Origin of the sequence: Chromobacterium subtsugae (assembly GCF_001676875.1) — a bacterium.
In the GTDB taxonomy this organism is placed as follows: Bacteria; Pseudomonadota; Gammaproteobacteria; order Burkholderiales; family Chromobacteriaceae; genus Chromobacterium; species Chromobacterium subtsugae.
This window is the reverse complement of sequence record NZ_JYKA01000002.1, coordinates 281044-336177: the sequence shown is the minus strand read 5'-3', so window position 1 is coordinate 336177 and position 55134 is coordinate 281044. Positions and strand designations below refer to the sequence as shown.

Sequence of the window (55134 nt, the reverse complement as noted above, 5' to 3'; positions counted from 1 at the left end):
GCGCCAGCAGGATGCCGAGCAGCACGCCGCCGGCCACGCCGCCGACCAGCAGCTTCAAAGTCACCGCCATGCCCTGCGACAGGCCCGGCAGCGCCGGGAGGATTTGGCTGAAATCCATCATTTGCCTCCCATCGTGCCGGGCACGCGCAGTTTCTTCTCCAGCGCGTTCATCGACAGCATCAGCGCCATATTGATGACGAAATAAATCACCGTGGCCAGCGTGAAGGCCTCGAACAGATTGGCCGAGAATTCGGCGGTCTGCTTGGTCTGCGCCAACAGCTCGGCCAGGCCGATCAGCGACGCCACCGACGAGTTCTTGATGATGTTCAAAAATTCGCTGGTCAACGGCGGGATGATGATGCGCATCGCCTGCGGCAGCAGCACGTGGCGGTAAGTCTGGCCCAGGCCGAAGCCCATCGCCATCGCCGCGTTGCGCTGGCCGATGGGCAGCGCCTCGATGCCGGTGCGCACCTGCTCCGCCACCCGCGCGGCGGTGAACAGGCCCAGGCACACCACCACCGACAGGAACTGCGAGGTGGTCGGCGACAGGTCCTGCTTGAACCAGGTTTGCGCGGCTTGCGGCAGCAGGTCCGGCACCAGGAAGTACCAGACGAACAGCTGCACCAGCAAGGGCACGTTGCGGAACAGGTCGACATAGGCGGTGGCGAGGCCCGCCACCCAGCGATTGGGCAGGGTGCGGGCCACGCCCGCGGCCACGCCCACCAACAGGGCGATGACCCAGCCGGTCAGCCCCACCGCCAGCGTCCAGCCCAGGCCGCTGACGAACCAGTTGAGGTAGATCTCGCTGCCGACGCCGGTCGGCTTGAAGAACACGCCCCAATCCCAGTGGTAATTCATGATGCCACTCCCCAGCCGCGCCGCAGGATGCGGGGCGCGGCTATCCATGCCCCCCGCCGGCTGGCGCCGGGCAGGGTGAAACCGCCGCCCGCGGCGAACGGGCGGCTGCAGTCGCTATTTCAAGCCGAACCGGCCGCCGGGCGGCCGGATTGCGGCTTATTCGGCGGGCTTGTCCGTCGGCTTGGCCAGCAGCGCCTTCAGCTCGTCGGACATCGGGAAGTTGAGGTTCAGGCCCTTGGGCGGCACCGGGCTGGTGAACCACTTGGCGTAGATCTTGTTGACTTCGCCGGACTTGAAGGTGTTGGCCAGCGCGGTGTCCACCACCTTCTTGAAGGCCGGGTCGTCCTTGCGCAGCATGCAGCCGTAGATCTCATACGATTGCGATTTGCCGGTCACCGTCCAGTTGGCCGGATTCTTGGCCTTGGCCATTTCGCCGTACAGCAGCGCGTCGTCCATCATGAAGGCGACGGCGCGGCCGGACTCCAGCATCAGGAACGATTCGCCGTGGTCCTTGGCCGAAATCACGTTCATGCCCATGTTCTTGCTGGCGTTCATCGCCTTGATCAGGCGCTCCGACGTGGTGCCGGCGGTGGTGACCACGTTCTTGCCCTTCAGATCGGGGAAGTCCTTGATGCCGGAAGTCTTGGCGGTCAACAGGCGGGTGCCGATCTCGAAGATGCCGACCGAGAACGCCACCTGGCGGCCGCGCTCGGCGTTATTGGTGGTGGAGCCGCACTCCAGGTCCACGGTGCCGTTCTGCACCAGCGGGATGCGGGTCTGCGAGGTGACCAGGTTGTAGCGCACCTGCAGGTTCGGCATTTTCAGCTCTTTCTTCACCTCGTCCACTACCTTGTTGGCCAGGTCCACCGAATAGCCGATCGGCTTCTGGTTGTTGTCGTAGTAGGAGAACGGGATGGAGGAATCGCGGTTGCCCAGCACGATCACGCCGGAGTCCTTGATCTTCTTCAGGGTGCCGGTCAGTTCGGCGGCGGAGGCGGTTTGCGCCGCCAGCGCTGCCAGGGCGGCGATGGTACATCCGGCGATGACGGAGGTGCGAATGCGCATGAGTGTTTCTCCTTATGACTCTCTTTGCGGGAAAAGCGGCGCCGCCGTAGACAGCGGCGCCTTGATCTTCTTTGTAGTGATTGTCCGACAGTATGCTGTTATTTTTGGTCGGCGTCAGGCCTTGACGCCCTTGTCGGACAGATGGTTGGCCAGGCGGACGTAGTCTTCCACCGCCAGGTTCTCCGGCCTGAGGCCCGGATCGATGGCCAGCGCTTCCAGGTCGGCGACGTCGGCCAGGCCCTTGAGGTTGTTGCGCAGCGTCTTGCGGCGCTGGGCGAAGGCCTGGATCACCAGTTTTTCCAGCAGCGCCTCGTCGCGCGCCACGCCGCAGCGGCCCGGCGCCGGGATCATCCGCACCACGGCGGAGTCCACCTTCGGCGGCGGCCAGAACGCTTCCGGCGGCACGAACAGGATGTTTTCCATGTAGAAGCGGTATTGCAGCATCACCGACAGCCGGCCGTAATCGGCGGTGGAGGGCTCGGCCACCATCCGCTCGATCACTTCCTTCTGCAGCATGAAGTGCATGTCCAGCACCCGGTTGCCGTAAGTGGCCAGGTGGAACAGCAGCGGCGTGGAGATGTTGTACGGCAGGTTGCCGACGATCTTCAGCGGCGCCGCGCTGACCGAGCCGAAATCGAAGGCCAGCGCGTCGCCGGCGTGGATGGTCAGCTTGTCGGCCGGGTGCTCGGCGCGCAGCCGCTCGATGATGTCGCGGTCTATCTCCACCACGTGCAGATGCTTGAGGCTGGACAGCAGCGGCTTGGTGATGGCGCCGAGGCCGGGGCCGATTTCGACGACGATGTCGTCCGGCTGCGGGTTGACCGCATGGACGATGCTGGCGATGACGCCGGCGTCCTGCAGGAAGTTCTGCCCGAAACGCTTGCGTGGAATGTGCTTGCTCATGAATCTGCCAAATCTTGGAACAGCGGGGATTGTAAACCTTGCACCCGCAAATGTCCCATGCGATTCAGGCAGTTGGCGTCAGGCCTTGCGCTGCAGGAACAGGCATAGCAGCGACAGCGCGACCACCGCGCCGCCCAGCGCCGTCTCGCCCGCCACCGGCAGCGCGGCCAGCGTGGCCGACAGCACCGCGGCGAACAGCATCTGCACGCAGCCCAGGATGGCGGCGGCGCGGCCGGCGGCTTCGCCGAACGGCGCCATCGCCATGCCGGCGGCCGGCCCCAGCGTGCAGGCGAAGCCCACGCTCAGCACCGCCACCGGCAGCATGTAGTGCCAGGCGCCGGCATGGCCGGCCAGAATCAGCAGCAGCGCGCCGGCCGCCAGCATCACCACCAGGCCGCTTCGCAGCACCGCGCGCTGGCCGAAGCGGCCGATCAGCGCCAGGCCGATGAAGCTGGCCGCCATGATCAGCAGCGCGTTGGCGCCGAACAACAGGCCGAAGGTTTGGCTGGACAGCCCCTCGCGGCCGATCAGCACGCCGGGCGCCAGCGTGACGTAGCTGATGATCAGGCCCAGCGCGGTGCTGCCGCAGGCGCCGTTGCGCAGCATCGCCGGATGGCGCAGCACCGCGGCGAAGCCGGGGCCGGCCGGTTTGTCGGTCCGCTCCGGCCGGGTTTCCGGCATCAGCCAGTACAGCGCGGCGAAGGCCAGCAGCGCCGCCGCCGCCAGGAACACGAAGCAGGCTTGCCAGCCATAGGCGACGCTCAGCCAGCCGCCGCAGGCCGGCGCCAGCGCCGGCACGATGTTGAGCGCGCCGTTGAGCAGGCTGTAGCGCTGGCCGGCGGCGTTGCCGGAGAAGCAGTCGCGGATGATGGTGAAGGCGCTGACCGTGCTGGCGCTGGCGCCCAGTCCCTGCAGCAGCCGCAGGGACAGGAACAGTGGCAGCGAATCGCAGCGGCTGGCCAGCAGCGCGCTGGCGGCGTAGACCAGCAGGCCGCCCAGCGCCACCGGGCGGCGGCCGACGCGGTCGGCCAGCGGGCCGAACAGCAATTGCCCCAGCCCCAGGCTGAACACGAACACGCTGATGCTGGCCGCCGCGTCGGCCTGGAAGAACTGCCGCATCGCCGGCAGCGCCGGCAGGTACAAGTCTATGCCCAGCGGATTGAACAGGATCAGCAGGATGGCGGCGGCGGTGGCCGGGTTGGCCTGGCGGACGGCGAGACTGGTGGGCGACATGGCGGGCCTGCGGCGGAAAAGGCGCTCATCATAACAAATGCCATCGCCAAACCCTAATTTGCCATTTGAATATTTGGTTAATGCATTGTTTCCTTTGTCATTTAATCGCTGGGCGAGGCTTGCCGGGCGCTTACAATCGTTCACTATTTATTACGCGCCGCAAGCGGCTGTTTCCGCAGCGCTTTTCCATCGGCGGCGACGGCCGCGCCGCACTAGTGATGGTTGCCGGATGGCCGCTCTGGTAACCTAGGCGACAGCCAAAGAACAAACGAGCAGCCAGACATGAGCACCAATGACACCCGAATATACCTGGCCTCCGGCAGCCCGCGCCGCCGCGAGATACTGGAACAGCTGGGCCTGCATCTGGAACGCATTCACGCCGACATCGACGAATCGGTGCTGCCGGGCGAGGACGCCGTCGCCTACACCGAGCGGTTGGCGCGAGAAAAAGCCGAAGCCGGCTGGAAAGTGGTTTCTTCCTGCGGCCTGCCCGAACGCCCGCTGTTGGCCGCCGACACCACGGTGACGCAGGACGGCGAGATCTTCGGCAAGCCGGCAGACGCCGACGACGCCCGCCGCATGCTGCGCGCCTTCTCCGGCCGCAGCCACCAGGCCATCACCAGCGTCGCCGTGATGCGCGGCGCCAGGCTGCTCGTCAAGACTTCGGTCACCGATGTGTTCTTCAAGCCGCTGTCCGACGCCGAGATCGAACGCTACCTCGCCAGCGGCGAGCCGTTCGACAAGGCCGGCGCCTACGGCATCCAGGGCAAGGCCGGGGTGTTCGTCGAGCATATCGAAGGCAGCTACACCGGCGTGATGGGCCTGCCGGTCCATGAAACCGCGCTGCTGCTGGCCGAATTCGGCTTCGAGCTGCCATAAGCCGGAGGGGGACCACATGCTGCATCAATCGATAGCCTTGCCGCGCGACCTGCCGCGGCCGCAAGAACAGATCCTGGTCAACATCACGCCGCAGGAAACCCGCGTCGCGGTGCTGGAAGAAGGCATCGTCCAGGAGCTGCATGTCGAACGCGCCGCCAGCCGCGGCATCGTCGGCAACATCTACCTGGGCCAGGTGAAGCGCGTGCTGCCCGGCATGCAAAGCGCCTTCATCGAGATCGGCCTGGAGCGCGCCGCCTTCCTGCATATCGCCGACGTGCTGGAACAGCGCCAGCACCCGACCGAGCCGCAGCGCATCGAGAAGATGCTGTTCGAAGGCCAGACCGTGCTGGTGCAGGTGATCAAGGACCCGATCGGCACCAAGGGCGCGCGGCTATCGACGCAGATTTCGCTGGCCGGCCGCTTCCTGGTGCACCTGCCGCAGGAAGAGCACATCGGCGTGTCGCAGAAGATAGAAAGCGACGCCGAGCGCCACAGCCTGAAGGCGCGGCTGGAAAAGCTGCTGCCGGACGGCAGCCCCCGGGGCTACATCATCCGCACCAGCGCCGAGACCGCCCGCGACGACGAGCTGGCGGCCGATGTGGAATATCTGTCCAAGCTGTGGACCGACATCCGCCTGAAGTCGCAGACGCTGCCGGCGCAAAGCCTGCTGTACGACGATCTGCCGCTGGCGGTGCGGGTGCTGCGCGACATGGTCAGCGGCTACACCGACAAGGTGCTGGTGGACTCCAACGAGAACTACGGCCGCATGGTGGAGTTCGCCGAGCAGTACGTGCAGATCGCCGTCGACAAGATCGAACGCTACGCCGGCGAGCGGCCGCTGTTCGAGATGCACGGCATCGAGGCCGAAATCGACAAGGCGCTGGCGCGCCGCGTCAACCTGAAGTTCGGCGGCTATCTGATCGTCGACCAGACCGAGGCGATGACGACGATAGACGTCAACACCGGCGGCTTCGTCGGCAACCGCAACTTCGACGAAACCATCTTCAAGACCAATCTCGAAGCCACCCAGGTGATCGCCCGCCAGCTGCGGCTACGCAATCTGGGCGGCATCGTCATCGTCGACTTCATCGACATGGACAACGACGAGCACCAGGCGGCGGTATTGGCCGAGCTGGCCAAGGCGATGGCGCGCGACCGCACCCGGGTGACGCTGAACGGCTTCACCAGCCTGGGGCTGGTGGAAATCACCCGCAAGCGCACCCGCGAGAGCCTGGCCCACGTGCTGTGCGAGCCTTGCCCGACCTGCCAGGGCCGCGGCGAGATCAAGACCGCGCAGACGGTGTGCTACGAGGTGCAGCGCGAGATCGTGCGCGAGGCGCGGCAGTACGACGCCAAGGGCTACCGCATCCTGGCGGCGCAGTCGGTGATCGACATGTTCCTGGACGAGGAATCGCAAAGCTTGGCGATGCTGGTGGACTTCATCGGCAAGCCGGTGTCGCTGTCGGTGGAGTCCAGCTACACCCAGGAGCAGTTCGACGTGGTGTTGTTGTGAGCTAGCGCCGGGCGCGCTTGGCGCGCCGCGGCGACGCGAAAACGGGCAGCGGCCGCGAGGCCTCTGCCCGTTTCTCATGCGGCGAACGCCTGCGGCTTACATGCGGGCCAGCTGTTGCTTGGCCTTTTGCGCGGCGTCGCTCTTCGGGTACAGCTTGATCAGGCGGCGGAAAGTGTTTTTCGCCTGGTCCACCTGGCCCAGCTCGCGCTGGCAGTTGCCGATATTGCGCAGCGCGTCCGGCGCGAAATGGTGGCCGGGGTTTTGCTCGACGAAGCGGCGGTGGATGTCGATGGCGGCGTCGTACTGGCGCAGCGCGGTATGGGCGACGCCCAGCCAGTAGCTGGCCTCGACCGCTTGCGGCGCCTGCGGATTCTGCTGGATGTAGAGGCCCAGCGCGTTGATGGCGTTGGGGAAGTCGCGCGCGCGCAGCAGGTTCAGCGCCTTGTCGTAGTCGGGGCTGGCCTGGCTGTCGCCGGCGGCGGCTTGCCGGGCGGCGGCCGGTTGCGAGGCGTCCTGCTTGCCGGCGCCCTCCAGATGGGACAGGCGGCCGTCCAGGTCGTTGTAGAGGTCGTTCTGGCGCTTCTGCGTGGTTTGCAGATTGTAGTTCAGCACTTCGATGTCGCCGCGCAGCTTGGCGACTTCGGCCTTCAGGCTGTCCACCTGGCTGACCATTTCCAGCAACTTGTCGTTGGACAGCTTGGTCTCCACCGCGGCGATGCGGTTGGTGGCCTGTTGATTCACCAGGTCCAGCTGGCGGCGGGTGGCTTCCAGGTCGCTGTTGCTGGCGCAGCCGGCCAGCGTCAACAGCAGGGCGCTACTGATGGCGATGCGGTTCATGGGCTTTCCGATGGAGGAAGACTGCCGGATATCATAGCGGCTTGGCCGCCGCTTGGCACCCGGCAGCGGAAACGACGGCGGACGGCCCGCGGGCCGTCCGCGTCAGGCGCTTACTGGCCCTGGTAGACGATGTCGGCGCGGCGGTTTTCCGCGTAGTCGGCGTCAGACGTGCCGGTAGCCTTCGGCTTTTCCTTGCCGAAGCTGACCGCTTCCAGCTGGTTCTCCTTCACGCCCAGCACTTCCATCGCGTGCTTGACGCTTTCGGCGCGGCGCTGGCCCAGGGCCAGGTTGTATTCGCGGCTGCCGCGGGCGTCGGTATTGCCCTGGATGATCACTTTCTTGTCGTGGCCCTTCAGGTAGTCGGCGTGGTTGGCGACGGTGTTCTTGCCTTCGCCGTCGACGGTGGAGGAGTCGAAGGCGAAGTAGACGCTGCGCTTGGCCAGCGGGCTGTTCGGATCGTTCAGCGGATCCATCGCCACTTGGCCCTGGTTGCTGGCGGAGGTGTCTGCCGGCGCCTGGGTGACCGGCGCCTGGGCGGCCGGGGCTGCCGGGGCTTCAGCGGGCTTGGTGCTGGCGCAGGCGGCGAGCAGGGTGGCGACCGCGCTGCCGAGGACGAGTTGTTTCCAGTTCATTGTTGGCTCCCTCAAGGATTGTTGAATGGACCCCATGCCGGGTCCTGCACATCGCCATTGAGCACCGCCAGCTTCACTTTGCTGCTGCCGTCCGCGGTGGCCGCGTACAGCACGCTGCGGCCGCCGATATCGCTGGAGTACAGCACCATGCGGCCATTGGGCGCGAAGCTGGGGCGTTCGCTGTAACTACCATCTGACAATAGACGCGTGTCATTAGTTGCGAGATCTTGCGACATCACGCGGAAATTTCCGGCTTCGCGACGGATGTAGACCAGGGTCTTGCCGTCCGGCGACAGCTTGGGAGACACGTTGTACTTGCCTTCCCAGGTAACGCGCTGCGCGTCGCCGCCGTTTACCGGCACGCGATAAATTTGCGGGTTGCCGCTGCGGTCGGAGACGAAATACACCATCGAGCCGTCCGGGCTGAACGCCGGCTCGGTGTCGATGCCGCCGTTGTACATCAGCCGGCGCGGGCTGCCGCCGGCGGCGTTGAGGATGTAGACCTGCGAATTGCCGCTGGTGGTCAGCACCACCGCGAGCTTGCTGCCGTCCGGGCTCCAGGCCGGGGCGGAGTTGCTGCCCTTGAAGTTGGCCACCGCGCGGCGCTGGCCGGTGGCCAGATCCTGCACCCACACCACCGGTTTCTGGCTGGCGAAGGAAACGTAGGCGATGTAGCGGCCGTCCGGGCTCCAGCTGGGCGAGATGATGGGCTCGCTGGAGCGCAGGATGGTCTGGCTGCGCTGGCCGTCGACGTCGGAAATCTGCAGCGCGTAGCTGCGGCCGGATTTCAGCACGTAGGCGAGGCGGGTGTTGAAGAAGCCCTTCTGGCCGGTGATCGCCTCGTAGATCATGTCGGCGATCGCATGCGCCACCTGGCGGCTGCGGTCCGGCGTCACTGTGAATTCGCCGCCGGTCAGCTGCTTGCGCTGCGACGCGTCCATCAGGCGGAAGCTGATCTTCAGCTGGCCGCCAGCGGCCTGCTCCACCTTGCCGATGGCGATGGATTGCGCGCCGGCGGCCTGCCACAGCGGGTAGCGGATGTCGGCCGGCTCGAACGGCACGTTGGCGACGGCGGACGGGTCCACCAGGCGGAAGGCGCCGGACAGCGCCAGGTCGTTGCCTATCACCGGGGTGAGGTTGCCCTGGGTGGGCGCCTCGTCCTTGAACGGCACGATGGAGATGGCGTGGCGGCTGTTGCCGCCGCCGATGATTTCGATATTCAGCTCGGCGCGGGCGCTGCCGGCGGCCAGCATCGCCAGCAGCAGCATCCCCTTCAGTACAGTTCGCAAACTCGGCATGTCTTCCTCGTGACAGGGGTGGCGCCGCCCGCTCAGTGCGGGCGGAAGGTCAGGGTAAAGGTTCGGTAGCCGTCGTTGAAGTTGGCCCCGGCGGGCAGTTTGGGGAAGGTTTTCGCCTCCCAGACCGCTCTTTGCACTGCATCATCATAGGCCGCCTGGCCGCTGCTTTTCACCAGCTGCACGGTTTTGACTTCCAGGGTGGGCAGCAGCGTGATCCGCAGCACCACCGCCGGATTGCCCTGGATGCCGGGCGGAATCTGCACCAGCGGGGTGACCTTGGCCTTGACCATGTCTATCCAGCCGGCGTTGACTCCGGAGCCGTTGACCGCGCCGCCGGCCACGCCGTGCTTGCTGCCGGCCTGGTCGCTGCGGGCGTTGGGCTTGCCGCTGACGCGGGTGCTGTCCAGGCTGGCGAGCAGGTCGTCGGCCTCGTTGTTGTAGGTTTTGTCCGGTTTATGGCCGTGCTTGGCCGGCGGCGGCGGGGTGGCCTTGACGGGCTTTTTCTCTTCGACCGGCTTGGGCTTGGCCTGCTCCGCCGGCTTGGGTTTGGGCTCGGGCTTTTTCGGCTCTTCCGGCTTGGCCACGTGCTTCTTCGCCTCCGGCTTGGGCTCTTCCGCGGGTTTAGGCTTTTCTTCCTTCTTCGGCTTCGGCGCGTCCTTCCGGCCCAGGTTCACCTCGGCCGGCGGCGCCGCGACCACCGGCGCGGGTGTCGGCGCAGGCGTAGGCTCAACCGGAACCGGCGTCGCTGCGGGCGGCGGCGGCGCGGTGGTCCACAGCTCCAGCGCCAGCGGCGCCGGGCTGGGCGGCGGCGTGGTCTGCAGGCCGCCCCACAGCAACAGGCCGATCACGATGGCGTGGAACAGCGCCGAGGCGATCAGGGTCCAGGGGCGCAGGGAGGAGGGCGATTGCGAACTCATTGCTTCGGCGTTTGCTTGACGGTCAACGCCACGCGCTTGACGCCGGCCTGGTGCAGGCGGTCGGCTATCCGCACCACCTCGGCGTATTTGAGGTTGGCGTCGGCGGAGATGGCCACCGGGCGCGGGTTCTCGCCCACCAGCGCCTGCAGCTGGCTGGCCAGGTCATCTAGCGAATCGACGCGGCTCTTCTGCTCGCCGTCCACCAGCTCGATCTTGCCGGTGGCGTCCACCGTGACTTCTATCGGCCGCACGTCGATGGCTGGCGCCTCTGAAACACTGGGCACGTCGATCACGCCGGGCGTGAACATCGGGGCGGTGACCATGAAAATCACCAGCAAGACCAGCATCACGTCGATATAGGGCACGACGTTCATCTGGTTCATCTGGCGGCGGGGACGGCGGTTTAGCATGACGGATTCTGGCTCGGCTCGGTCAAACGGTCATCATAGCATCGTCAATTCCAACGATGCTGAGGCCAAAAGGTTTCAGAGTGTTTGCTGCTCTGGAAAGTTCTAACGCCGCAATCAGCGCCGCGTGCACAGCGTCAGGCCGTCGCCCACCGGCAGCACGCACATGTGCACGCGCGGGTCGGCTTTCAGGCTGGCGTTGAATGCGTGCACCAGGTGGACGCCGGGCGGGTCTTCCGGCTTGGGCGCCACCACCCGGCCGGACAGGAAGATATTGTCGATGGCGATGACGCCGCCGGGACGCACCAGTTGCAGGCAGGCTTCGTAGTAGTCGCGGTAGGACGGCTTGTCGGCGTCGATGAAGGCCAGGTCGAAACTGCCGGCCCGGCCGTCGTCCAGCAGTGTTTGCAGCGTATTGAGCGCCGGCTGCAGCCTGAGGTCGATGCGGCCGGCGACGCCGGCCTTGGCCCAGTATTCGCGGGCGATGGCGGTGAAGGTGTCGCTGACGTCGCAGGCCACCACTTCGCCGTCTTCCGGCATCGCCAGCGCCACGGTCAGCGCGCTGTAGCCGGTGAACACGCCGATTTCCAGGTAGCGGCGCGCGCCGATCAGCCGCGCCAGCCAGCCCATGAACTGGCCTTGCTCCGGCGCGATCTGCATCTTGGCCAGCCGGTGGCCGGCGGTGAATTCGCGCAGCTCGCGCTGCACCGGGTGCTCGGCTACGCCGATGTTGAACAGGTAATCGTGCAGGGCGCGGTCTAGCGCCACGGTGCGGCTGGTCATGACTGGGCTTCCGGAAAGACAAAACGCCCGCTGGGGGCGTTTGGAGACGGGCGGCGGCGGATTATTCCGGCTGGTAGACGTAAGGCTTTTGCGGCACTTGCGATTCTTTCCAGCGGCGCTGGTCTTCCAGGTTGGGCTGGCGGTCCCACAGGGTCAGGCGCAGTTCGCGGCGCTGGCTGTCCACTTCCGGGTTTTTCTCCAGGAAGCCATTGATGAACTGGGTGAATTCGGACTGGTACATCGTACCCTCCATGGTGGCTGATGCGTCGATTTTAATCGATTCCGCCGGCCGCCGCCATGCCGCCTCAGTCCGGCTGGCCGTCGCCGTACAGCAGGCATTCGATGCGCCGGTCGGGAATCAGCCAGGCCAGCGCCACCGCCAGGTACAGCAGGCCGGACAGCCAGGGCAGGCGCCAGGCCAGGCAGATCGCCAGCAGGTAGCAGACCGGCGAGATCTTGCCCTTGATGTCGCCGCCCAGCGCCTCGGCCAGCCGGGTGCGGTTGCCGGGCAGGCACAGCAGCGCCTGCTGCATGATCCACCAGGCGATCGAGCACATCAGCAGCACCGCGCCGTACAGCGCCACCGGCAGCGGCTGGAAATGGTTTTCGCCCATCCAGCCGGTGACGAAGGGAATCAGCGACAGCCAGAACAGCAGGTGCAGATTGGCCCACAGCACCCGGCCGTCGATGCGGCGGGTGGCGTGGTAGAAGTGGTGGTGGTTGTTCCAGTAGATGCCGACATAGACGAAGCTCAGCAGGTAGCACAGGAAGATCGGCCACAGCTGCAGCAGCGCGGCGAAGGTGGTGTCGTGCGGAATATGCAGATCCAGCACCATGATGGTGATGATGATGGCGATCACGCCGTCGCTGAACGCCTCCAGGCGGTTTTTCTCCATGCCTCGCTCCTCGTGTTTTGCGCCGCGCCTTGCAAGCAGCTTAGCCGTTCCGCTCCGGCTTGCCGGCGCGGCGGTAGGGCAGGCGGATCCGCGTCAGGTAGCGGTCGCCGCGCAGCTCGCCGGTCAGCGAGGCCTCGGCGTCGAAGAACAGCGCCAGCCGCTCGCGCAGATTGCTCAGCGCCATCCGGTTGCCGCCTGGCCGCGGCGAGGCCGGCGCCGGATTGTCCAGCGTCAGCTCCAGCTGGCCGCCGTAGAGGCGCGCGCCGATGACGATCTCCACCTCGCCGCCCGATTGCTCGGCGCCGTGGTAGACCGCGTTTTCCGCCAGCGGCTGCAGGATCAGCGGCGGCATCGCGGCGTCCAGCGGCGCCTCCACCCGCCAGCTGATCTTCAGCCGCGGCCCCAGCCGCTCGCTTTCTATCGCCAGATACATGCCGGCCAGCTCGATCTCGCGCGCCAGCGTGGAGGCGCGGTCGGGGTCGGCCAACTGGGCGCGGAACAGCTCGGCCAGGTTTTCCAGCACCGTCTCGGCCTGCTGCGGCTGAGAGCGGATCAGCGCGATGGCGGCGTTCAGGCTGTTGAACAGGAAGTGCGGTCGGATGCGCGCCTGCAGCGCGGCCAGCCGGGCTTCGGCCAGCGCCGGCGACAGCGCGCGCTGGCGCAGCGACAGATAGTGCAGCAGCAGCGCCATCGCCAGCATCGCCAGCGCCGGCGTCCGCCAGGCGAAAGGCGCTTCCGGCTGCAGCCGCCATTGGCAGAGCGCGAAGCCGGCGCCGGTCAGCGCGGTGGCCCAGCTCGGGCCCAGCCGCCGGCGGGCCAGCCAGGGGCTGGCCAGCGCCAGCAGCGCCAGCGAAAGCAGGCTGCCGGGCAGCAGCAGCAGCGCTAGCTGCAGCCAGCGCCATAGCGGCTCCGCCGTCGGCGGCGCCAGCAGGCCGTAGATGAATAACAGCGCCAGCGGCAGCAGCAGGATGCGCAGCATCACGCCTAGATTGCGGAAGTCCGGCAGCGGCGTCGGAATAGGGCTGGGCATGGCGGGACACGGGAAGGGGCGATGCTGCGATCATAGCAAGCGGCCGGCGGCGCGGCATCCGCCGCCGGAGAAAAGCGCCGGCGCGGTGTATAACGGAAGCGGAAGATGCGGGGAGGGGCGGAGCGATGAAATCGATGCTGGCCTGCGCGCGCGCGCTGTTGCTGGGCCTGTGGGCCGGCTGGGCCGGCGCGGCCGAACTGCTGGTTTCCACCGGCGAATACGCGCCGTGGAGCGGGGCGCGGCTGCCGGGCCAGGGCTTCGTCAACCGGGTGGTGCGCGAAGCCTTCGCCCGCGAGGGCGTGGCGGTGCGCTTCCAGTACCTGCCGTGGGCGCGGGCGCTGGAGGCGCTGCGCAACGGCAGCGTCGAGGCCAGCTCTTTCTGGTTCGACGATCCGGGCAAGGCCAGGGAGTTTCTCTACAGCGCGCCGTTGTCGGAGCACCGCGAACTGTTGTTCCACCGCAAGGACCTAGCGGTGCCGGCGTGGGCGCGGCTGCAGGACCTGCACGGCCTGCGCTTCGGCGCCACCCGCGGCTATTCCTACACCGCCGAGTTCCGTCAATTGGCGAAGCAGGGCGCCATCGAGGTGGAGGAAGCGGACGATGACAAGACCAATCTGCTCAAGCTGCTGGCCGGCCGCATCGAGCTGTTTCCAATAGACGAATTCACCGGTTGGCAGCTGCTGGCGTCCGACACCTTTCCGCGCGGCGCGCACGACCTGGTCACCACCGAGCCGCGGCCGTTCAGCACTCAGTACGGCCACCTGCTGATGCTGCGCTCCGCCCGCAACGAGCAGCTGATGGGCCGCTTCAACGCCGGCCTGGCCAAGCTGCGCGCCGACGGCACGCTGGAGCGCTTCCGGCTCGACCTCTACCGCGGCAGCGGCCTGGGGCCGTGAGCGGCGTCTGATCTGGCGCAAGGCGTTGCCATTTTCGCGGCTTTCCCGTCTTTACAGCGCGGCGCGCTTTTCGCTAGTGTCGATTATTGCGCCGCAATATCAGATTGTTCTTATTTTGTGGGATTTTCCACACCTTGCCGCCGCTGCCGCGCCTTGTCATCGGCATGGCATATCGAGCTGCTGCAATGACGGCAAGGCTTGATGACTTTGGCATGGCCATGTCCGATCGCCCAGTTGAGGCTGCCGTGTCCGACGATATACGGTAGTCAATATATGCCTTGCATAACGCGGCGCAGCATGCTTCTAATCATTTTCAAACGGCCGTTCTAAATTGCGCCGCGCGGCGGTTTCAAGCTACTGATTTCACAATTCCATACCAGGAGACACGCAGATGCATATCGTCATCCCAGCCGAACGGCTGGCCGGTGAACGCCGCGTGGCGGCGACGCCTGACACGGTGAAGAAGCTGGTCGGCGCCGGCCATGCCGTCACGGTGGAGCGCGGCGCCGGCATCCCGGCCGCCATCCCCGACGCCGCCTACGCCGAAGCCGGCGCCAAGCTGTCCGACCAGCGCCAGGCGCTGCTGGCCCAGGCCGACATCGCGCTGACGGTGCGCATGCCGGCAGCCGCCGATCTGGAGGCGCTGAAACCCGGCGCGGCGCTGATCGGCATGCTGGCGCCATACGGCAACCCCCTGCTGCCGGAGCTGGCGGCGCGGGGCATTTCCGCCTTCGCGCTGGAGCTGCTGCCGCGCACCACCCGCGCGCAGAGCATGGACGTGCTGTCCAGCCAGAACAATATCGCAGGCTACAAGGCGGTGCTGCTGGCGGCGGAATACTACCCGCGCTTCATGCCGATGCTGATGACCGCAGCTGGCACGGTGAAGCCGGCGCGGCTGCTGGTGTTGGGCGTCGGCGTCGCCGGCCTGCAGGCCATCGCCACCGCCAAGCGGCTGGGCGCGGTGGTGGAGGCCTACGACGTGCGTCCGGCCACCCGCGAGCAAGTGGAGTCGCTGGGCGCCAAATTCGTCGAGGTGCCGATGACGGACGAGGAGAAGGCGGCCAGCGGCGGCGTCTACGCCCGCGAGATGACCGCCGAATTCCTGGCGCGGCAGAACGCGCTGCTGGCCAAGCGCGCCGCCGCGGCCGACATCGTCATCACCACCGCGCTGATTCCGGGCAAGCCGGCGCCGCGGCTGCTGGATGCCGCCGCGGTGGCGGCGATGCGGCCGGGTTCGGTGATCGTCGACCTGGCGGCGGAAGCCGGCGGCAACTGCGAGCTGACCCGCGCCGGCGACGCCTGGCAGACCGACAACGGCGTGCACCTGGTGGGTCTGGCCAATCTGCCCGCGCTGCTGGCGGCCGACGCCTCCAGCCTGTACGCGCGCAACCTCCTCGCCTTCCTCTGCCTGCTGTTGGGCGCCGAGGGGCTGCGGATCGACCTGGCCGACGACCTCATCGCCGCCACCTTGCTCACCCACCAGGGCGAACAGCGCTTCGGCGCCGCGCCGACCCCGGCCGCTCCGGCGCCGGCACGACAGGAGCCGCATCATCATGGTTGATCCCTTCATCACCAGCTTCACCATCTTCGCGCTGGCGGTTTTCGTCGGCTACCACGTGGTGTGGAACGTCACTCCGGCGCTGCACACGCCGCTGATGGCGGTGACCAACGCCATCTCCGGCATCATCGTCGTCGGCGCCATGCTGCAGGTGGTGGACGTGGGCGGCCAGCAGATCACCGTCACCTCGGTGCTGGGCGCCGTCGCCATCTTCCTCGCCAGCATCAACATCTTCGGCGGCTTCCTGGTGACCCAGCGCATGCTGGACATGTTCAAGAAAAAGAACAGGGGATAATCCGATGCAGAACATTTCCGCGGTTCTTTACCTGGTTTCCGCCGTGCTGTTCATCCTGGCGCTGAAAGGGCTGTCCAGCCCGGCCTCGGCGCGGCGCGGCAATCTGTACGGCATCGTCGGCATGGCCGTCGCCGTGCTGACCACGCTGCTGATCATCGACAAGCCGGTGCTGGCGTTGATCGCCGGCGCCATCGCCGCCGGCGCGGCCATCGGCGCCTGGAAGGCGCGCACGGTGGAAATGACCGGCATGCCGGAACTGGTGGCGGCGATGCACTCGCTGGTGGGTCTGTCGGCGGTGCTGATCGCGGTGGCCGCCATTTTCCACGGCGGCGTCGAGCACACGCCGGTGCAGAAGGTGGAGCTGTTCATCGGCGCCTTCATCGGCGCGATCACCTTCACCGCCTCGGTGATCGCCTACGGCAAGCTGTCCGGCCGCTTCGGCGCCAAGGCCATACACTTCGCTGGCCAGCATCCGCTCAATCTGTTGCTGGCGCTGGCGATGGTCGGCTTCGGCCTCGCCTACTTCGCCACCGACAGCCAGGCGGCCTTCCTCGCCATGGTGGCGGTGGCGCTGGCGCTGGGCGTGACGCTGATCATCCCGATCGGCGGCGCCGACATGCCGGTGGTGGTGTCGATGCTGAACAGCTATTCCGGCTGGGCGGCGGCCGGCATCGGCTTCACGCTGGACAATCCGGTGCTGATCATCGCCGGCGCCTGCGTCGGCTCGTCCGGCGCCATCCTGTCCTACATCATGTGCAAGGCGATGAACCGCTCCATCGTCAGCGTGCTGTTGGGCGGTTTCGGCAGCGAGGCCGCCGCCGGGCCGGCGGCGGGCGACGCGGCGGCCAAGGCCTACAAGGCCGGCAGCGCCGAGGACGCCGCCTTCCTGATGGGCAACGCCGACCAGGTGGTGATCGTGCCCGGCTACGGCCTGGCGGTGTCGCGCGCGCAGCACGCGCTGCAGGAGTTCGCCGAATTGCTGCACGAGCAGGGCGTCAATGTCCGCTACGCGATCCACCCGGTGGCGGGCCGGATGCCGGGGCATATGAACGTGCTGCTGGCCGAGGCCGAGGTGCCGTACGAGCAGGTGCTGGAGATGGAGGAGATCAACGCCGACTTCTCCACCACCGATGTGGTGCTGGTGATAGGCGCCAATGATGTGGTCAACCCGGCGGCGCAAAAGGACAAGCAAAGCCCGATCTACGGCATGCCCATCCTGGAGGCGCACAAGGCGCGCAACGTGATCGTGGTCAAGCGCTCGATGAGCGCGGGATATGCCGGACTGGACAACGAGCTGTTTTACATGGATAAAACCATGATGGTGTTCGGCGATGCCAAAAAAGTGGTGGAGGATCTGCTGAAAAACGCAGCGCACTGACCCGCCGCCGCTGTCGAATCGCCCGCCGCCGGCGGGCGGTTCGCCATCCGCCGCCTGCCCCGTCCCGACCAGACAAAGGAACGCGCATGCCCATCCTCAGCTCCATTCTGATCAGCGGCAGCATGATGCTGCCGACCCAGGCCGAACCGAAGCTGCAGAACACCGAATGGCTGCTGGAGGCGCCGGCGCAGGCAGCGCCGCTGCCGACGCTGAGCATCGCCGACAGCCGCATCAGCGGCTTCGCCGGCTGCAACCGCTTCACGCTGGGCATAGACGACGACGGCAAACATCAGGTGGCGGCCACGCGCAAACTGTGCGCGCCGGAGGTGATGCGCCGCGAACAGGCGCTGCTGAAATTGCTGTCGGCGCCGTTCCGCCTGCTGCCGGCCGAGGACGGCAAGCACCTGACCCTGCTGGCGGGCAAGACCGGCTACCGCTTCGTCCGCCAGACCGCCGCCGTCGCGGCGGAGCCGCCGGTGCCGGCCGTCGCCGCGCTGCGGCCGGTGGCCGGCGAGCAGTACTGGTATGTCGCCAGCCAGCCCTGCGGCGCGGGCGCCGCCGCCTGTCTGCGGGTGCGCAGCAGCGAGGACCAGCCCTGGCGCAGCTACGCCGGCTCCATCGCCGGCTTCGTGCCGGAGGCCGGCAGCCGCTATTACCTGAAGCTGCAAGGCGTGCCGTCCGTTGACGGCCAGCCGGCGCTGCAATTGCTGAAAGTGGTATACCGCGAAACCGTGACGCCGCTGGCCGACTGAACGGAACCACCGCGGCCGCGGCGCGTCATAGCTTATTTATCAGGAAATCATGATGCTGCAACGCTTGTCCCTATTGGCCCTGAGCGCGACCCTGCTGAGCGCTTGCGCCGCGCCGAGCGCGCCCGCCGTTTCCGCCGCGCCCCCTTCCCTGGCCGAGCTGCAGGGCGAATGGAAGCAGACCAATGGCGGCGAGCAGGCCATCTTGCTGCGCATCGACCAGCAGCGGCTGTTCGCCAAGGCCGGCTGCAACGGCATGTTCGGTCCGGCCGCGCTGGAAGACGGCAAGCTGCGCGCCGAACGGCTGGCCTCGACGCTGATGATGTGCCCGCCCGAGGCGATGCAGCGCGACGCCAAGCTGTCGCGCCAGCTGGAGGCCGGCATGACGGCCAGCCTGGACGGCGGACGGCTGAAGTTGTCCGACGGCAAGGACGCGTTGATCTTCGAACGCCAGCCGCAGGGCGAGATCAAGTTCATCTATGTCGCGCCGCAGCGCAAGGCCTGCGTCGGCGTCGCGCCTATGCAATGCCTGCAGGTGCGCGACGACAAGTCCAAGCCGTGGGAGCTGCATTACGGCGAGATCGAAGGCTTCCAGCCCGAGCCCGGCGTCGCCTACCGGCTGCGGATCAAGGAAGTGAAGGTGGACAATCCGCCGGCCGACGCTCCTTCCATCCGCTGGATTCTGGATCTGGTGGTCGAGCAGGAAGTGGTGAAGAAGCCCTGAGAGGTGGTTCGCGATCTTTCGTATCGAACTTGCGAGAGACGACGCGCAACATGTATGCGATGCGCCCGGAATCCCTTCAAGCCTGCCGCTGGGTGGCAGGCCCGAGGTTTTAAGCGGCTGCTTGTTTGAGCCCCGCGACGTTAGCGCGGGGCGAGTTCAGCCGCGCCTCGGGCCTGACCCGACCCGGCGGGTAGCCGAAGGCCAGGCTTGCAGGGTGGCCTTTAGGGGTGGAGGGGATATTTGGCCAAGCAAATATCCCCTCTCTGCTCGCCGGGCAGCCCCGGCTATGAAAATCATTATCCGCGCAGCGGATTCAAGACGATGAAGATTGCGGGCAGACTCCGGCTCGGGCGCGGGATGAGCGCTCTGCTACAATCGCGGCATTGAAATTGCAGGAGGCCGCCATGAGCCTGATTCCCGAAATCAAACCGCAGCAGTCGCTGGAATTGCTCAAAGAGCTGCACATCCTCACCCGCGACGGCAAGATCAACCAGGACACCCGCCGCAAGCTGAAGCAGGTTTACCACCTGTACCAGTTCATCGAACCGTTGATGGCCGACGTGCTGGCCAGCAAGGGCGCGATGACGCTGGCCGACCACGGCGCCGGCAAGTCCTACCTCGGCTTCATCCTGTACGACCTGTTCCTGAAGGACAAGCCGGGCGCCCATGTCTACGGCGTGGAAACCCGCCAGGAGCTGGTGGACAAGTCGGATGAATTGGCCAGGCGGCTGGGCTTCGCCGGCATGAGCTTCCTCAACCTCAGCGTCGAGCAGTCGATCACCTCCGCCGCGTTGCCGGCGCAGGTGGACATCATCACCGCGTTGCATGCCTGCAACACCGCCACCGACGACGCCATCCGCTTCGCGCTGGCCAAGGACGCCAAGTACATCGTGCTGGTGCCCTGCTGCCAGGCCGAGGTGGCGGCGACGCTGCGGCAGAAGAAGAACGAGACCTTCGGCAAGACGCCGCTGTCCGAGCTGTGGCGCCACCCGATCCATACCCGCGAATTCGGCAGCCAGCTGACCAATGTTCTGCGCTGCCTGCAGCTGGAGGCGCGCGGCTACCAGTTGACGGTGACCGAGCTGGTCGGCTGGGAGCACTCGATGAAGAACGAGCTGATCATCGCCAAGAAGACCGGCAAGGGCAAGAGCAGCGCCCGCGAGCGCCAACTGGCCATCCTGGACGAATTGAACCTGATGGACCTGCGCGAGCGCTTCGCCTACTGATGACGGCGCAATGCGGCGGGGCGTTCGTCCCGCCGTTCGGTTTTCTTCCTAGCGCGCCGCCGCCGGGACGAACTTGAACTCCTGGATCACCACTTCCACCTCCTTGCCGTCCGCCGGCGGCTTGCCCTGGAACAGCCACAGATTGATGTGCACCGGCAGCGGTTGCTGCGGCACGCGCCGGGCGGCGTCGGTCGGGGCGAAGCGCCAGCTGGCGATCGGGTACTGGTCGCTGTCCTGGAAGCCGTGCAGCGACTGGTAATAGACCTGGCCGGCGTTCCAGTCGAAGCGGTGGGTGCTGTAGCCGCCGTTGAGGGCGAAATCGAAGCTGTACGAGGTCGACTGCAGGCCGGCCTGGGCCGGATAGACGGTGTAGTTGCCCATCGGGTTGCTTGAGCTGCCCCAGCGCGAGAATTCGATGTCGATCTCGTTGCTGCCATCGGGGCCGACATCGGGCGTCGGGTAGTTGAACAGGCCCAGCACGATGTTGGGGTCGAACTGGTCGGGCCGGCCGATCAGCTTGAACTGGTAGCGGCCGAAGCCCAGCCGCTGCGGCAGGTAGAGTTCGGCGGCGGTCCATTGGCCGCCGCGCTTGGCGATTTTCAGGTGCAGCCGGCCCTGGGCGTCTAGCCAGGCGTTGTCGTCGTCCCAGACATTGGGGCCGGGGCCGCTGCTGCCCTGATTGCGCACTTCCCAGTCGTAACCGGAAAAACGCAGGGTCTTGGCGGCGGCGGCGCCGCACAGCGCCAGGCCGGCCAGCAGGACTGCGGCGTTACGCAGCGTAGTTTTCATGGTGGGGCTCCGTGAGATGGAGCCGCCAGTGTGCCACGGCGGCATGACGGCCGGGCGACCGCCGCGCCGCAAGGACAGGCCCGCTACAGCCGGAAGCGCGCGGTCACGTTCTGCAGATTGTGCGACAGCGCGTTCAGCTCGCTGGAGGTGGTGGCCAGCTCCTCCACGGTGGCGCTGTTGGCCTCGGCCATCTGCGATACCTGCTCCATGCTCTGCGCCAGGCTGAGGCTGGCGGTGCGCTGCTCGCCCAGCGCGCTGGTGATGTTGCCTATGGTGCCGACGATGGAATGGGTGCTGCCGGCGATCTCCTCCATCGAGTCGCTGGCCTCGCGCGCGCTGCCGGAGACCGCGTCGACGCTGGCCAGGCTCTGCTCCATGCTGCCCACCACTTTCTCCACGCCCTGCTGGATGGCGGTGATCATCTGGGTGATTTCCTGCGCCGAGCTGGCGGTGCGTTCGGCCAGTTTTCTCACCTCGTCCGCCACTACCGCGAAGCCGCGGCCCATCTCGCCGGCGCGGGCGGCCTCGATGGCGGCGTTCAGCGCCAATAGATTGGTCTGGTCGGCCACGTCGCGGATCACGGTGACGATATTGCCGATGCGCTGCACCTCGCCGGTCAGCGTGCGCATTTCCTCTGAGGTGGCGGCCACCGCGCTGCTGACCGACTGGATCTTGCCCACCGAGGCCTGCACCGCGTGGCCGCCGCGCCCGGCCAGGTCGCCGGCCTCCCGCGCCTGGCGCGAGGCCTGGTCTGAGTTGTCGGCGACATGGTTGATGCTGACGGTCAGCTGTTCGATGGTGGCCGCCGCCTCGGCGGTGGCCTCGGACTGGCGCTGGGCGCCGCCGGCCACCTGCTGCGCCATGCTGGCCAGCTCATGGGCCGAGTCGGACACCTGGTTGGCGTTGTCCTGGATGCTGGACACCACTTCGCGCAGGCCCTGGCGCATGTGCTGGATGATGCGGGCGATTTCCACCGCCTCGTCGCGGGAATCGGGCAGCGACTCGTCGGCGCCGGACAGGTCGCCCTGCTGGATGTTGCGCACCAGTTGCGCCGATTTGCGCAGCGGGGTGGTCACCAGATTGGCGACGAACAGCGCCACCGTCACCGCGATGGCCAGCGCGATGGCGGCGGAGATCAGCATGATGGTGACGGCCTGGTTATAGGCGGCCTTGCTGTCGTCCAGCGCCTGCTGCACCTTGTCGTTCTGGTAGGCGGTCAGCTCGTCCAGCGTCTGGGCGAAGGCCGCGTTGGCCGGCACGAAGCGCTGCTTCAAAAAGGCGACCGACTCCGCGTCCTTGTTGGCGCGGATCAGCGCATACAGCGGCGCGTACAGCGCGGACAGCGCGCCGCGGGCCTGCTGCACCCGGGTGAAGACTTCGCGGCCCTTGGCGGACACCAGGGTCTTGTCCAGTTGTTCCAGGCTGGCGGTGTTCTGCGCGCGCAACTCCTCCGCCTTGCTGATATTGGCTTCGATTTCCTGCGGGCTCTGGGCGATGATGGCGTCGCGCACCGCGCGCGCCACGCCCATGGTGGCCAGCACGATCTTGTTGCACAGCGCCGCCTTCGGATAGCGGTTTTCGGTGATTTCCACTTCCTTGGCCTGGATGGCGTTCAGCTTGAGGATGGCTGTCAGCACGATGGCTGCCAGGATCAGAATCATCAGGCCGTAGCCGGCCAGCAGCTTCTGCTTGACGGAGAGTTGGTGCAGCATCGGTTTCTCCTATGAGGCGGCCAGGCCGCGCGGCGATGGGGCCGAGCCGCGGCGCGCCCCATATGCTGAAAAATAGTTGCCGCGCGGCAAATAGGGAAACTCATTCTTGCCATCGCCGGCGGCCGCGCGACGGTACCGATGGCCAGCCGGCGGCGTTTCCCCTTCCATTCGCCATGGTATTGCCTAAGCTCAAACCACCTATACCCGGACGGGAGAGCGAGTGATGCAAGTGGCCGAGATCTTCGAGAAGGCGTCGGGCAAGCTGCCTATGGTGCCCAAGGTGGTGCAGGAGCTGGTGGCCAGTTTCCATCGCAATGACGTCAAGATCGACGAAATCACCGACAAGGTCGGCCACGATCAGGTGCTGACGGCGCGGGTTTTGCGGCTGGCCAACAGCGCGCGCTTCGGCAGCAGCCGCAAGGTGGGTTCGCTGGACGACGCGGTGGTGCTGCTGGGCTTCGACAACCTCAGGGTGCTGGTGATCGCCTCCGGCGTCACCGGCGCCACGCTGGGCATCCACGGCTTCGACATGAAGGCGTTCTGGACGCGCTGCTTCGCGATGGCCAACACCGCCAAGCTGCTGGCCAAGCTGGCGGGCCTGGACGCGCAGCTTGGCTATACCTGCGGCCTGTTGGCCAATATCGGCGAACTGGTGCTGTACGTGGCGGTGCCGGAGCAGGCGCAGCAGATAGACAAGATCGTCGCCGGCGGCGCCGAGCGCATCAGCACCGAACGCATGCTGCTGGGCATGGATCTGACCGAGCTGGGCGCGGAGCTGGCGCGGCGCTGGAATTTCCCGGACGCGATCCAGGAGGCGATCTACAACCAGCACGACCTGCTGAACGAAGACGCGTCGCCGTACGCGCTGCTGATCGGGCTGTCCACCTTCCTGGTGGCGGGCTTCCGCAATGAGATGGGCGTGGCCGACATGCTGGTCAGCCTGCCGGAGCGGGTGCTGGAGCGGCTGGGGCTGGGCCGGGAGCGGGTGGAGGCGGCGATGGAGCCGCTGCAGCAGGCCTGCACCCAGGTCGACGACATGTTCTGATCCGGCCTGCCCGGGCGCGCTTCAGGCGCCCTGGCCGCCGCGCAGTTCGCGCCGCAAGATCTTGCCGACGTTGGACTTGGGCAGCTCGTCGCGGAATTCGACATGGCGCGGCACCTTGTAGCCGGTAAGGGCGTCGCGGCAATGGCGCAGCCGCTCGTCCACCGTCAGCGCCGGGTCCTGGCGCACCACCACGATCTTCACCGCCTCGCCGCTGCGCGTGTCGGGCACGCCGACGCAGGCTACCTCGCGCACGCCCGGATGCCGCGCCACCACGTCCTCCACCACGTCCTCCACTTCGTTGGGGTAAACATTGAAGCCCGATACCAGCACCATGTCCTTCTTGCGGCGTCGGCGGTGCGCACGCCGATGTCGCCGGTGGCGAAGAAGCCGTCGGGATGGAAGGCCTTGGCGCTGTCTTCCGGCCGCTGCCAGTAGCCGGCCATGATCTGCGGGCCGCGCACGCAGACTTCGCCGGCCTCGCCGTCGGCCATCGGCCGGCCGGCGTCGTCCAGCAGGCATTGGCCGCCCAGCCGGTTGACCAACAGGCAATTGATGGCCAGCGCGAACACGTGGTACAGCGGCAGCGGCAGCGGCGTGGCTACCACGGCGCGGCTTTAGCGGCGTGCCGGCGCGGGCCTCTGCCACCACCTGGGCGAAGTTTTCCAGCGCCATGATGGAGCTGGACTGCGCGGCGGCGGGCCTGCGGCGCTTCCAGCGCGCGATGGACGCAGGCCACGGCGACAAGGACATGGCGGCGTCCTTCCTGGTTTGAGCGCGAAAAAGCCGCCGGGCCCGGCGGCGCGGCGGCTTGGAGTCAGATAGGGGACGGGCTCAGCTTTCTTCGTCCTCGCCGGCCTCTTCGACGTGGTCGAGGCGGCCGGTGTAGCGCAGCTCCACTTCCTGGGTCAGCAGGTCCACCTTCACCACCGACAGCTGCACGCGGTCGCCGCGGGCCAGTTCCGGCAGGCCCGGGATGCGCAGGCGCAGCGGCAGGCCGTCGATGCGCACCAGGTCTTCCTTGATCACGGAAGCGGTCGGCTCGGTGATGTTTTCCTGCAGCAGATACTTCAGGCACCAGTAGTGTTCCATCTTGTCCTGGAACGACAGGTAGGCGCCGTAGGTGGCGTCGAAGTCGCGCAGAATGGCGAACAGCATCGCGTCGCCCTGGGCGAACAAGGGCTTTTCGCCGCGTATCATCGCCGAGAGCTGGCGCTGGTTGATGAAGTCGCTGGCGCGGCGCAGCGGCGAGGTGCTCCACGCGTACTGGGCCACGCCCAGGCCCATGTGCGGCTCGGGGCGGGTGGTCATCCGCACCTTGCCCATGCTTTGCGCGCGGTACATCGCCGGGATGTCGGCTTCGGCCAGCATGCGGCCCCATTCGCTGTTGGCCAGGATCATCAGTTCGGAGACCAGCTTGTCCATCGGCGCGCCGCGCTTGCGGATGGTGATGGACACTTTGCCGTCGACCACGTCGATGTTGTAGTCGTGCTGCACTGGGCGGGTCGGGTCGTATTTGCCGCGGCGCTTTTCCAGCGCTTCGGCGAACTGCCACAGCCACACCAGTTCGCGTTTGAACGGATAGTCTACGCCCGGATCGTTGGCCAGCGTCTGCTCATTGAACACCTGTTCCAGTTCGGCGTGGCGCAGGTTGGCGGCGATCGGCACCAGCTCGATGCGGTTCTCGAACGCCACCGGCTCGAACTCCGGCGTCACCTCGGCGTACAGCGAGAACGCCGGGCAGGCGCGGCCTTCCTGCAAGGTGAAGGCCTGCACCACGTCGTCCGGCAGCATGGTGATCTTGTCGCCGGGGAAATAGGCGGTGGACAGGCGCGACAGCACCATCTTTTCGATGTCGGAATCCACCGGCACGCCCAGCGTCGGCGCGGCGATGTGGATGCCGACGCGCTTGTTGCCGTTGGGCAGCTCCTCGACCGACAAGGCGTCGTCGATTTCGGTGGTGTTGGCGTCGTCGATGGAGAAGGCCTGGGCCGAGGCCAGCGGCAGCTCCGGCAGCGCGGCCGGCGGCGCGTACTTGCCGAAGCCGACGCCCTTGGGGAAGTACTCCATCTGGAAGCCGGCCATCAGGTAATCAGGCACCGAGGGAATGCCGCCTACCTTGTCGGCCAGGCGCAGCGGCGGCAGGCCGGTTTCGCGGCTGGCCTGGTCGAAGGCCTTGTATTCCAGCGTGTTCTTGTCGGGGCGCCACAGCAGAGTCATCAGCTGCGAGCGGATGGCTTCCGGCAGGGCGCCGGTTTTCAGCTCGCGGACCCAGCCGTCGATCTGCTCCTGTTCGCGCTTCTTGCGCTCGACGCCGGCCAGCGCGGCTTGCAGCGCGTCCTGCGGCGCCTTCTTGTAGCGGCCTTTGCCTTTTTTGTAGAAGTACATCGGCGCGCCGTGCAGCCGGCAGATCAGCGCGGCGGCCTCGACGGCCGACGGCGCGTGGCCGAAATAGTCGGCGGCCAGGTCCTGGTAGGAGAACTCGTCGTCCTGGCTGCATTCCCACAGGAAGTCCAGGTCGATGTCCGCAGCCAGCGCGTCCACGGCGGGCAGAAAATCCGCCAGCGGGGAGCTAAACTCCAGAAACACATTGGCGCTCTTGAGCTTGGCGCGCTTGCCGTGCTGGGTATCCACCTGCAGGCTGGCGTCGCTGCGCGAGACTATGCTGCCAACCTTGAAACTGCCGCTCTCTTCGTAAAAAACGTTCATCAAAACATGCCAGGCCGTTGAATTTAAGGGCGGATTATAGCAGTTCGCCCGCGGCTCAGGCGCCATAAACTTGCACGCGATGCGGGCGGAACCGCATCGCGACGGGAAGGCGATGTCATGAAACCGGCTGCGCCCCTCTCCCCCGGCCAACGCACCCAGCTGGCGCGGGAAATCGACCGCATCGGCTACATGCTGGTGTCGCGCTGGGAGCGTCCGCTGGCCGCCCACCTGCTGTCGCTGGCCATGCGGCTGGAGGCGCTGGCGGGTTCGGTGGGGCGGGTCGACATCGCCGCCGAGGCGCGCGAGCTGGCCGACCTGCTGCGGCAGTGGTTGCAGCAGCAGGCGGAACCGTCCGAGCAGGAACGCTATGGGCTGCTGCGCCATCATCTGGGAGTGGTCAGCCAGCTGGGTTTGATGGAGCGGCAAGCGGGTTCGAGCAGCCAGGACGCGGCGGAGCGCAGCGGCAACCCCCTGCTTTACCTATGGCTGCCCGGCGGCATCGACGCCGCGCCGCTGCAAAGGCAGCTGGCCTGTTTCGGCTACGAAGCGCTGGCGCTGGCGCAGGCCGCCAAGCTGGCCAAGGCGCTGCAGGAGGAAACGCCGGCGGCGGTGGTGGCGTTCGCCGACTTCGCCGACGGCGACCCCATCCTGCAGTTGGCGCCGGCGATCAGCGGCAGCTGTCCGCTGGTGCTCACCTCGCCGCGGCGGGATTTTCCGGCCCGGCTGGAAGCGGTGCGGATAGGGGCCAGCGGCTTTCTCGATTGGCCGCTGCAGGTCAACCAATTGGTGGACCTGCTCAGCTTCGGCGACATCGGCGAGCGGCGCGACCCGCTCAGGGTGCTGATCGTCGAGGACATGGCGTCGCTGGCGGGGCTGTATTCGCGCGCGCTGGCCGCCCACGGCGTGGAGGCGGTCAGCGAGACCGACCCGGAGCGGGTGCCGGAGCTGATCGAGCGGCTGAATCCGGACCTGATCCTGCTGGACATGTACATGCCGCAATGCAACGGCATCGAGCTGGCCAAGGTGATCCGCCAGCAGCGGCTGCTGGACGGGATTCCCATCGTGTTCCTGTCGGTGGAGAAGCGCCAGGCGGTGCAGCTGGACGCGCTGATGCTGGGAATCGACGGCTTTCTGACCAAGCCGGTGGCGCCGGAAGAGCTGGTGGTGACGGTGGTGAACCGCGCGCGGCGCTACCGCAAACTGCGCTCCTACATCGCCAATGACAGCCTGACCGGCCTGCTCAACCATTCCCATCTGCACGGCCAGCTGGACAGCGCCGTCGAGCGCGCCCGCCGCGCCGGGCAGCCGCTGTCGCTGGCGATGCTGGATCTCGACTATTTCAAGCAGGTCAACGACAACTACGGCCACCAGGTCGGCGACGAGGTGCTGCTCAATCTGGCGCGCTTCCTGAAGGAGAGGCTGCGGCGCACCGATCTGGTGGGCCGCTACGGCGGCGAGGAATTCGCCATCGTGCTGACCGGCACGCCGGCGGACAAGGCGTGCAAGATGCTGGAGACGCTGCGGCAGGATTTCTGCCGGCTGGAGCAGCAGGTGGGGGAGAGGACCTTCCGCCAGACTTTCAGCGCCGGCGTCAGCTCGCTGGCCAGCGCCGAAGACGCCACCAGCCTGGTGCAGCAGGCCGACGAGATGTTGTACCTGGCCAAGGAAAACGGCCGCAACCGGGTGGAGAGCCGCGGCGGCTGAGGCGCGCAAAACAAAAGCCCCCGCAGTGGCGGGGGCATGCAAGCGGCGGAGCGGCTCCGCCAGCCCGCCCGCGCGAGGCGGGCGAGGCCGTCCATCAATTACTTGATGTTGTATTTGATCGAGTAGATCACGGCGTTCTGGTACGCGGTGCTGCCCAGCTTCTGGTCGGCGTAGCGGTACTGGATGCCGGTGGTGACCGCCTTGGTCGGGGTCCACCACAGCGCGATGGCACCGTTCTGGCCTACGCGCGGACGGTCGCCGCTCTTGTACACGCTGATAAACTTGTCCTGGCGGTTGAACTCGGTTTCATGCCATTGGGTGATCATCAGGTTCTGGCCGAAAGCTTGGAACGGGTACAGCATCACGTAGCCGGTCATGAAGCCGTTGTAGCCGGATGCGGAACCAACTTGGTGAGCATCCATCTCGTTGTGCACGCCGAAGAACGGCTTGATGCTCAGCGCGCCGAAGCTCAGATCGGTGCCCAAGCCCAGTACGCGGTTCTGAGTGAAGAACTCGTTGCCGCGGGTGTCGTAGATGTGGGCGTACAGTTGCACCGGCACGCCGCCGATGTCGGTCAGGTTGTAGCGGCCGATTACCTTGGTGGTGTAGCGGCGGTCTTTGGTGCCGGTGCCGTTATTGCCCTTGCCCGGGTTTTCCAGGTCGAAGAAGCCATAGACTTCGCCCCACTTGGCGCCCAGGCCGCCTTCGGCTTCCAGGTAACCGAAGTCGCGCTTGCCGCTTTGTTCGGTGGTGCGGTTCGACCAATCCAGCCAGTTGGCGCTAACGTTTGCGAAGGAGTATTCACCGCCGGCGTGAGCCAGGGCGGAAGCGGCCAACAGAGACAGGGCCAGCAGCGACTTGCGAGTTTTCATTGTTTCACCAGACTATTTTCATGTAGTAACCGTCCGACAAGCTGTCGGCGAGCGCGCGCAGATTAGACGTAGAAATGGCCTTGTGCAAACAATTTGTCACGCTTCTGTCGCTTTTCTGCAAAGAATGTTTGCTTTGTTGTAGCAAGATGACAAATAAGTTACATTTTGTTGCTGAAATGCCACATGGAAATATCTCTACGTGAAGATAAGTATCTGAGCACGCACCGGTTTCTGGTTTGTTTCAAGTCAAACCATCTGGTCGGGCCAGCCGAAAATCCGCAGGCATACCTTGCCGCTGGCATTGAATTCCACCCCTTCCTCTTCCAATAGCAGCCGCTGCCAGTCGGCATGCTGGCTACCGGGGCGCGACAGCCTGCCGCCGGCGCCCAGCACCCGGTGCCAAGGCGCGGTCACCCCCTCCGGCAGGTTGCCGAGCAGGCGGCCGACATGGCGCGAGTGGCGCGGATAGCCGGCTTGCTCGGCCAGCGCGCCGTAGGTGGTGACGCGGCCCGGCGGCACGTCGGCCAGCAGCGCCAGCACGCGGCGGGCGAATTCGGGCGGCATCAGCGGTAGCGCGGGTCGGCGGCGTAGGGGTTGCTGCGCTTCTCCACGCCTATGGTGGTGAACGGGCCGTGGCCGGGGATGACGGTGGTGTCGTCCGGCAGGATGAACAGCTTTTGCTGGATCGCGTCTATCAGCTGCTGGTGGTTGCCCATTGGGAAGTCGGTGCGGCCGATCGAGCCCTGGAACAGCACGTCGCCGGCCACCAGCAGGCTGGCCGCCGGGCTGTAGAACACCACGTGGCCGGGAGTGTGGCCGGGACAGTGGATGACTTGCAGCGTCTCTTCGCCCACCGTCACCGTATCGCCTTCTTCCAGCCAGCGGTCCGGCGTTAGCGGCTCGCTGCGCGGAAAGCCGAACATGCCGCCCTGGGTGGGCAGCTGGTCCAGCCAGAAGCTTTCCGCGCGTTGCGGGCCTTCGATTTCCACGCCCAGCTCTTCCGCCAGCTTGGCCGCGCCGCCGGCGTGGTCGATGTGGCCGTGGGTCAGCAGCAGCTTTTCCACCGTCAGCCCCTGGCTGTCGATCCAGGCGCGGATGCGCCCGATGTCGCCGCCGGCGTCGACGACGGCCGCTTTGCGGCTGGCGCTGCACCACAGCACGCTGCAGTTCTGCGCGAACGGGGTGACCGGGATGACGTGATGCTTCAAGGCCATGGCTATGCTCGCGGAAAAACGGAATCTGCCATTCTGGCATGGCCTGCCGGGTTTGGGGAGGGGTGGCCGCGCCCGCCGGGCGGGCGTTTCGCCACTGGCCGCGCCGGCGCGGCGGATCGCCCGGCGATGCCGGGCATCCGACCTACGCGTACAGCGCTCGCTCGATGAACTGGCGCGGCACTTTTGGCTTGGGCACCCGCACGTCGAACCAGCCGCGCACGTCGCCATCCAGGCCGATGCCGTGCATGAAGTTGTACAAAGCCTTGTTCAGGCCGCGGCCCATCAGCTCGTGGTCGGTGCCGGTGGGGTCGATGAAGCCGACGTCGTTCTTGGCGAAGTCGCCTTTCGGCAGCGGCACCAGCTTGACGCCGTATTCTTCCGGATTCTGGCCCACCGGCGAGTGCACGGTGCAGGCGAAGCGGTGGAAGAAGCCCGACTGGATGCAGCCGTTGTCGAACAGCTGGCGCACGTATTCCAGCGCGTCCACCGTGTCCTGCTCGGTCTGGGTGGGGAAGCCGTACATCAGGTAGGCGTGCACCAGGATGCCTGCCTCGGCGAAGCCATGAGTGACCCGTGCCACTTGCTCCACCGACACGCCCTTTTTCATCAGCTTGAGCAAGCGGTCGGACGCGACTTCCAGGCCGCCGGAAATGGCGATGCAGCCGGATTCCGCCAATAGCTGCGCCAGCTCCGGGGTGAACGATTTCTCGAAGCGGATATTGCCCCACCAGGAGATGGACAGCTTGCGCCGCAGCAGCTCCTCGGCCAGCGCCTTCAGCATCTTGGGCGGCGCGGCCTCGTCGACGAAGTGGAAGCCGGTCTGGCCGGTTTCGGCGATGATGGCCTCGATGCGGTCCACCAGCAGCTCGGCCGACGCCGTCTCATAGCGCGAGATGTAGTCCAGCGTCACGTCGCAGAAGCTGCATTTCTTCCAGTAGCAGCCGTGGGCGATGGTCAGCTTGTTCCAGCGGCCGTCGCTCCACAGCCGGTGCATCGGGTTCAGCATGTCCAGCAGCGACAGGTAGCGGTCTATCGGCAGGCCGTCCCAGGTGGGGGTGCCGACCTCGGAGAACGGCACGTCGGCTTCCTGCATGTTCACATAGCGCACCGCGCCGTCCTGGCGCAGGAAGGTGCGCACCAGGCGGCTGACGCCGCGTTTGCCCTCGATGTGTTCCATCAGCGCCAGCAGCGGCCGCTCGCCGTCGTCCAGCGTCACATAGTCGAAGTAGTCGAACACGCGCGGCTCGGCCAGCTCGCGCAGCTCGGTGTTGGGGTAGCCGCCGCCGAGGCAGGTTTTGACTTCCGGCCAGTGGCGCTTGATGGTCTGGGCGATGCGAAAGGCCGCGTACACCGCGCCGGGGAAGGGCACCGAGATCAGCACCAGCTGCGGCCGGTGCGTCGCCATCGCTTCGCGGGTCAGCGCGTCCAGCGTGTCGTCCACCCAGTTGGGCGCCGCCGCCAGCGCCTTGGCCAGCGGCTCGAAGGTCGGCTGCGACAGCGCCAGCGATTCGGCGTAGCGGACAAACTCGAAGCGCGGGTCCACCGCCTCGCGCAGCACGTCGGCGATATCGTTCAGGTACAGCGTGGCCAGGTGGCGGGCGCGGTCCTGGCTGCCCAGCGCGCCGAAGGCCCAGGCCAGCGGATCGCCGCCGTCCGGATCGTCCGGGTCCATATACACGTCCAGCGCGGCGAAGCGCGGGCCTTCCGGCAGGTAGTTGCGGCCGGCGATGCGGTAGGACAGCGTGGCGTCGCGGCCCTGCAAAAAGCCGATCACCGCGTCTATCGTCGCCGCGTAGCGTTCGTACGAGATGTCGAACTGCATCATGCAGTCGGTGCGCTGGCGCATGGGGATGCGTTGCACATGCTCGCGCAGCGTCTGCATGCCGGCGCGCGAGAACAGTTGCAGCACCAGCGCCAGCGCCAGGTCTTCCTGCGAGGCCGTGACGCCGCGCGAACGCAAAAAGCCGGTCAGATAGGCGGTGGACGGGTAGGGCGTGTTCAGCTGCGTCATCGGCGGGATGAGCGACAGCACGCGCAGGGAGCTGGCAGACATGCGAAAAATCCGGCGGGTGGTTCAAAAAGCATAGCCGGGCTCAGGCCCGGCTGCGTGCGATTGTCCCACAGCAAACGATGCGAGACTAGGCGGTCTTGGCGCTGAACTGCTCAAAGGCCTCCAGGGCGTTGGCGGAATACATCAAAGAAGGGCCGCCGCCCATGTAGACGGCCATCGCCAGCGCCTCTTCCACTTCCGTCTTGCTGGCGCCCAGCTTGACCAAGGCCTGCGCGTGAAAGCCCAGGCAGCCGTCGCAGCGCGCGGCCACGCCCAGTGCCAGCGCGATCAGCTCCTTGGTTTTCCTGTCCAGCGCGCCGTCGCGGCTGGCGGCGCGGCCCAGGTCGTTGAAGGCTTGCATCACGTCCGGCACGTCGGCGCGCAAGGTGGCCAGGTGTTGGGAGATGGCGTGGGTCAGTTCGGGGTAGTGGATTTCGCTGCTCATGATCGTCGCTCCATCTGCGGGTTAAGATATATTGATTTATATAATATCAATTGATATATTGTAGTCAAGTGTCTAATCCGAAAGAAAGTTTTCCATGCCGTCTCCCACCATCGCCATGATGCGCGCCGCCGCCGGCCAGGCTTGCGGCCTGCTGCGCGCCTTGTCCAACGAAGACCGGCTGCTGTTGTTGTGCCAGCTCAGCCAGGGCGAGCAATCGGTCGGCGAGCTGGAGCAGGCGGTGGGCATCCGCCAGCCCACGCTGTCGCAGCAGCTGGGCGTGCTGCGCAACGAGGGCCTGGTCGCCACCCGCCGCGACGGCAAGCGCATTTTCTACGCGGTGGCCGACCCGAACGCGCTGAGCGTGCTGGCCACCCTCTATCAGTTGTACTGTCCCAAGGAGTAGCCATGCAGCTGGACTGGAGTCATTTCACGCCCTGGAGCGCGCTGGCCGGCGGCATGCTGATCGGCTTGGCCGCCGCCTGGCTGATCCTGCTGAACGGCCGGGTGGCCGGGATCAGCGGCATTGTCGGCCAGCTGCTCTCGCCCGGCGGCGACAAGGGCTGGCGGCTGGCTTTCGTCGCCGGCCTGGTTCTGTCGCCCTGGGCATACCGGCTGTGCGCCGCGCCGCCAGCCATCGCTCTGGATCACCGGCCCTGGCTGTTGATCGCCGCCGGCCTGCTGGTGGGGTTCGGCAGCCGGCTCGGCTCCGGTTGCACCAGCGGCCATGGCGTGTGCGGGCTGGCGCGGCTGTCGCCGCGTTCGCTGGCGGCCACGCTGGCCTTCATGGCCGCGGGGTTCGCCGTCGTCTGGCTGATGCGTGATGGAGGCGTGCTATGAAATCGCTCGCAAGCGCAGGCTGCGCCGGCCTGTTGTTCGGCCTGGGACTGCTGCTGGCCGGCATGGCCAATCCGGCTAAGGTGCTGGCCTTTCTGGATATCGCCGGCCGCTGGGATCCGTCGCTGGCGCTGGTGATGGCCGGCGCCATCGCGACAGCGCTGCCGGCCTTCGCGCTGGCGCGGCGCCGCGAGCGCGCGCTGCTGGGCGGGCCGATGCAGCTGCCCGCCGTTCGGCGGATCGACCGGCCATTGATCCTGGGCAGCCTGATTTTCGGCGCCGGCTGGGGGCTGGCCGGCATTTGCCCGGGGCCGGCGCTGGTATTGGCCGGCAGCGGCGCCGGCGCCGGGGTGCTATTCGCCGCGGCGATGCTGGCGGGCATGGCGCTGCATGGCCGCTGGGCGCGGCGCCGGAGCTAGCGGCGGGAAATCCGCGCGCTCGGCGCGTATAATCCAGACGTCATCGACAATGGAGCGCGCAGAGTGAAAACCGCGGGATGGATGGTGCTGGGATGGATGTGGGCGGCGGCCGCGCTGGCGGCGCCGCGGCCGGCGGAGCTGTGCGGCAGCTGCCACGGCGCCGACGGCAACGGCGCTTCGCCGCAGTTTCCGCGGCTGGCCGGCCAGCAGGCGGTCTATATGGAGCAGCAGCTGCTGCTGTTCCGCGACGGCAAGCGCGACGACAAGGCGGCGCACCGCGCGGCGCTGGCCAAGCTGGATGATGCCGGCATCCGGAGCGCGGCCGCGTATTTCGCCGCGCGCGCGCCGGCGGCCAACGCGGCGGCCGGGGCCGATCCCAAGCTCGTCGCCGCCGGCGCCAAGCTGTTCCGCGAGGGCAATCTGGCGGTGGGCACGCCGCCCTGTTTCTCCTGCCACGGCGACCGCGGCGAGGGCAACGCGACGGCGCCGCGGCTGGCCGGCCAGCATGCCGCCTATCTGCAAAGCCAGCTGCGGGTATTCGACGTGTCGCAGCGGCCGGCGGCGGCGGAGATGCAGGAAATCGTCAAAACCATGAGCGAGGACGACATCAAGGCCGTGCTCGCCTACCTTCCGGGCATGTAGCCGACAAAAGAAAAGGCCGCGGAAGGCGGCCTCAAGGTTCGGAGAAAAACGACCGCCGGGCGGCCGGTTTTCCGTCGGTGATTCTAGCGCCGTCTGGCGCGCGCGGCAACGCCGCTCAGTCGCCCAGCGCCGCCAGCAGCTCGGCCTGCTGTTCGGCCACCAGCGCGTCGGTCAATTCTGCGATGTCGCCGTCCATCATCTGGTCCAGCTTGTACAGCGTCAGGTTGATGCGGTGGTCGGTGAGGCGGCCTTGCGGGTAGTTGTAGGTGCGGATGCGCTCGGAGCGGTCGCCGGAGCCGATCAGGCTCTTGCGCTCGGCCGCTTCCTTCTGATTCTTTTCCCGCAGCTGGATGTCGTAGATGCGCGCCGCCAGCACCTGCATCGCGCTGGCTTTGTTGGCGTGCTGCGAGCGGCCGTCCTGACACTCCGCCACGATCCCCGTCGGCAAGTGGGTGATGCGCACCGCCGAGTCGGTCTTGTTGATGTGCTGGCCGCCGGCGCCGCTGGCCCTGAACGTGTCGATGCGCAGATCGGCCGGGTTCAGCACCACTTCGGCGATCTCGTCGGCTTCGGCCATCACCGCCACCGTGCAGGCGGAGGTGTGGATGCGGCCCTGGGTTTCGGTGGCCGGCACGCGTTGCACGCGGTGGCCGCCGGACTCGAACTTCAGCCGCGAGTACGCGCCCTGGCCCACCAGCCGCACGATCACTTCCTTGTAGCCGCCGAGGTCGGACTCGCTGGCGGAGACGATCTCCGCCTGCCAGCGGTTGCGCTCGGCGTAGCGGGTGTACATGCGCAGCAGGTCGGCGGCGAACAGCGCCGCCTCGTCGCCGCCGGTGCCGGCGCGGATTTCCAGGAAGATGTTCTTGTCGTCGTTGGGGTCCTTCGGCAGCAGCAGTTTCTGCAGCTCCACCTCCAGCGCCGCCAGCTTGTCCTTGCCCTCGAGGATTTCCGCCTGGGCGAATTCCTTCATTTCCGGATCGGCCAGCATCTCTTCGGCGGCGGCGATGTCGCCTTCGCACTGGCGGTAGGCGGCGAAAGCCTCCACCACCGGCGTCAGCTCGGCGTGCTCGCGGGTGAGCTTTTTGAAGGCCTCCATGTTCTGGGTGGCCGTTTCGCTGGCCAGCAGGTGGGTCACCTCTTCCAGGCGGTCGGCCAGTTGCGCCAGCCTGGTTGCGATAGACGCTTTCATTACGACTCCGGATGTAAACGGTAAAGCCGCGCGATGGCTTGCACCTGCGCGTCGTGCTCCGCGCCGCTGCCCGAGGACAGGGCCTGGGTGGGCGGGTGCATGAGTTTATTTGTCAGTTGGACGGACAAGGCCTCCAACACTTTGTCCGGCGCGTCGCCGCGCGCCAGTTGCTTCATCGCCGCTTCCAGCGCGTGGCGGCGGGTGCGGTCGGCCTCGTCGCGCAGCGCGCGGATCAGCGGCACGGTCTCGCGCTTCTTCAGCCAGTCGGAAAACTCCGCCACCCGCGCCTGGATGATGGTTTCGGCTTCGGCCGCCGCCTGCTGCCGCGCTTCCTTGCCCACTTCGACGATGCCGGCGATGTCGTCGACGCTGTACAGGAACACGTCGTCCAGCTGGGCGACTTCCAGCTCGATGTCGCGCGGCACGGCGAGGTCCAGCATGAACATCGGCCGGTGGCGCCGCGCCTTGATCGCCCGCTCCACCATGCCCTTGCCTATCATCGGCAGCTGGCTGGCGGTGGATGTCACCACCACATCGTAGCGCGCCAGCGCCTCTGGGAGCTCCGACAGCGTGATGGCGTTGCCGCCGAACTGTTCCGCCAGCCGCTGGCCGCGCTCCAGCGTGCGGTTGGCCACGGTGATACAGGACGGGTTGCGGGCGGCGAAATGGGTGGCCACCAGCTCTATCATCTCGCCGGCGCCGACGAACAGCACGTTCAGCTCGGCGATGGACGGGAAGATCTGCTCGGCCAGCTTCACCGCCGCCGCCGACATCGACACCGAGCTTGCGCCCACCGCGGTGCTGCTGCGCACTTCCTTGGCCACCGCGAAGGTGCGCTGGAACAGGCCGTTGAGCATGGTGCCCAGCGTGCCGGCGTGCTCGGCGCTGCGCACTGCGTCCTTCAGCTGGCCCAGGATCTGGGTTTCGCCCAGCACCATCGAATCCAGTCCCGAGGCCACGCGGAAGGCGTGCCGCGCCGCGCCGGAGGCTTCCATCCGGTACAGATAGGGCTCCACCTCGGCCAGGCTCAGGCCGTGGAACTGGCACAGCCAGGACAGCGCGGCGTGCGGGTCCGGACTGCAGCAGTAGATCTCGGTGCGGTTGCAGGTGGAGACGATGGCCGCCTCGCGCGCGGCCTGCGAGGCCACCAGACTGTCCAGCGCGCGCGGCAGGGTTTCAGCCGGAAACGCCAGCTTTTCCCGTATCGACAGCGGAGCCGTGTGGTGGTTGAGTCCGAAGGCAAGCAGATGCATGGGCGGAAAGTGCCGCAGACGAAAACAGGACATTTTAGCCTAAGTGGGCGGCGGCGTCCCGCCGAGCTTGCCCGGACGGCATGGCGGCGGCGGGCGCGCAGGCGGTATAGCGCCGACGCGGCGCGCGGCATGTTGTTTTGTTGAGACACGGACAATGGGCGAGTTGCCGCTGTCATTCATAAAAAAACACAATTTTAATCAAAGTTTTAACAATTCTCTGGTTTTGGCCTGGCGATGCCAGGGGCTGGCATAAGGTGCTGAAGTATTTGCCATGCCCGATGATTAATGCCATTTTCATCGCTTGCGTGCATGTTTCAGGCATGTGACAGAGGCAAGGCAGATTTGCGCCAAAGCAGCGCAAACGCCGTGATGAACAAAGGGAAAATGATGAGAATCAAGATTCTGGCCCAGGCGATCGCCGCCTTCGGCCTTATGGGGGGCGGCTTTGCCCATGCCGCGGACGGTAGCGACAGCCAGCTGGAGCGGGTGACCATCACCGGCTCCAACATCAAGCGCATCAGCAAGGAAGGCGCGCTGCCGGTTGAAGTCCTGAAACGGGAAGACATCGAAAAAACCGGCGCTTCCACCACGGTGCAGCTGCTGGACAACCTGACTTCTTCCGGCAGCGTGCTGTCGGGCACCAATTCGGCCAGCTTCGCCGCCGGCGCGGCCACCGCCGGCCTGCGCGGCATGAGCTCCAAGTATGTGCTGGTGCTGATCAATGGCCGCCGCCTGCCGAACTACGCGATGTTCATCAGCGGCACCGACTCTTTCGTCGACCTGAACACGATTCCGCTGGCGATGATCGACTCGGTCGAAATCCTGCGCGACGGCGCTTCGGCGATCTACGGCTCCGATGCGGTGGCCGGGGTGATCAACTTCAAGACCAAGCGCAATTTCCAAGGGGTGAAAGCCACCACCCGCTACGGCCAGACCGAAGACGGCGACGGCATGGAGCAGGGCGCCGGCCTGATGGGCGGCATCGGCGATCTGAGCAAGGACGGCCAGAACTTCATGTGGTCGTTCGACGCTTACCATCGCGAGCCGGTGTTCGCCAGCAAGCATGAGCCGACCAAGACGCTGGATTACCGCCGCTTCGGCGGCAAGGATTCGCGCAGCGGCACTTTGTGGGGCTCTTGGAAAGACTATTCCAACGGCAAGTTCTATAACCCTCTGCCCGGCTGCCCCAAGTCGCTGGTGACGCTGTCCAACGGCAACACCATCTGCCCCAGCGACAACGACGAACTGGGCACCCAGCTGTCGCCGCGGACTTCGCGCTACGGCCTGAACGGCAACTACACCAAGCGGATCGGCTCGGACAGCGAGCTGTTCGTCGAAGCCAGCGTCAACCGCAGCCAGACCTCCCTCGACGGCGGCTACGCCTGGATGAGCCAGGTGCAGATCAAGAACGGCAACGCGGCCTATCCCACCAATCCGGCCACGCTGGCGGCGATGCAGGCGCTCTATCCGCAGTTCACCCCCGGCGACACGCTGCAAGTGACGCGCAGCCTGTATGAGCTGGGCAAGAGCATGGTGGATGTGACGGCCGACACCTACCGCGTGGTCGCAGGCGGCACCACCACCATCGGCGATTGGGATTTTGAAGGCTCGGTGAACCTTGGCGAATCCAAGGTGACCATGCAGACCAGCAATGCCATCCTGAACGCGCCGTTCATGAACATGCTGCAAAACGGCGCGCCCGCCGGCCAGCCCATGTTCGATCCGTTCGCGCAGAACAACCAGGCGGGCAGCCTGACGCCATACGCCACCAACCTGACCAACAGCGCCAATTCCAAGTTGCAGATGCTGGAGTTGAAGACCAGCAAGAGCGAGCTTGCCCAGCTGCCGGGCGGCCCGTTGGGCTTCGCCGCAGGGGTGCAATGGTGGCATGAGTCGATCGAAAGCTCGCCCGACGCGCTGATCCGCAGCGGTTCTATCATGAACTACGCGGCGCAGCAGGGCCTGCAGTCCAGCCGCTCGGTGGCGGCGGCGTATGCCGAGCTCAGCCTGCCGGTGATCAAGAATCTGGAAGCGCAGCTGGCGGTGCGCGCCGACCACTACAACGATTTCGGCGATACGGTGAACCCGAAGTTCGCCTTCTCCTATCGTCCGTGGCAGCAGGTGATGTTCCGCGGTTCGGCCACTTCGGCGTTCAAGGCGCCGTCCCTGCCCCAGTTGTACGCGTCGCGCCAAGCCTACCAGTCGATTTACGACTACGCGCAATGCGCGGACAAGGGCATCTCCACGGCCAATTGCACGTCGGTCAAGCAGCAGATCCGCAGCGGCGGCAACCCGAACCTGAAGGCGGAAACCAACAAGAGCTACGGCCTGGGCGTGGTGCTGCAGCCGATGAAGGAGCTTTCCGCGTCGATCGACTGGTACAAGCTGGACCAGAAGGACACCATCCAGGCGCTGCCGGCGCAGTACGTGGTTGACCACCCGGAATTGTTCCCCGGCTACGTGGTGCGCAAGCCGTCGGGCATCGCCGGCATCCGCGGCGACATCGACTACATCAGCACCCCGTACGCGAACGCCGGCAAGACGATCACCTCCGGCATCGACATCGACGTGCAGTACGATCTGTCGCTGGGGGGCTACGGCAAGCTGAGTTTCCGCGAGCAGCAAACCCGCTACCTGACGTATCAGGACACGGTGCTGCCGACCGATTCGCTGCTGGAGAACGTCGATTACGGCGGCATGCCGCGCTGGAAGAACCTCTTCACCGTCGACTACCGCTACGACAAGTACAGCGCCGCGATCACCGCGCGTTCCTATGCCGGTTACAAGAACGCGGCGTCCCCGCGCGACACCATCGCGGCCAACGTGCCGCAGCGCGTGCCGTCGTACACGGCGTTCGACCTCAACTTCGGCGTGCGGCCGCTCAAGACGCTGGAAATCAACGGCGGCATCCGCAACGTCGGCAACCGCGTGCCGCCGTACGCCGCCGGGGCCAGCCTGGTGACGTTCTCCGGCCCGTCCACCGATCTGTGGGGCCGCACCTACTACATCACCGCCGACTACAAGTTCTGATAGCCAGTCGCCGCGCGCAGGCCATGCCGCTCCCTCGGGAGCGGCATTTTCATTTGCGGCTCAGCCTTCCCGCCGCATGTCCAGGTGCAGTATCCCGCCGTCGTCGTAAGGCTCCGACACCGGTTCGAAGTCGAAGGCGGCATACATCGCGCTGGCGTCCTGCTGCGCCGACAGCATGATGGCGCGGCCCGGGTAGCGCGCCTGGCATTGCGCCACCGCCTGCGCCAGCAGCGCCTTGCCCAGGCCCTGGCCGCGCGCGGCGGGTTCCACCACCACCCGGCCGATGGCGGCGGCGTCCGGGTATTTCTCGCCGGGGGCGATCAGCCGGGCATAGGCCAGCAGCCGGCCGGCCTCGTCGCGGCCCGACAGGTGCAGGCAGTGGGTGTCCACGCCGTCCACGTCGCCGTACAGCGATTGCTGCTCCAGCACGAAAACCCGATCCCGCAGCTGCAGAACCTGGTACAGCGCCAGCGGGGTGAAACCGTCGAAACCGTGGCAATGCCACGCTATCCTGTTTGCCATAGTAGAATTCCTCCATTTCCCGTACCGGCCGTCTTCGGCATCCCGGCACCGTGATGATGCTATACCACCCGGATCGGCCGCGTACCCAAATCCAGATCAAGACACTAGCATTGATAACATGAACAGCAACGACCTCTTCGCCCCGCCGGGTTCCGCCGGCGACCCGCCGCCGCCTCCCGCCGCGCCGGAAGCCGCCAGCGGCGACTGGATTCCGCTGGACCTGTACGCCGAGCGCGCCTACCTCGAGTACGCGATGAGCGTGGTGAAGGGGCGCGCGCTGCCGGAAGTGGCCGACGGCCAGAAGCCGGTGCAGCGCCGCATCCTGTACGCGATGCGCGACATGGGCCTGGCGCACGGCGCCAAGCCGGTGAAGTCGGCGCGGGTGGTCGGCGAAATCCTCGGCAAATACCATCCGCACGGCGACAGCTCGGCCTACGAGGCGCTGGTGCGGATGGCGCAGGACTTCACGCTGCGCTATCCGCTGATCGACGGCCAGGGCAACTTCGGCAGCCGCGACGGCGACGGCGCGGCGGCGATGCGTTACACCGAGGCCCGGCTGACGCCTATCGCCGATCTGCTGCTGTCCGAGATAGACATGGGCACGGTGGATTTCGTGCCCAACTACGACGGCGCCTTCGACGAGCCCTCGCTGCTGCCGGCCCGGCTGCCGATGGTGCTGCTCAACGGCGCTTCCGGCATCGCGGTGGGTCTGGCGACGGAAATCCCGCCGCACAACCTGACCGAGGTGGCCGGCGCCTGCGTGGCGCTGCTGGACGACCCGACGCTGGACACCGCCGGCCTGATGCGATACGTGCCCGGCCCGGACTTCCCGGGCGGCGGCCAGATCATCACCCCGGCGGCGGACATCCTGGCCGCCTATGAAAACGGCCGCGGCAGCGTGCGGGTGCGCGCCAAGTGGGAGATAGACCGGCTGGCGCGCGGCCAGTGGCGCATCGTGGTGACCGAGCTGCCGCCCGGCTCCTCGGCGCAGAAGGTGCTGGCGGAAATCGAGGAAGCCACCAACCCCAAGGTCAAGTCAGGCAAGAAGGCGCTGACCCAGGATCAGGCCAATCTGAAGAGCCTGATGCTGTCGCTGCTGGACCGCGTCCGCGACGAATCCGACAGCGAAAGCCCGGTGCGGCTGGTGTTCGAACCCAAGTCCAGCCGCCAGGACCCGGACGAATTCATGAACATCCTGTTGGCGCAGACCAGCCTGGAAGGCAACGCTTCGCTGAACATGGTGATGATAGGCCTGGACGGCCGGCCGGCGCAGAAAGGCCTGAAGTCCATCCTGACTGAATGGATAGACTTCCGCCGCTCCACCGTCACCCGCCGCCTGGCGCACCGCTTGTCGCAGGTGGACAAGCGCATCCACATCCTGGAAGGGCGGATGATCGCCTTCATCCACATCGACGAAGTGATCCGGGTGATCCGCGAGTCGGACGAGCCGAAGCCTGACCTGATCAAGGCCTTCGGCCTGACCGAGGTCCAGGCCGAGGACATCCTGGAAATCCGCCTGCGCCAATTGGCGCGGCTGGAAGGCTTCAAGCTGGAGAAGGAGCTGTCCGAGCTGCGCGAGGAGCGCGAGGGCCTGCGCCACGTGCTGGACACCCCGGACGCGCTCACCCGCCTGATCCGCGACGAGATCCAGGCCGACGCCGCCAAGTACGGCGACAAGCGCCGCAGCGAGATCAAGGCCGCCGAACGCGCGGTGCTGACGCAAACCACCGCCGACGAGCCGGTGACGCTGATTCTGTCGCAAAAAGGCTGGATCCGCGCCCGCGTCGGCCATAACGTCGACCTGGAGGCGCTGAGCTTCAAGGATGGCGACGCGCTGGCGGCGGCGGTGGAGACCCGCACCGTGTGGTCGGCCATCGTGCTCGACCACAACGGCCGCGCCTACACCATAGACCCGGCCACGGTGCCGACCGGCCGCGGCGACGGCGTGCCGGTGGCGTCGCTGGTGGACCTGCAGGACGGCGCCAAGCCGGCGCAGCTGATCTCAGGCCCCGACGCCGCCCGCTTCATCGTCGCCGGTTCCGGCGGCTACGGCTTCATCGCCAAGATCGGCGACATGGCCGGCCGGGTGAAGGCCGGCAAGGCCTTCATCACGCTGGACGCCGGCGAGAAGGTGCTGGCGCCGGTGCCGGCGCCGCAGGGCGCCGGCCTGGACGCGCTGCAGCTGGTGGCCGCCGCCGACAGCGGCCGCCTGCTGGCCTTCCCGGCAGGCGAGCTGAAGGAATTGTCCAAGGGCCGCGGCCTGATGCTGATGGCGCTGGACGAGGGCGCGGCGATGACGGCGATAGGCCTGGTGGCCGGCGCCAAGGCGCTGCTGTCCACCACCTCGGTGCGCGGCAAGGCCGGCGATGAGAAGCTGGCGCTGGAGGAATTCATCGGCAAGCGCGGCAAGAAGGGCAAGCTGATGCCGAAGAAATGGCTGGTCAGCGCCATCCGGGAGCTGCCGATGTGATGACACGGACCAGCCAGCCGCAAGCCCTCACCCCCCGCGCCGCGCTGTTGTTCGTCAACGGCTTTCGCGCGCTGCTGCTGCTGGTCCTGTTTTCCATGTCGCTGCTGCCGGGCAGCGACGGCCTGTCGCTGATAGAAGGCGGCAGGCATTTTTATTTGTGGTCCGGCGTCTACCTGCTGCTGATCGCGGTGTGGTTCCTGCTGCGCGAAGGCAAGCTCGGCCACACGCTGCAGCTGACGCTGGCCATCGCCGCCGACATCGCGATGATGGTGTGGCTGATGGCGATGAACGAGGGTATCCGCGGCGGTTTCGGCCTGCTGCTGCTGCCCTACCTGGCCGCCGCCGGCCTGCTGTCCACCGGCCGCTACGCGCTGTTCTACGCCGCCATCGCCACCCTGACGCTGTTCGGCTACGCCGGCGTCGAGCATTGGCTGGGTCTGCCCCATAGCGCCGACCTGTCCTATAGCGCGCTGCTGGCGGCCGCCTGCTTCATCACCTCCATCGCCACCTGGCAGCTGGGGAGGATGGCGCGCGCGTCGGAGGCGCTGGCGGCCAGCCGCGGCGGCGAGATCGCCAACCTCAACCGCCTGAACGAATTGATCCTGCAAAGCCAGCGCGACGCGGTGATGGTGCTGGACGAGGACGGCTGCCTGCGCCAGTTCAACCTGCAGGCCGAGCGCTACTTCAGCCGCCTCTCCCGCGGCCAGTCCATGCCGGAGTTGCTGCCGCTGGTGCGGCGCTGGCAGCAGAGCGGCTATCCGGCGCTGCCCACCTTCATCGAGCACAGCGCGCGCGGCCGCCAGCTGGTGGGGCGGCTGGCGCCGGTGCCGGTGCGCGAGGGCGAACTGCGCGGCGTGGTGCTGTTCCTGCGCGACATGGCGGACATGGCGGAAGAGGCCAAGCGGGTGAAGCTGGCGGCGCTGGGCCGGCTCACCGCCAACATCGCCCATGAAATCCGCAACCCGCTGTCGGCGATCAGCCATGCCGGCGATCTGCTGGCCGAGGATGAGGCGGACCCCGCGCGGCGGCGGCTGGTCCGCATCGTGCAGGACAACACCCGCCGCATCAACGGCATGGTCGAGGATGTGCTGATGCTGGGCCGGCGCGATCGCGTCAAGCCCGAAGCCATCGCGCTGGCGCCGTTCGTCGCCGAGCTGCTGGAGCATTTCTCCATGGCGCAGCCGGACGCCGCCGGCGCCGTCGCCTGCCAGCTGCCGGCCGATTGCCAGCTGCGCTTCGACCGCGGCCACCTGGCGCAGGTGCTGGGCAACTTGCTGGCCAACGCCTGGCGCCATAGCAGCCGCGCCGCCGGCGCGGTGCAGTTGCACGCCAGCGTGGCTGAGGATTACCTTATCCTGCGGGTGATCGACGACGGGCCCGGCGTGGCGGAAGCCGAGCAGTCGCGGTTGTTCGAACCCTTTTTCACCACGGAAAACGCCGGCAGCGGCCTGGGCCTGTACATCGCGCGCGAACTGGCCGAGGCCAACGACGCGCGGCTGGATTACAGCCCGCCCGGTGGCGTGTTCCGGCTGATCTGTCACCTGGCCTATGACTAAGACACCGATGCGGGTATTGGTAGTGGACGACGAGCCGGACATCCGCGAGCTGCTGGAGCTGACTCTGCTGAAAATGGGCTTGCTGCCGGTCTGCGCCGGCAGCGTGGCCGAGGCCAAGGGCATGCTGGGCGCCGGGCCGTTCGACCTGGCGCTGACCGATATGCGGCTGCCCGACGGCGAAGGGCTGGAAGTGGTGCGCCACATCGGCGAGCAGGCGCTGGACGTGCCGATCGCGGTGATCACCGCCTACGGCAGCACCGACAACGCGGTGCGGGCGATGAAGGCCGGGGCTTTCGACTATCTGCAAAAGCCGGTGAGCCTGGCGCAGCTGCGCAGCCTGGTGAAGACCGCGTTGCGGGTGGAGGGCGGCAAGCCGGCGCAGCAGCAGCGGCTGGTTGGCGACTCGTCGGCCATCCAGGAAGTGCTGCGGCTGATAGAAAAGTTGTCGCGCAGCCAGGCCGCGGTCTATATCCGCGGCGAATCCGGCACCGGCAAGGAGCAGGCGGCGCGGCTGATCCACGAGCAGGGACCGCGCGCCGAGCGCCCCTTCGTCGCGGTCAACTGCGGCGCGATCCCCGACAGCCTGATGGAAAGCGAATTCTTCGGCTACAAGAAAGGCGCCTTCACCGGCGCCGACGCCGACCATGACGGGTTTTTCCAGCAGGCGTTGGGCGGCACGCTGTTTCTGGACGAAGTGGCCGACCTGCCGCTGGCGATGCAGGTGAAGCTGCTGCGCGCCATTCAGGAGAAAACAGTGCGCAAGCTGGGCGGCAGCCAGGAAGAGGCGGTGGACGCGCGCATCATCTGCGCCACCCACCAGGACCTGGCGGCGCGGGTGGAGGCCGGCAGCTTCCGCCAGGACCTGTACTACCGCCTGAACGTGCTGCCGCTGCGGATGCCGGCGCTGCGCGAGTTGCGCGAGGACATTCCGCTGTTCGCGCAGCAGTTGCTGCAGCGCTACGCCGGCGACGGCGCGGCGCCGCAGCTGGCGGCGGATGCCCGCCAGGCGCTGCAGGACTACGGCTACCCCGGCAATTTCCGCGAGCTGGAGAACATTCTGGAGCGGGCGGTGGCGCTGGCCGCCGGCCCGGTGTTGAGCCGGGACGATCTGCAACTGACGCCGCCGCGCGAATATTGCCCGGAGCCGGGCAGCGCCGAACCGCTGCAGGACTATCTGGACCGGGTGGAGCGCGAGGCGATCGCCAAGGCGCTGGACGCTACCCATTACAACCGCACCCAGGCCGCCAAACGCCTGGGCGTGACCTTCCGCTCGCTGCGCTACCGGATGGAGCGGCTGGGGGTGAGGTAGAGAAGAAGCGAGCGCGGCGTCGCCGCCGCGCTCCTGGCGCAAGTGGTTCCGACTGCCGCCGCCGAGGCGCGGAAAGGCATTTGCGCGGCGGCGTCAGCCGGTCGTCACTGGCGGGCGACCTTGTCGATGCCGCGCCAATGATATAGCTCGTTCAATATGTATAAGCCGACCTGGGCGGGCCAGCTCTTGTCCAGAATTTGCAGCAGATCGGCTACTGCTTCCGTCCGGCCTTCGTTCAGGCGCTGTATCAACGCCAGCACGCAGGGGAAGCGGTTGAATTCGATTTTATGGCCGCGGACGTAAATGTAGATCTTGTCGGTGTTCTCCGACTCGCGCGCCAGAATCTTGTAGGGCGATTCGATGGCGATCCGGTCCTGCAGCGCTATCTTTTCCAGCCCTTCGCGCGGGAACGGGCTGTTGCGGTAGCCGGCGTTGCTGTGCACCGAGTAGCGCCAGTCCTGATAGGTTTTCCTCAGCAGCTCGCTGTAGTTCAGATTCTTGCATTCATCGGTCAGGCTGTATTTCTCGATGATTTTGTCCAGGCCGCTGGTGTCGTCCAGCGAGTTCTCGTCGTGCTGGAAGTCTTCGGTCTTCTCCACCGGGATCTGTTTGAAAATGCGCTGGTGCAAATGTTTCGCCAGCAGATCGTCGGTATGGCTGTAGCGCCATACGGTGATGCCGACGGATAGTCCCTCCTGCATGCCGATATGGTAGGTGCCTTCCGGCATGAAATACAGGTCGCCGCTTTCAAAGTGGAATTCGGACGCATACGGCCGCAGCTTGGCGAAATCCTTGCGCGTCAGGTTCTGCGTTTCCAGCAGATTCTTGTACTGCTCTCGGTCCCATACATACATGGTTTTGCTGCCGGGGCCGACGTGGAAATGGATCACGCTTTCGCCGCGCTGGTCCTGGTGAATGCCCAATGGGGTTTTGTCGTAATTGCCGATGAAGATGGTGAATTGCACGCCGCCGCGCGGGTAGCCGATCTCGTCGAATAAGGGCGCCAGGGCGACGGCGATTTCTTTTGATAAGGCCTGGTTGAACTTCTCGCCGGAGTTCAAGATGATGCCGAATCGCTGGTCTCCAAATACCCTGGCGGCCCACGTTTCCAGTTCTTCGTTTTCGAGCGGCGCGGATTTTTCGAAAATATCGTCCATCTCGTTCGGTCCCAGCAGCCGTCCTTCGATGTAAATGCGGTAGCCGAATTGCGTGGTTTTCAATTTGGCGAGGTCCGCAATGATGCTGAGGACGTTTTGCTGGTGGTGGCGGAATTTTTCCTGGGGGATGGCGTTCTTGACGACGACGGGCTTGCTGAGGTTTTGCGACCTATCCATGAAATCCGCCCACCAGGCTTCGCTGAAAGCGGTTGCGTCTTTTTTCTCTATGGTTTCATTCATGGTGTTTCTGCCCTGATCAAGATTGAATATGAAATTTCCGCCATGGCGACGCGCGCGAAGAGGGGGGCGAGCATGCGCAGGCCAAGAAAGTCGAGGGCGGCATGCCGCGATGTTTTGCGGCATGCCGCTCTGAGCGAGCGGGAAGCTGCGATGGGTGGCAACTTATTCGCTCATCAAGCAGACATTAATCAACGTGCTGTTGTTCTTGTTGCTTTTCTTGGTGCTGGCCGCCGCCGGATACCGAGATTTCTTCCGCCGGAGTCAGGACTTGAATGCCCAGAAAGTCCTTGATGTCTTGTTCTTTTTCCAGTTGGGCGACTTGGTTTTCCTTGGTCATGGTATTTCCTCTATTTTGATTAGGATTGGAAAGGCGGCCAATCCGTTCCGCTACTGCTCCGCTCTGAACGGCAATTGGTTCAGAAGATGAATATTCATATCAAAAATATCTGCAGCGGTTCAAGCCGGCCGCCTGCGGATTTTGTCGGTAGGAAAGACCGCGCATCGCCTGGCATCGTCCTGCTGGCGAGATGGTTAATTGTTTAAATGTGTAATTTAAATAAACAAAATCCCAATCTGTAGCGATGGTTTGATTGGCGATGTCAAAATTATACTAATGTCATAAATTAAAAGATGCAATAAAATACCGCCAGTGTCAACGGAATGCATGCGCGGTTGTGGGTTTTTAACAATGCGGCGGCAATAAACGATTCGATTGCCGAAATGACTGCGGCTAACGCTTGGGGCTCGGCATGGCGGACGGCGCAATGGCGCCGTGGGGGGAAAGTCCGGCCGCCGCGTCTGGCGCGGCGTGCGCTTGGATTGGCGCCCGCGGGGGCGGGCGCGATGTTTAGCGGCTGGGCAGCGACGCGGCGGCGGCGGGACCGCGCCGGTTCAGGTAGCGGTTGCGGATGCCGCGATTGAGCGGTTCGGCCAGGTAGCGGCCGATCAGGCCGGCTACCAGCACGGTCAGCAGCAGAAAGCCGATGAACAGCGGCAGCCGCGTCCAGTAGCCGACGGCCTCGCGCGGCACCAGATTGCGCAGCAGCGCCAGCACGATGATGTGGAACAGATAGATTTCGTAGCTGTGCCGGCCCAGCCAGCGCAGCGGCCGGCTCAGCCGTTCGGACCCGCCGCGCAGCGTCGGATCGGCGGCGGCGCCGAGCAGGAAGAGCGCGGCGCTCAAGGCCAGCCAGGTGAAGCCGAAGGCCTCGTGGCCGGAAAAGCCGCGCAGGTAGTTGAAGGCCAGCAGCAGCCCGCCGGCCCAGCGCAGCAGGCGGGCGGCGCGGCCGAGCAGCGGCCGGCGGCGGGCGATCAGCGCGGCCAGGCAGCCGATGGCGATGGCGTCGAAGCAGGCCAGGTAGCCGTACAGGTAGTCGATTTCATTGTCGGCGTGTTGGCCGCGGTAGATCGGGGCGACGACGATCAGCAGCGCGCAGCACAGCGTCAGCAGGCTGACGCGGCGCAGGCACACGCACAGCAAGGGCAGGGCCAGGTAGAACACCTCCTCCACCGACAGCGACCAATAGACATTCAGGCTGTAGTTGAAATAGCCGACCTGCTGCATCAGCAGATTGTGCCAGAAGGTCAGCACCGAGCCGGCGGCGACCAGGAAGAACGACGCGGGCATCGCCTGGCCATGGTCCTTGTTGATGAAGTAGGGCAGTCCCAGGCAGCCCAGCGCCACGATGATGGCCAGGGCCAGCAGCAGCATCGGCATGATGCGGGCGAAGCGGAAGACGTAGAAGGCGCGGATGTTGATGGCGGCCAGGCTGCCCCAGCGCCGCAGCGACTGCGAGGTGATGAGGAAGCCGGACACCACGAAGAACATGGTCACGCCGTAATTGCCGTTCCACACCAGGCTCTTGAGCAGCCAGGGGGGCAACAGGGTGCCCAGCGGGCTGTCCTTGACGCCGTAGGCCAGCGCGAAATGCAGCAGCAGCACGCAGGAAATGGCGATGCCGCGCAGATTGTCGACATGGTGGTTGCGGGAGGGATGATGGTCCATCGTGTTCTCCTGAACGGGTGGCCCGGCGCGCGGCGGCGCCGGGGGAGAAGGGCTCAGGCCGCGGCCAGCCGCGCCAGCCGCTGCCTGGGGTAGTCGCCGTAGGCCCAGTGCTGGACGCCCAGCACGGCGTCGGCCGGCGGCCGCTTGCAGACCAGCGCCATCCGGTACCAGTGGGCGGCGTATTCCCGCTGGCCGGTGCTGGAGTAGATGTCGGCCACCAGGCAGGGGCCTTCGGCGTAGCGCGGATCGGCGCGGATCGCCAGCAGCGCGTAGTCCATGGCCTGATCCCACTCCTCTTTGAGCAGATGGCAGACCGCCAGGTAGTAGGCGCTGTGGAAGCGGCCGATCGGGAAATTGCCCAGCGCCAGCGCCTGGCGGTAGCAGGCGATGGCTTCGTCGAAGCGCTGGCTTTCGCGGTACTCGTTGGCCAGGTAGTGCAGCGTGCGGGCCTCGTCCGGCCTTTCTGCCAGCGCCAGCAGGCACAGGCGGATATTGCGTTCGCTGGCGCTTTCCTTGCCTTGCTTGTTTTCCAGGTTTTCGATGCGGATCCGCTTGTCGGGCAGCAGGCCGCCGCCCTGCACCAGGTATTCGTGGATGCGGCTGCGGTAGTGCGCGTCCGGCGTGCGCCGGAACAGCCGGGCCGACACCCAGTGCGCGCCGTTGGAGGATAGGCCGACGCCTATCATGCCTGGATGGGCGCTCCTGACATGCCGCTTGATCTGGGCGTGGCCTTGGCGCAGCACCTCGTCGGCGTCGATCTGCAACACCCAGTCGCCGCTGGCCATCGCCAGCGCCTGGTTGCGCGCGGCGGCGAAGTCGGCGATGCGCCCGTCCGGGCCGTTGCAGCCGGCGTAGCGCTGGACGCGCGCGCCGTAGCGCTCGGCGATGGCGACGGTGTCGTCGCGCGAGCCGGTGTCGACGACGCAGAGCTCGTCGTGGATGCCTTGCAAGCTGTCCAGGCAGCGCGCCAGCACCGCCTGCTCGTCCCTGACTATCATGCAGACGCTGAGGCGGGCCGGGCGGCGCGCCGGTTTCGCTGGCGGCCGCTCAGGCATGGACGGCTCCGCTGTCGGCGGCCGCGCCGCGGACCATGGCGATCCGCCCCTCCAGCCTGGCCAGGTCGCGCGGGTAGCTGCCGCTGAAATTGGCGTCGTCGTAGTTGGCCAGCGCCTGGCGGAACATCCGGTCGCGGCTTTCCCAGCGCGACGCCACCTGCGGGTAGTGGGCGATGCGGGCGTGGTCGTCGTGCGAGATGTGCACGGCCACGCCCTCGTTGACGCGCTCCAGGCCGCGGCCCAGGGTCAGGCGGGAGATCATGTCCTGATCCTCCCAGCCCCAGCCGTGCAGGTCGGAGTTGTAGCCGCCTATGGCCAGGAAGTCGTCGCGCCGCGCCAGCAGCAGGCCGGGAGCCTGGCGGGTGCCGGTTTCGCCGTCTTCCTCATTGTCGACGATGCGCAGGCGGCGGCCGTCGGCGGTGCGGATGTTCAGTTCGTAGCCGAAGGACACCACGTGGCGCGCCTGGCGCGAATTGACTTCCGACTCCTGCACGCCGGCCAGGGTGACGAAGCGGCCGGCGCCTTCCGCCAGGTGGGCGCACAGCCGCCGCAGCAGCGCCGGGTCGGGCAGGATGATGTCGCAGTCGCAGAAGAACAGCGCCGGATGGCGCGCCTGCGAGGCGCCGACGTTTTGCGCGGCGGCCTTGTTGAAGAATTCCTGCCCGTCGACGTTGATGATGTTCAGCTGCGGGAGGTAAGCGCCGCATAGCGCCGCCAGCTGCGCGGCGTCGCCGGAGTAGTTGACGATGTTGACGTCGCCGCCGACGCCATGGGCCGCTGCCAGCAGGCTGGGCAGGGCCTGCGCCAGTTCTTTGCGGTTGCGCCAGGAAATGATGATGGAAAGCATGCGGTTTCTCCGGAAGGCTTAATGGGGGCGGAGCGCGGCGAATTCGGCCACCTTGGCGGCCAGCGCCTCGGCGGACAGGCCGTGGCGCGCGCGCAGCGCCTCGTCGGAGCCGGACTTGCCGGCGTAGTCCGCCGGCCAGCCGCAGGCGGCGATCGGCGCCTCCAGCTGCAGGCCGGCCAGCAGCGAGGCCAGGCCGCCCATCACGCAGTGGTCCTCGATCGCCACCAGCCGGCTGACGCCCGCCAGTTCGCGGGCGATGGCGTCGCGGTCGCCCAGGTAGGGGCAGTGCAGCAGGCCGACTTCCATGCCTTGCCGCTGCAGCCGTTCGGCGGCTTCCCGCGCCCAGTGGCTGCCTAGTCCGGTCGACACCAGGGTGAGCGGGCGCGGCGGCAGCAGCCAGCGCAGCGGCGCGGCCTCGCCCGGCAACTGCTCGTCGTAGCCGAAGGCGCGGCGCGGCATGCGGATGTAGTTGGCGGACGGACTTTGCAGGCAGGCGCGCACCGCCAGCTCGACGTCGGCGAAATCGGCCGGCGCCCAGACCTCGATATTCGGCAGCGACAGCATCAGCGCCAGATCGTTGATCGCGGCGTGGGTCTTGCCGTTGCGCGCGGCCAGGCCGCCGGCGTGCGAGCCCACCATGGTGACGGCCTGCCGGCATTGGCTGAGGCCGATCCGCACCTGGTCGTAGGCGCGGTAGCACAGGAAGGCGGCGAAGGAGAAGACGAAGGGCCGGAGCTTGCAGGACGCCATGCCGGCCGCCACAGACAGCATGTTCTGTTCGGCGATGCCGGTCATCAGGAAGCGCTGCGGATGGGCTTCGGCGAAGTGCATGGCGCCGTCGGAATCGGCCAGGTCGCCGTCCAGCACGAAGATGCGCTCGTCGTCCGCCGCGCGGCGCGCCAGGGTGTGGCCGAGATAGTCTGCCAGTTTCATGCTCATGCCAGGCTCCTCAGCATTATGTCGTGTTCTTCGTCGGATACCGTCTCGCAATGGAAGCGCCACGGCGCCGCCTCCACCAGCGGCACGCCCTTGCCCTTTTGCGTGCGCGCCAGGATCACGCTGGGCTGGCCCTTGTGGCGTTGCGCCTCTTGAACTGCCAGCTCCAGCGCCTGGTGGTCGTGGCCGTCGCATTCGATCACGTGCCAGCCGAACGCCCGCCATTTGGCTGCCATCTGCGGCACCGGCTCCGGGTGCGGCGCGTCGGGCGTCGGCGCCCAGCCCCACTCCTGGAAGCGGTTGCAGTCGACGATGGCGTGGATGTGATCCAGGCCGCAGGCGGCGGCCAGCATGGCGGCTTCCCACACCTGGCCTTCCTGGCATTCGCCGTCGCCCAGCACCACCCAGGTGCGCTGCGCCGAGCCGCGCAGCGCCAGGGCCATGCCTATGCCCACCGACAGGCCCTGGCCGAGCGAGCCGCTGGAGAAGTCCACTCCCGGCACGCTCAGCATGTCGGGGTGGCCTTCGAGGATGGAGTCGAAGTCGGCGTAGTTGTCCAGCGGCTCGGAGAAGAAGCCCAGCCGCCGCAGCACCGCGTACAGCGCCACCGCGGAGTGGCCTTTCGACAGGATCAGGCGGTCGCGCTCCGGGTGGCCGGGCGCGGCCGGCGCCACCCGCAGGCAGCGGCGGTACAGCACCAGCAGCAGGTCGATGCAGCTGAGGCTGCCGCCGTAATGGCCGCCGCCGACGGCGTGCAGCGCGCGGATGATGTCCAGGCGCAGCGCCTTGGCCTCGGCGGCCAGCGTCAGGCCGTCCGGCGCGGCGGCGTGCAGGATGGGGGCCGAGGCCGGATGCCTGGCCGCCAGCGGTGCGGAGATGTCTATGGTCATGATTAGCGTGCTACCCATCGTTGGTGCCAGGCGGCCAGCGTCGCCAACACCCACATCTGCCCGAAGCAGGTGAAGTGCGCGGCCTTGGCCCGGGGTGTGTAGGATCGTATCTGCGCCTCGACTTCGGACAACCAGCCGCGCTGGACGAAGCCGCTGTCCCACAGCGGGGCGTCGCGCAGTTGCGCATAGATGGCGGCGGAGAAGTCCGGGTGTTGCATCCACTGCGCGATCGGGGCGTTGTAGCTGTACAGCGGGCGCTGCATGATGGCGTCGGGCACCCGCTTGGCGGCGATCTCTCGCAACACTTTCTTGTTGCGCCAGCGGTTGTCCTTGCGCCAGAAGCGCTCGGCGGCGCCCAGTCCGCAGGCCTGCTCCGCCACTTCCGGCGCGAGGAAGGGATAGGCGGTGTGGATGCCCTGGCTTCTGGCCGGAGGCTCGAAGCCGGCGAACAGCAGGTCGGGCACCCGGTGCTGGCACTCGTGGGCGACCATCAGCTCGAACAGGTGGGCGTCCGGCTTGTAGCGGCGGCACTGGCGGTAAAACTCGATCAGCTGCGGCGCATGGCTCCACGACTTGTACGGCTGCGGCAGCGCCGCCCGCAGCGCGGAATCGGGATGGAAGCGCGGAATGCCGGAAAACAGGCGCGAGCGCGCCGGCGTCGGCTGCCACATCAGGCCATCGATGGAGTCGACGGCGTCGGCCGCCGGCCAGCTTTCCTCGAAGAAGCGCAGCTTGGCGTACGACTGGAAGAACTTCCAGTAGCCGCCGAACACCTCGTCGGCGCCCAGTCCGGATAACAGGCTGCGGTGGCCGTCGGCGCCGATCCGCGCCAGCAGGTGGCGGTGGGTGATGCTGCTCCAGGCGCTGCAGGGCTCGGCGGCGGCGAACACGTCGGCCAGCGCGGCGGTGGCCTGCTCCGGGCCCAGCTCCACCGCGTGGTGGCGAATCCCGTAGGCGTCGGTGACGATGCGGGCGTATTGGCTTTCGTTGTGGGGGTAGGGCGCGGTGAACTCGATGGTGTAGGCGTCGAGGCGTTCGCCGCCGGCGCGCATGGCGGCGGTGGCGGCGATGTAGGAGGAGTCGACGCCGCCGGACAGCAGGATGGCCTGGCCGCCGTCGGCGAGCCGGGCATGGATGGCCTGGTCCAGCGTGCGCTCCAGCTGCTCGCGCTCGGCGGCGCCCACCACCTTGGGCGCGTCGAAGCCTATTGGGGTGTAGTAGCGGTGGCTGAGCAGCGGGCCGGCGCCGTTCCAACTCAAGTAGTGAGCGGCCGGCAGTTTGCTGACCCGGCGCGCCAGCGTGCGTCCCGGATAGGGCGCGCCGAACATCAGGTAATGCACCGCGGATTCGGCGTCGAGCTGGCAGTCGAAATCGGGATCGGCCAGCAGCGGCTCCAGTTCGGAACACAACAGGTAATGATGGGCGTCTTCGCGGATGAACAGGCTGCGCTGGCCCATCTGGTCGCGCGCCAGCAGCAGCTGGCCGCGCGCCTCGTCCCAGAACGCCAGCGCGAACTCGCCGGCGCAGCGCTCGAAGGCGCGCGCGCCGTCGCGCTGCAGCGCCTCCAGCGACAGCGCGGCGGCGCCGTAGGTGCGGCCGCGGCAGCACAGCGCCGACTGGCCGCCATGCGGGCCGGCGCTGGTTTGCGGCGCGTGCAGCGCCAGGCCGGCGGCTGACACGAACCAGTCGGCGCCGGCGGCCGGGAAGGTGGCGGGCAGCCGCTGCCGCCAGTGGCCGGCGAAGTCGGCGCGGGCGACGGCGGTTTTGGCGATCAGGCCGTAAATCGGTTCGGCGCTCAGCATGCCGGCCGCTCCAGGTGGCGTTGCAGCAATTGGAAGCGCGGCAGCGCCTCGTCCGGATGCATGGGGTCCGCCAGTTCCCGCAGCGGCGCCGGCAGCGCGGCGCGCAAGGCGTCGGTGAAGTGGGCGGTGCCGTCGGCGGCGATATCGGCCAGGCCGTCGCCGGCGGCCGCTTCGCGCATATAGGGCAGCATGTCGGCCGGCTGGATGCCGGCAGGCAGGTCGAGCGCGACGGCGCCCTGGCCCACCCGCACCGGCCAGCCGCCGGGCAAGCCGCGCGGACCGGGCGCGGCGGTGAGCAACTCCGGCGCGCCGGGCAGCAGCGCGTCGATCAACTGCAGCGCGTGGGCGGCCGATAGCGCGT

General features: G+C 66.8%; 54 protein-coding genes and 1 pseudogene (2 of these 55 cut by a window edge). 20 read left to right on the top strand and 35 right to left on the bottom strand.

Translation table 11 applies throughout. The features are described 5' to 3' along the window. From MY55_RS03775 to MY55_RS03755, 5 genes are all read right to left on the bottom strand, one after another. Nucleotides 1-118, bottom strand: partial view of an amino acid ABC transporter permease gene (locus MY55_RS03775; RefSeq protein ID WP_043573091.1) — the start only. It extends 548 nt beyond the left edge of the window; only the first 118 of its 666 coding nucleotides appear in the window; the start codon lies at nt 116-118; its stop codon lies beyond the left edge, outside the window. Further along, nucleotides 118-858, bottom strand: a complete 741-nt coding sequence (locus tag MY55_RS03770; RefSeq protein ID WP_047243035.1) for an amino acid ABC transporter permease — start codon at nt 856-858, stop codon at nt 118-120. The genes MY55_RS03775 and MY55_RS03770 overlap by 1 nt, the downstream gene beginning before the upstream one ends. Before the next feature lie 156 nt (nt 859-1014). After that, nucleotides 1015-1923, bottom strand: coding sequence for a glutamate/aspartate ABC transporter substrate-binding protein (locus tag MY55_RS03765; RefSeq protein WP_047257854.1), 909 nt, complete (start codon nt 1921-1923; stop codon nt 1015-1017). 114 nt (nt 1924-2037) lie between these two features. Beyond that, nucleotides 2038-2826, bottom strand: coding sequence for a 16S rRNA (adenine(1518)-N(6)/adenine(1519)-N(6))-dimethyltransferase RsmA (gene rsmA, locus MY55_RS03760; protein ID WP_047237577.1), 789 nt, complete (start codon nt 2824-2826; stop codon nt 2038-2040). 78 nt (nt 2827-2904) lie between these two features. After that, nucleotides 2905-4059 (bottom strand): multidrug effflux MFS transporter, encoded by a 1155-nt coding sequence (locus MY55_RS03755; protein ID WP_047248096.1) that lies wholly within the window; start codon nt 4057-4059, stop codon nt 2905-2907. Between the two features lie 282 nt (nt 4060-4341). Between MY55_RS03755 and MY55_RS03750 the strand changes: the two genes are divergently transcribed. Further along, nucleotides 4342-4938 (top strand): Maf family protein, encoded by a 597-nt coding sequence (locus tag MY55_RS03750; protein ID WP_043572804.1) that lies wholly within the window; start codon nt 4342-4344, stop codon nt 4936-4938. A gap of 16 nt (nt 4939-4954) precedes the next feature. After that, a complete protein-coding gene (rng, locus tag MY55_RS03745; RefSeq protein WP_043572803.1) occupies nt 4955-6451 on the top strand; it encodes a ribonuclease G in 1497 nt (498 codons plus the stop codon). Nucleotides 6452-6547: 96 nt separating this feature from the next. On the opposite strand, the gene ybgF is transcribed toward rng, so the two are convergent. From ybgF to MY55_RS24405, 9 genes are all read right to left on the bottom strand, one after another. Continuing rightward, a complete protein-coding gene (gene ybgF / locus MY55_RS03740) occupies nt 6548-7288 on the bottom strand; it encodes a tol-pal system protein YbgF (RefSeq protein ID WP_043572799.1) in 741 nt (246 codons plus the stop codon). A 110-nt stretch (nt 7289-7398) separates the two neighbouring features. After that, complete coding sequence (locus MY55_RS03735) at nt 7399-7920, bottom strand: OmpA family protein (RefSeq protein WP_043572797.1); 522 nt, start codon at nt 7918-7920, stop codon at nt 7399-7401. 11 nt (nt 7921-7931) lie between these two features. Then, complete coding sequence (tolB, locus tag MY55_RS03730) at nt 7932-9218, bottom strand: Tol-Pal system beta propeller repeat protein TolB (RefSeq protein ID WP_043572796.1); 1287 nt, start codon at nt 9216-9218, stop codon at nt 7932-7934. 32 nt (nt 9219-9250) lie between these two features. Beyond that, a complete protein-coding gene (locus MY55_RS03725; RefSeq protein WP_065201982.1) occupies nt 9251-10135 on the bottom strand; it encodes an energy transducer TonB in 885 nt (294 codons plus the stop codon). Beyond that, on the bottom strand, nt 10132-10545 hold the full coding sequence (locus MY55_RS03720; RefSeq protein ID WP_043572793.1) for an ExbD/TolR family protein: 414 nt from the start codon (nt 10543-10545) through the stop codon (nt 10132-10134). Before MY55_RS03720 ends, MY55_RS03725 begins: the two co-directional genes overlap by 4 nt. Before the next feature lie 114 nt (nt 10546-10659). Then, complete coding sequence (locus MY55_RS03715; RefSeq protein ID WP_043572790.1) at nt 10660-11325, bottom strand: class I SAM-dependent methyltransferase; 666 nt, start codon at nt 11323-11325, stop codon at nt 10660-10662. Nucleotides 11326-11386: 61 nt separating this feature from the next. Then, the gene (locus tag MY55_RS03710) at nt 11387-11566 is read right to left on the bottom strand and encodes a DUF3460 family protein (protein WP_043572787.1); all 180 of its coding nucleotides are present in this window, start codon (nt 11564-11566) and stop codon (nt 11387-11389) included. Between the two features lie 64 nt (nt 11567-11630). Beyond that, on the bottom strand, nt 11631-12221 hold the full coding sequence (locus MY55_RS03705) for a TMEM175 family protein (RefSeq protein ID WP_043572784.1): 591 nt from the start codon (nt 12219-12221) through the stop codon (nt 11631-11633). A 40-nt stretch (nt 12222-12261) separates the two neighbouring features. Further along, the gene (locus MY55_RS24405) at nt 12262-13251 is read right to left on the bottom strand and encodes a sensor histidine kinase (RefSeq protein ID WP_043572781.1); all 990 of its coding nucleotides are present in this window, start codon (nt 13249-13251) and stop codon (nt 12262-12264) included. A gap of 125 nt (nt 13252-13376) precedes the next feature. Here MY55_RS24405 and MY55_RS03695 point away from each other — a divergent pair, with 125 nt between their 5' ends. The 7 genes from MY55_RS03695 to MY55_RS03665 all read left to right on the top strand — a co-directional run bounded on the left by MY55_RS03695 (nt 13377) and on the right by MY55_RS03665 (nt 20077). Then, complete coding sequence (locus MY55_RS03695) at nt 13377-14147, top strand: substrate-binding periplasmic protein (RefSeq protein WP_080509516.1); 771 nt, start codon at nt 13377-13379, stop codon at nt 14145-14147. Between the two features lie 391 nt (nt 14148-14538). Continuing rightward, on the top strand, nt 14539-15708 hold the full coding sequence (locus MY55_RS03690; RefSeq protein ID WP_065201981.1) for a Re/Si-specific NAD(P)(+) transhydrogenase subunit alpha: 1170 nt from the start codon (nt 14539-14541) through the stop codon (nt 15706-15708). Next, nucleotides 15701-16000 carry a proton-translocating transhydrogenase family protein gene (locus tag MY55_RS03685; RefSeq protein WP_043572773.1) on the top strand — a complete coding sequence of 100 codons (300 nt, stop codon included), beginning with the start codon at nt 15701-15703 and terminating at the stop codon, nt 15998-16000. The genes MY55_RS03690 and MY55_RS03685 overlap by 8 nt, the downstream gene beginning before the upstream one ends. A 4-nt stretch (nt 16001-16004) precedes the next feature. Then, complete coding sequence (locus tag MY55_RS03680; protein ID WP_047257858.1) at nt 16005-17378, top strand: NAD(P)(+) transhydrogenase (Re/Si-specific) subunit beta; 1374 nt, start codon at nt 16005-16007, stop codon at nt 17376-17378. 86 nt (nt 17379-17464) lie between these two features. Continuing rightward, nucleotides 17465-18130, top strand: coding sequence for an META domain-containing protein (locus tag MY55_RS03675; protein ID WP_043572767.1), 666 nt, complete (start codon nt 17465-17467; stop codon nt 18128-18130). A 49-nt stretch (nt 18131-18179) separates the two neighbouring features. Further along, on the top strand, nt 18180-18851 hold the full coding sequence (locus tag MY55_RS03670; protein WP_081284619.1) for an META and DUF4377 domain-containing protein: 672 nt from the start codon (nt 18180-18182) through the stop codon (nt 18849-18851). A gap of 404 nt (nt 18852-19255) precedes the next feature. Then, nucleotides 19256-20077: a class I SAM-dependent methyltransferase gene (locus tag MY55_RS03665; RefSeq protein ID WP_043573085.1), complete on the top strand. Its 822-nt coding sequence runs from the start codon at nt 19256-19258 to the stop codon at nt 20075-20077. 48 nt (nt 20078-20125) lie between these two features. Here the strand turns inward: MY55_RS03665 and MY55_RS03660 are convergent, their stop codons facing one another. Both MY55_RS03660 and MY55_RS03655 read right to left on the bottom strand, forming a co-directional pair. Beyond that, a complete protein-coding gene (locus tag MY55_RS03660; protein WP_065201979.1) occupies nt 20126-20866 on the bottom strand; it encodes a glycoside hydrolase family 16 protein in 741 nt (246 codons plus the stop codon). An 83-nt stretch (nt 20867-20949) separates the two neighbouring features. Continuing rightward, nucleotides 20950-22578 carry a methyl-accepting chemotaxis protein gene (locus tag MY55_RS03655; protein ID WP_047237855.1) on the bottom strand — a complete coding sequence of 543 codons (1629 nt, stop codon included), beginning with the start codon at nt 22576-22578 and terminating at the stop codon, nt 20950-20952. Nucleotides 22579-22801: 223 nt separating this feature from the next. On the opposite strand from MY55_RS03655, the gene MY55_RS03650 reads away from it, so the two are divergent. Next, nucleotides 22802-23623 carry an HDOD domain-containing protein gene (locus MY55_RS03650; RefSeq protein ID WP_043572754.1) on the top strand — a complete coding sequence of 274 codons (822 nt, stop codon included), beginning with the start codon at nt 22802-22804 and terminating at the stop codon, nt 23621-23623. Nucleotides 23624-23644: 21 nt separating this feature from the next. Here MY55_RS03650 and MY55_RS22440 read toward each other — a convergent pair. Continuing rightward, a pseudogene (locus MY55_RS22440) lies at nt 23645-24138 on the bottom strand (AMP-binding enzyme); the annotation flags it as partial. Between the two features lie 107 nt (nt 24139-24245). Between MY55_RS22440 and MY55_RS23280 the strand changes: the two are divergent. Further along, complete coding sequence (locus MY55_RS23280; RefSeq protein WP_155294733.1) at nt 24246-24395, top strand: hypothetical protein; 150 nt, start codon at nt 24246-24248, stop codon at nt 24393-24395. Nucleotides 24396-24454: 59 nt separating this feature from the next. Here MY55_RS23280 and MY55_RS03635 read toward each other — a convergent pair whose 3' ends face one another. Continuing rightward, nucleotides 24455-26329, bottom strand: coding sequence for a ribonuclease catalytic domain-containing protein (locus MY55_RS03635; RefSeq protein ID WP_043572750.1), 1875 nt, complete (start codon nt 26327-26329; stop codon nt 24455-24457). Nucleotides 26330-26446: 117 nt separating this feature from the next. Here MY55_RS03635 and MY55_RS03630 point away from each other — a divergent pair, with 117 nt between their 5' ends. After that, nucleotides 26447-28033, top strand: coding sequence for a GGDEF domain-containing protein (locus tag MY55_RS03630; protein WP_230623331.1), 1587 nt, complete (start codon nt 26447-26449; stop codon nt 28031-28033). Between the two features lie 98 nt (nt 28034-28131). Here the strand turns inward: MY55_RS03630 and MY55_RS03625 are convergent, their stop codons facing one another. The 5 genes from MY55_RS03625 to MY55_RS03605 form a co-directional block, all read right to left on the bottom strand. Next, nucleotides 28132-28905 (bottom strand): outer membrane protein OmpK, encoded by a 774-nt coding sequence (locus MY55_RS03625; protein ID WP_053006922.1) that lies wholly within the window; start codon nt 28903-28905, stop codon nt 28132-28134. 246 nt (nt 28906-29151) lie between these two features. Continuing rightward, a complete protein-coding gene (locus MY55_RS03620) occupies nt 29152-29469 on the bottom strand; it encodes an MGMT family protein (protein WP_043572746.1) in 318 nt (105 codons plus the stop codon). Continuing rightward, nucleotides 29469-30119: an MBL fold metallo-hydrolase gene (locus tag MY55_RS03615; RefSeq protein ID WP_043572743.1), complete on the bottom strand. Its 651-nt coding sequence runs from the start codon at nt 30117-30119 to the stop codon at nt 29469-29471. Before MY55_RS03615 ends, MY55_RS03620 begins: the two co-directional genes overlap by 1 nt. Nucleotides 30120-30261: 142 nt before the next feature. After that, nucleotides 30262-32172, bottom strand: a complete 1911-nt coding sequence (locus MY55_RS03610; RefSeq protein WP_043572741.1) for a B12-binding domain-containing radical SAM protein — start codon at nt 32170-32172, stop codon at nt 30262-30264. 85 nt (nt 32173-32257) lie between these two features. Further along, complete coding sequence (locus MY55_RS03605; RefSeq protein WP_043572739.1) at nt 32258-32614, bottom strand: carboxymuconolactone decarboxylase family protein; 357 nt, start codon at nt 32612-32614, stop codon at nt 32258-32260. Nucleotides 32615-32708: 94 nt separating this feature from the next. Between MY55_RS03605 and MY55_RS03600 the strand changes: the two genes are divergently transcribed. From MY55_RS03600 to MY55_RS03585, 4 genes are all read left to right on the top strand, one after another. Then, nucleotides 32709-33017 carry an ArsR/SmtB family transcription factor gene (locus MY55_RS03600; RefSeq protein ID WP_043572737.1) on the top strand — a complete coding sequence of 103 codons (309 nt, stop codon included), beginning with the start codon at nt 32709-32711 and terminating at the stop codon, nt 33015-33017. A gap of 2 nt (nt 33018-33019) precedes the next feature. Further along, nucleotides 33020-33451 carry a YeeE/YedE family protein gene (locus MY55_RS03595; protein WP_043572734.1) on the top strand — a complete coding sequence of 144 codons (432 nt, stop codon included), beginning with the start codon at nt 33020-33022 and terminating at the stop codon, nt 33449-33451. Continuing rightward, entirely contained in the window at nt 33448-33867 is a 420-nt protein-coding gene (locus tag MY55_RS03590) for a DUF6691 family protein (protein WP_065201977.1), read from the top strand. The genes MY55_RS03595 and MY55_RS03590 overlap by 4 nt, the downstream gene beginning before the upstream one ends. A 63-nt stretch (nt 33868-33930) precedes the next feature. Continuing rightward, nucleotides 33931-34509 (top strand): c-type cytochrome, encoded by a 579-nt coding sequence (locus tag MY55_RS03585; RefSeq protein WP_146008404.1) that lies wholly within the window; start codon nt 33931-33933, stop codon nt 34507-34509. A gap of 115 nt (nt 34510-34624) precedes the next feature. Here the strand turns inward: MY55_RS03585 and prfA are convergent, their stop codons facing one another. Beyond that, nucleotides 34625-35701: a peptide chain release factor 1 gene (gene prfA / locus MY55_RS03580; protein WP_043572724.1), complete on the bottom strand. Its 1077-nt coding sequence runs from the start codon at nt 35699-35701 to the stop codon at nt 34625-34627. Beyond that, nucleotides 35701-36954: a glutamyl-tRNA reductase gene (gene hemA / locus MY55_RS03575; RefSeq protein ID WP_043572721.1), complete on the bottom strand. Its 1254-nt coding sequence runs from the start codon at nt 36952-36954 to the stop codon at nt 35701-35703. Before hemA ends, prfA begins: the two co-directional genes overlap by 1 nt. A 387-nt stretch (nt 36955-37341) precedes the next feature. Between hemA and MY55_RS03570 the strand changes: the two genes are divergently transcribed. Beyond that, nucleotides 37342-39984 carry a TonB-dependent receptor plug domain-containing protein gene (locus MY55_RS03570; RefSeq protein WP_160309788.1) on the top strand — a complete coding sequence of 881 codons (2643 nt, stop codon included), beginning with the start codon at nt 37342-37344 and terminating at the stop codon, nt 39982-39984. Nucleotides 39985-40044: 60 nt separating this feature from the next. Here MY55_RS03570 and MY55_RS03565 read toward each other — a convergent pair whose 3' ends face one another. Beyond that, on the bottom strand, nt 40045-40506 hold the full coding sequence (locus MY55_RS03565) for a GNAT family N-acetyltransferase (protein ID WP_043572718.1): 462 nt from the start codon (nt 40504-40506) through the stop codon (nt 40045-40047). 118 nt (nt 40507-40624) lie between these two features. Here MY55_RS03565 and parC point away from each other — a divergent pair, with 118 nt between their 5' ends. From parC to MY55_RS03550, 3 genes are read left to right on the top strand one after another with little or no spacing between them, the layout of a single operon-like run. After that, nucleotides 40625-42976 carry a DNA topoisomerase IV subunit A gene (gene parC, locus MY55_RS03560; RefSeq protein WP_043572715.1) on the top strand — a complete coding sequence of 784 codons (2352 nt, stop codon included), beginning with the start codon at nt 40625-40627 and terminating at the stop codon, nt 42974-42976. Beyond that, a complete protein-coding gene (locus MY55_RS03555) occupies nt 42976-44532 on the top strand; it encodes a two-component system sensor histidine kinase NtrB (protein ID WP_043572712.1) in 1557 nt (518 codons plus the stop codon). Before parC ends, MY55_RS03555 begins: the two co-directional genes overlap by 1 nt. After that, complete coding sequence (locus MY55_RS03550) at nt 44525-45841, top strand: sigma-54-dependent transcriptional regulator (RefSeq protein ID WP_043572710.1); 1317 nt, start codon at nt 44525-44527, stop codon at nt 45839-45841. The genes MY55_RS03555 and MY55_RS03550 overlap by 8 nt, the downstream gene beginning before the upstream one ends. A 104-nt stretch (nt 45842-45945) precedes the next feature. Here the strand turns inward: MY55_RS03550 and MY55_RS03545 are convergent, their stop codons facing one another. The 9 genes from MY55_RS03545 to MY55_RS03510 all read right to left on the bottom strand — a co-directional run. Beyond that, the gene (locus MY55_RS03545) at nt 45946-47238 is read right to left on the bottom strand and encodes a hypothetical protein (protein WP_043572705.1); all 1293 of its coding nucleotides are present in this window, start codon (nt 47236-47238) and stop codon (nt 45946-45948) included. A 184-nt stretch (nt 47239-47422) separates the two neighbouring features. After that, a complete protein-coding gene (locus MY55_RS23275; RefSeq protein ID WP_155294732.1) occupies nt 47423-47575 on the bottom strand; it encodes a hypothetical protein in 153 nt (50 codons plus the stop codon). A 510-nt stretch (nt 47576-48085) separates the two neighbouring features. Beyond that, entirely contained in the window at nt 48086-49243 is a 1158-nt protein-coding gene (locus MY55_RS03540) for an acyltransferase family protein (protein WP_047236437.1), read from the bottom strand. A 53-nt stretch (nt 49244-49296) separates the two neighbouring features. Next, the gene (locus MY55_RS23270) at nt 49297-50298 is read right to left on the bottom strand and encodes a glycosyltransferase (protein WP_076098204.1); all 1002 of its coding nucleotides are present in this window, start codon (nt 50296-50298) and stop codon (nt 49297-49299) included. After that, on the bottom strand, nt 50291-51145 hold the full coding sequence (locus tag MY55_RS03530) for a glycosyltransferase family 2 protein (RefSeq protein WP_065201976.1): 855 nt from the start codon (nt 51143-51145) through the stop codon (nt 50291-50293). Before MY55_RS03530 ends, MY55_RS23270 begins: the two co-directional genes overlap by 8 nt. A gap of 18 nt (nt 51146-51163) precedes the next feature. After that, nucleotides 51164-52084: a transketolase family protein gene (locus MY55_RS03525; RefSeq protein ID WP_197466041.1), complete on the bottom strand. Its 921-nt coding sequence runs from the start codon at nt 52082-52084 to the stop codon at nt 51164-51166. Next, nucleotides 52081-52989 carry a transketolase gene (locus MY55_RS03520; protein WP_208856015.1) on the bottom strand — a complete coding sequence of 303 codons (909 nt, stop codon included), beginning with the start codon at nt 52987-52989 and terminating at the stop codon, nt 52081-52083. The genes MY55_RS03525 and MY55_RS03520 overlap by 4 nt, the downstream gene beginning before the upstream one ends. Continuing rightward, the gene (locus tag MY55_RS03515; protein ID WP_065201975.1) at nt 52974-54773 is read right to left on the bottom strand and encodes an asparagine synthetase B family protein; all 1800 of its coding nucleotides are present in this window, start codon (nt 54771-54773) and stop codon (nt 52974-52976) included. The genes MY55_RS03520 and MY55_RS03515 overlap by 16 nt, the downstream gene beginning before the upstream one ends. Next, nucleotides 54767-55134 carry the end of a hypothetical protein gene (locus MY55_RS03510; protein ID WP_157889256.1) on the bottom strand. The gene runs 700 nt beyond the window's last position, so the window shows 368 of its 1068 coding nt (coding positions 701-1068); the start codon falls outside the window, past its right edge — the gene reads right to left on this strand; its stop codon occupies nt 54767-54769. The genes MY55_RS03515 and MY55_RS03510 overlap by 7 nt, the downstream gene beginning before the upstream one ends.

Bases quoted from the DNA above. Each gene is read 5' to 3' on its own strand.
- MY55_RS03565 (WP_043572718.1), bottom strand. From the start codon at position 40,506: ATGGCAAACAGGATAGCGTGGCATTGCCACGGTTTCGACGGTTTCACC.
- MY55_RS03595 (WP_043572734.1), top strand. From the start codon at position 33,020: ATGCAGCTGGACTGGAGTCATTTCACGCCCTGGAGCGCGCTGGCCGGC.
- MY55_RS03770 (WP_047243035.1), bottom strand. From the start codon at position 858: ATGAATTACCACTGGGATTGGGGCGTGTTCTTCAAGCCGACCGGCGTC.
- MY55_RS03545 (WP_043572705.1), bottom strand. From the start codon at position 47,238: ATGAATGAAACCATAGAGAAAAAAGACGCAACCGCTTTCAGCGAAGCC.
- ybgF (WP_043572799.1), bottom strand. From the start codon at position 7,288: ATGAACCGCATCGCCATCAGTAGCGCCCTGCTGTTGACGCTGGCCGGC.
- MY55_RS03570 (WP_160309788.1), top strand. From the start codon at position 37,342: ATGAGAATCAAGATTCTGGCCCAGGCGATCGCCGCCTTCGGCCTTATG.
- MY55_RS03600 (WP_043572737.1), top strand. From the start codon at position 32,709: ATGCCGTCTCCCACCATCGCCATGATGCGCGCCGCCGCCGGCCAGGCT.
- MY55_RS03710 (WP_043572787.1), bottom strand. From the start codon at position 11,566: ATGTACCAGTCCGAATTCACCCAGTTCATCAATGGCTTCCTGGAGAAA.
- MY55_RS23275 (WP_155294732.1), bottom strand. From the start codon at position 47,575: ATGACCAAGGAAAACCAAGTCGCCCAACTGGAAAAAGAACAAGACATC.
- MY55_RS03660 (WP_065201979.1), bottom strand. From the start codon at position 20,866: ATGAAAACTACGCTGCGTAACGCCGCAGTCCTGCTGGCCGGCCTGGCG.
- MY55_RS03625 (WP_053006922.1), bottom strand. From the start codon at position 28,905: ATGAAAACTCGCAAGTCGCTGCTGGCCCTGTCTCTGTTGGCCGCTTCC.
- MY55_RS03615 (WP_043572743.1), bottom strand. From the start codon at position 30,119: ATGGCCTTGAAGCATCACGTCATCCCGGTCACCCCGTTCGCGCAGAAC.
- MY55_RS03685 (WP_043572773.1), top strand. From the start codon at position 15,701: ATGGTTGATCCCTTCATCACCAGCTTCACCATCTTCGCGCTGGCGGTT.
- MY55_RS03550 (WP_043572710.1), top strand. From the start codon at position 44,525: ATGACTAAGACACCGATGCGGGTATTGGTAGTGGACGACGAGCCGGAC.
- MY55_RS03635 (WP_043572750.1), bottom strand. From the start codon at position 26,329: ATGAACGTTTTTTACGAAGAGAGCGGCAGTTTCAAGGTTGGCAGCATA.
- parC (WP_043572715.1), top strand. From the start codon at position 40,625: ATGAACAGCAACGACCTCTTCGCCCCGCCGGGTTCCGCCGGCGACCCG.
- MY55_RS03590 (WP_065201977.1), top strand. From the start codon at position 33,448: ATGAAATCGCTCGCAAGCGCAGGCTGCGCCGGCCTGTTGTTCGGCCTG.
- MY55_RS03555 (WP_043572712.1), top strand. From the start codon at position 42,976: ATGACACGGACCAGCCAGCCGCAAGCCCTCACCCCCCGCGCCGCGCTG.
- MY55_RS03765 (WP_047257854.1), bottom strand. From the start codon at position 1,923: ATGCGCATTCGCACCTCCGTCATCGCCGGATGTACCATCGCCGCCCTG.
- MY55_RS03720 (WP_043572793.1), bottom strand. From the start codon at position 10,545: ATGCTAAACCGCCGTCCCCGCCGCCAGATGAACCAGATGAACGTCGTG.
- MY55_RS03725 (WP_065201982.1), bottom strand. From the start codon at position 10,135: ATGAGTTCGCAATCGCCCTCCTCCCTGCGCCCCTGGACCCTGATCGCC.
- MY55_RS03530 (WP_065201976.1), bottom strand. From the start codon at position 51,145: ATGCTTTCCATCATCATTTCCTGGCGCAACCGCAAAGAACTGGCGCAG.
- rsmA (WP_047237577.1), bottom strand. From the start codon at position 2,826: ATGAGCAAGCACATTCCACGCAAGCGTTTCGGGCAGAACTTCCTGCAG.
- MY55_RS03750 (WP_043572804.1), top strand. From the start codon at position 4,342: ATGAGCACCAATGACACCCGAATATACCTGGCCTCCGGCAGCCCGCGC.
- MY55_RS03715 (WP_043572790.1), bottom strand. From the start codon at position 11,325: ATGACCAGCCGCACCGTGGCGCTAGACCGCGCCCTGCACGATTACCTG.
- hemA (WP_043572721.1), bottom strand. From the start codon at position 36,954: ATGCATCTGCTTGCCTTCGGACTCAACCACCACACGGCTCCGCTGTCG.
- MY55_RS03680 (WP_047257858.1), top strand. From the start codon at position 16,005: ATGCAGAACATTTCCGCGGTTCTTTACCTGGTTTCCGCCGTGCTGTTC.
- MY55_RS03515 (WP_065201975.1), bottom strand. From the start codon at position 54,773: ATGCTGAGCGCCGAACCGATTTACGGCCTGATCGCCAAAACCGCCGTC.
- MY55_RS03540 (WP_047236437.1), bottom strand. From the start codon at position 49,243: ATGGACCATCATCCCTCCCGCAACCACCATGTCGACAATCTGCGCGGC.
- MY55_RS03670 (WP_081284619.1), top strand. From the start codon at position 18,180: ATGATGCTGCAACGCTTGTCCCTATTGGCCCTGAGCGCGACCCTGCTG.
- MY55_RS03755 (WP_047248096.1), bottom strand. From the start codon at position 4,059: ATGTCGCCCACCAGTCTCGCCGTCCGCCAGGCCAACCCGGCCACCGCC.
- MY55_RS03630 (WP_230623331.1), top strand. From the start codon at position 26,447: ATGAAACCGGCTGCGCCCCTCTCCCCCGGCCAACGCACCCAGCTGGCG.
- MY55_RS03735 (WP_043572797.1), bottom strand. From the start codon at position 7,920: ATGAACTGGAAACAACTCGTCCTCGGCAGCGCGGTCGCCACCCTGCTC.
- MY55_RS03655 (WP_047237855.1), bottom strand. From the start codon at position 22,578: ATGCTGCACCAACTCTCCGTCAAGCAGAAGCTGCTGGCCGGCTACGGC.
- MY55_RS03620 (WP_043572746.1), bottom strand. From the start codon at position 29,469: ATGCCGCCCGAATTCGCCCGCCGCGTGCTGGCGCTGCTGGCCGACGTG.
- MY55_RS03525 (WP_197466041.1), bottom strand. From the start codon at position 52,084: ATGAGCATGAAACTGGCAGACTATCTCGGCCACACCCTGGCGCGCCGC.
- MY55_RS03665 (WP_043573085.1), top strand. From the start codon at position 19,256: ATGAGCCTGATTCCCGAAATCAAACCGCAGCAGTCGCTGGAATTGCTC.
- MY55_RS03675 (WP_043572767.1), top strand. From the start codon at position 17,465: ATGCCCATCCTCAGCTCCATTCTGATCAGCGGCAGCATGATGCTGCCG.
- rng (WP_043572803.1), top strand. From the start codon at position 4,955: ATGCTGCATCAATCGATAGCCTTGCCGCGCGACCTGCCGCGGCCGCAA.
- MY55_RS03695 (WP_080509516.1), top strand. From the start codon at position 13,377: ATGAAATCGATGCTGGCCTGCGCGCGCGCGCTGTTGCTGGGCCTGTGG.
- MY55_RS24405 (WP_043572781.1), bottom strand. From the start codon at position 13,251: ATGCCCAGCCCTATTCCGACGCCGCTGCCGGACTTCCGCAATCTAGGC.
- MY55_RS03605 (WP_043572739.1), bottom strand. From the start codon at position 32,614: ATGAGCAGCGAAATCCACTACCCCGAACTGACCCACGCCATCTCCCAA.
- MY55_RS03705 (WP_043572784.1), bottom strand. From the start codon at position 12,221: ATGGAGAAAAACCGCCTGGAGGCGTTCAGCGACGGCGTGATCGCCATC.
- MY55_RS03690 (WP_065201981.1), top strand. From the start codon at position 14,539: ATGCATATCGTCATCCCAGCCGAACGGCTGGCCGGTGAACGCCGCGTG.
- MY55_RS03650 (WP_043572754.1), top strand. From the start codon at position 22,802: ATGCAAGTGGCCGAGATCTTCGAGAAGGCGTCGGGCAAGCTGCCTATG.
- MY55_RS23270 (WP_076098204.1), bottom strand. From the start codon at position 50,298: ATGCCTGAGCGGCCGCCAGCGAAACCGGCGCGCCGCCCGGCCCGCCTC.
- MY55_RS03610 (WP_043572741.1), bottom strand. From the start codon at position 32,172: ATGTCTGCCAGCTCCCTGCGCGTGCTGTCGCTCATCCCGCCGATGACG.
- tolB (WP_043572796.1), bottom strand. From the start codon at position 9,218: ATGCCGAGTTTGCGAACTGTACTGAAGGGGATGCTGCTGCTGGCGATG.
- prfA (WP_043572724.1), bottom strand. From the start codon at position 35,701: ATGAAAGCGTCTATCGCAACCAGGCTGGCGCAACTGGCCGACCGCCTG.
- MY55_RS03520 (WP_208856015.1), bottom strand. From the start codon at position 52,989: ATGGGTAGCACGCTAATCATGACCATAGACATCTCCGCACCGCTGGCG.